Source organism: Streptomyces sp. HNM0575, from assembly GCF_012726265.1.
Taxonomy (GTDB): Bacteria; Actinomycetota; Actinomycetes; order Streptomycetales; family Streptomycetaceae; genus Streptomyces.
The window spans coordinates 169,858-227,528 of the sequence record NZ_JAASAG010000006.1 but is presented as its reverse complement, the minus strand read 5'-3'; the positions used below and the strand labels follow the sequence as shown (position 1 = coordinate 227,528).

At 72.9% G+C, this 57,671-nt stretch carries 45 protein-coding genes and 1 pseudogene (2 of these 46 only partly in view); 18 read left to right on the top strand and 28 right to left on the bottom strand.

The window, feature by feature from the left end; all coding sequences use genetic code 11:
* From HCC61_RS16550 to HCC61_RS16540, 3 genes are all read left to right on the top strand, one after another.
* A protein-coding gene (locus tag HCC61_RS16550) for a BTAD domain-containing putative transcriptional regulator (RefSeq protein ID WP_169136224.1) crosses the window boundary here: on the top strand, positions 1-1,239 show its final stretch. 1,722 nt of this gene lie to the left of the window's left edge; 1,239 of the gene's 2,961 nt are visible here — the last part of the coding sequence; its start codon lies beyond the left edge, outside the window; it ends in the stop codon at positions 1,237-1,239.
* Positions 1,240-1,458: 219 nt separating this feature from the next.
* On the top strand, positions 1,459-1,656 hold the full coding sequence (locus tag HCC61_RS16545) for a hypothetical protein (protein ID WP_169136223.1): 198 nt from the start codon (positions 1,459-1,461) through the stop codon (positions 1,654-1,656).
* A 180-nt stretch (positions 1,657-1,836) separates the two neighbouring features.
* Positions 1,837-2,034 carry a hypothetical protein gene (locus tag HCC61_RS16540; RefSeq protein WP_169136222.1) on the top strand — a complete coding sequence of 66 codons (198 nt, stop codon included), beginning with the start codon at positions 1,837-1,839 and terminating at the stop codon, positions 2,032-2,034.
* Between the two features lie 179 nt (positions 2,035-2,213).
* Here the strand turns inward: HCC61_RS16540 and HCC61_RS16535 are convergent, their stop codons facing one another.
* A complete protein-coding gene (locus HCC61_RS16535; protein WP_169136221.1) occupies positions 2,214-2,744 on the bottom strand; it encodes a hypothetical protein in 531 nt (176 codons plus the stop codon).
* 194 nt (positions 2,745-2,938) lie between these two features.
* On the opposite strand from HCC61_RS16535, the gene HCC61_RS16530 reads away from it, so the two are divergent.
* A complete protein-coding gene (locus HCC61_RS16530; protein WP_206322584.1) occupies positions 2,939-3,931 on the top strand; it encodes a hypothetical protein in 993 nt (330 codons plus the stop codon).
* A 105-nt stretch (positions 3,932-4,036) separates the two neighbouring features.
* On the opposite strand, the gene HCC61_RS31230 is transcribed toward HCC61_RS16530, so the two are convergent.
* Together HCC61_RS31230 and HCC61_RS16520 are read right to left on the bottom strand one after the other, a co-directional pair.
* The gene (locus HCC61_RS31230; RefSeq protein ID WP_169136220.1) at positions 4,037-4,420 is read right to left on the bottom strand and encodes a VOC family protein; all 384 of its coding nucleotides are present in this window, start codon (positions 4,418-4,420) and stop codon (positions 4,037-4,039) included.
* 110 nt (positions 4,421-4,530) lie between these two features.
* Positions 4,531-7,158: a PQQ-binding-like beta-propeller repeat protein gene (locus tag HCC61_RS16520; protein WP_169136219.1), complete on the bottom strand. Its 2,628-nt coding sequence runs from the start codon at positions 7,156-7,158 to the stop codon at positions 4,531-4,533.
* Between the two features lie 929 nt (positions 7,159-8,087).
* On the opposite strand from HCC61_RS16520, the gene HCC61_RS16515 reads away from it, so the two are divergent.
* Positions 8,088-8,735, top strand: coding sequence for a TetR family transcriptional regulator (locus HCC61_RS16515; protein WP_169136218.1), 648 nt, complete (start codon positions 8,088-8,090; stop codon positions 8,733-8,735).
* Between the two features lie 224 nt (positions 8,736-8,959).
* Complete coding sequence (locus HCC61_RS16510; protein WP_169136410.1) at positions 8,960-10,096, top strand: NAD(P)/FAD-dependent oxidoreductase; 1,137 nt, start codon at positions 8,960-8,962, stop codon at positions 10,094-10,096.
* Between the two features lie 11 nt (positions 10,097-10,107).
* On the opposite strand, the gene HCC61_RS16505 is transcribed toward HCC61_RS16510, so the two are convergent.
* On the bottom strand, positions 10,108-10,974 hold the full coding sequence (locus HCC61_RS16505) for an NAD(P)H-dependent oxidoreductase (protein ID WP_169136217.1): 867 nt from the start codon (positions 10,972-10,974) through the stop codon (positions 10,108-10,110).
* A 71-nt stretch (positions 10,975-11,045) separates the two neighbouring features.
* Here HCC61_RS16505 and HCC61_RS16500 point away from each other — a divergent pair, with 71 nt between their 5' ends.
* Together HCC61_RS16500 and HCC61_RS16495 are read left to right on the top strand one after the other, a co-directional pair.
* On the top strand, positions 11,046-11,267 hold the full coding sequence (locus HCC61_RS16500; protein ID WP_169136071.1) for a hypothetical protein: 222 nt from the start codon (positions 11,046-11,048) through the stop codon (positions 11,265-11,267).
* Positions 11,219-11,509: pseudogene (locus HCC61_RS16495) on the top strand (helix-turn-helix domain-containing protein); the annotation flags it as partial. The gene HCC61_RS16500 and the pseudogene HCC61_RS16495, both read left to right, overlap by 49 nt.
* A 72-nt stretch (positions 11,510-11,581) precedes the next feature.
* On the opposite strand, the gene HCC61_RS16490 reads toward HCC61_RS16495, so the two are convergent.
* The gene (locus tag HCC61_RS16490; RefSeq protein ID WP_240969066.1) at positions 11,582-12,826 is read right to left on the bottom strand and encodes an MFS transporter; all 1,245 of its coding nucleotides are present in this window, start codon (positions 12,824-12,826) and stop codon (positions 11,582-11,584) included.
* Between the two features lie 244 nt (positions 12,827-13,070).
* On the opposite strand from HCC61_RS16490, the gene HCC61_RS16485 reads away from it, so the two are divergent.
* On the top strand, positions 13,071-14,300 hold the full coding sequence (locus HCC61_RS16485; RefSeq protein ID WP_169136215.1) for a helix-turn-helix domain-containing protein: 1,230 nt from the start codon (positions 13,071-13,073) through the stop codon (positions 14,298-14,300).
* Between the two features lie 15 nt (positions 14,301-14,315).
* Here the strand turns inward: HCC61_RS16485 and HCC61_RS16480 are convergent, their stop codons facing one another.
* Both HCC61_RS16480 and HCC61_RS16475 read right to left on the bottom strand, forming a co-directional pair.
* Positions 14,316-14,807, bottom strand: a complete 492-nt coding sequence (locus HCC61_RS16480; RefSeq protein ID WP_169136214.1) for an ATP-binding protein — start codon at positions 14,805-14,807, stop codon at positions 14,316-14,318.
* A gap of 275 nt (positions 14,808-15,082) precedes the next feature.
* A complete protein-coding gene (locus HCC61_RS16475; protein ID WP_169136213.1) occupies positions 15,083-15,460 on the bottom strand; it encodes an STAS domain-containing protein in 378 nt (125 codons plus the stop codon).
* Between the two features lie 418 nt (positions 15,461-15,878).
* Between HCC61_RS16475 and HCC61_RS16470 the strand changes: the two genes are divergently transcribed.
* Both HCC61_RS16470 and HCC61_RS16465 read left to right on the top strand, forming a co-directional pair.
* Positions 15,879-16,571, top strand: coding sequence for a sigma-70 family RNA polymerase sigma factor (locus HCC61_RS16470; protein ID WP_169136212.1), 693 nt, complete (start codon positions 15,879-15,881; stop codon positions 16,569-16,571).
* Positions 16,568-17,950, top strand: coding sequence for a zf-HC2 domain-containing protein (locus tag HCC61_RS16465; protein WP_169136211.1), 1,383 nt, complete (start codon positions 16,568-16,570; stop codon positions 17,948-17,950). Before HCC61_RS16470 ends, HCC61_RS16465 begins: the two co-directional genes overlap by 4 nt.
* A 132-nt stretch (positions 17,951-18,082) precedes the next feature.
* Here HCC61_RS16465 and purU read toward each other — a convergent pair whose 3' ends face one another.
* The 6 genes from purU to HCC61_RS16435 all read right to left on the bottom strand — a co-directional run bounded on the left by purU (position 18,083) and on the right by HCC61_RS16435 (position 26,203).
* The gene (gene purU, locus HCC61_RS16460) at positions 18,083-19,045 is read right to left on the bottom strand and encodes a formyltetrahydrofolate deformylase (RefSeq protein ID WP_169136210.1); all 963 of its coding nucleotides are present in this window, start codon (positions 19,043-19,045) and stop codon (positions 18,083-18,085) included.
* A 139-nt stretch (positions 19,046-19,184) separates the two neighbouring features.
* Positions 19,185-19,631: a hypothetical protein gene (locus HCC61_RS16455; protein WP_169136409.1), complete on the bottom strand. Its 447-nt coding sequence runs from the start codon at positions 19,629-19,631 to the stop codon at positions 19,185-19,187.
* 198 nt (positions 19,632-19,829) lie between these two features.
* A complete protein-coding gene (locus tag HCC61_RS16450) occupies positions 19,830-21,680 on the bottom strand; it encodes a hypothetical protein (RefSeq protein WP_206322583.1) in 1,851 nt (616 codons plus the stop codon).
* A 139-nt stretch (positions 21,681-21,819) separates the two neighbouring features.
* Positions 21,820-23,208 (bottom strand): transcriptional regulator, encoded by a 1,389-nt coding sequence (locus HCC61_RS16445; RefSeq protein ID WP_169136209.1) that lies wholly within the window; start codon positions 23,206-23,208, stop codon positions 21,820-21,822.
* 253 nt (positions 23,209-23,461) lie between these two features.
* Positions 23,462-24,397 (bottom strand): alpha/beta hydrolase, encoded by a 936-nt coding sequence (locus HCC61_RS16440; RefSeq protein WP_169136407.1) that lies wholly within the window; start codon positions 24,395-24,397, stop codon positions 23,462-23,464.
* Positions 24,398-25,507: 1,110 nt separating this feature from the next.
* Complete coding sequence (locus HCC61_RS16435; RefSeq protein ID WP_169136208.1) at positions 25,508-26,203, bottom strand: metal-dependent transcriptional regulator; 696 nt, start codon at positions 26,201-26,203, stop codon at positions 25,508-25,510.
* Positions 26,204-26,401: 198 nt separating this feature from the next.
* Between HCC61_RS16435 and HCC61_RS16430 the strand changes: the two genes are divergently transcribed.
* Positions 26,402-27,154 carry an SIS domain-containing protein gene (locus tag HCC61_RS16430; protein ID WP_169136207.1) on the top strand — a complete coding sequence of 251 codons (753 nt, stop codon included), beginning with the start codon at positions 26,402-26,404 and terminating at the stop codon, positions 27,152-27,154.
* Positions 27,155-27,208: 54 nt separating this feature from the next.
* Here the strand turns inward: HCC61_RS16430 and HCC61_RS16425 are convergent, their stop codons facing one another.
* Positions 27,209-28,870 (bottom strand): PAS domain-containing protein, encoded by a 1,662-nt coding sequence (locus HCC61_RS16425; RefSeq protein ID WP_169136206.1) that lies wholly within the window; start codon positions 28,868-28,870, stop codon positions 27,209-27,211.
* A 489-nt stretch (positions 28,871-29,359) separates the two neighbouring features.
* The gene (gene pdxH, locus HCC61_RS16420; protein ID WP_169136406.1) at positions 29,360-29,992 is read right to left on the bottom strand and encodes a pyridoxamine 5'-phosphate oxidase; all 633 of its coding nucleotides are present in this window, start codon (positions 29,990-29,992) and stop codon (positions 29,360-29,362) included.
* Positions 29,993-30,537: 545 nt separating this feature from the next.
* Here pdxH and HCC61_RS16415 point away from each other — a divergent pair.
* Entirely contained in the window at positions 30,538-31,638 is a 1,101-nt protein-coding gene (locus tag HCC61_RS16415) for a citrate synthase 2 (protein WP_169136205.1), read from the top strand.
* A gap of 102 nt (positions 31,639-31,740) precedes the next feature.
* On the opposite strand, the gene HCC61_RS16410 is transcribed toward HCC61_RS16415, so the two are convergent.
* Positions 31,741-32,475: a MerR family transcriptional regulator gene (locus HCC61_RS16410; RefSeq protein ID WP_169136405.1), complete on the bottom strand. Its 735-nt coding sequence runs from the start codon at positions 32,473-32,475 to the stop codon at positions 31,741-31,743.
* A gap of 217 nt (positions 32,476-32,692) precedes the next feature.
* On the opposite strand from HCC61_RS16410, the gene HCC61_RS16405 reads away from it, so the two are divergent.
* Complete coding sequence (locus HCC61_RS16405; RefSeq protein ID WP_240969064.1) at positions 32,693-35,449, top strand: excinuclease ABC subunit UvrA; 2,757 nt, start codon at positions 32,693-32,695, stop codon at positions 35,447-35,449.
* A 485-nt stretch (positions 35,450-35,934) separates the two neighbouring features.
* Here the strand turns inward: HCC61_RS16405 and HCC61_RS16400 are convergent, their stop codons facing one another.
* From HCC61_RS16400 to HCC61_RS16350, 11 genes are all read right to left on the bottom strand, one after another.
* Positions 35,935-37,515 (bottom strand): sodium:solute symporter family protein, encoded by a 1,581-nt coding sequence (locus HCC61_RS16400; protein ID WP_169136204.1) that lies wholly within the window; start codon positions 37,513-37,515, stop codon positions 35,935-35,937.
* Positions 37,516-37,821: 306 nt separating this feature from the next.
* Positions 37,822-38,454: a TetR/AcrR family transcriptional regulator gene (locus HCC61_RS16395; RefSeq protein ID WP_169136203.1), complete on the bottom strand. Its 633-nt coding sequence runs from the start codon at positions 38,452-38,454 to the stop codon at positions 37,822-37,824.
* Complete coding sequence (locus tag HCC61_RS16390) at positions 38,442-39,179, bottom strand: enoyl-CoA hydratase family protein (protein ID WP_169136403.1); 738 nt, start codon at positions 39,177-39,179, stop codon at positions 38,442-38,444. The genes HCC61_RS16395 and HCC61_RS16390 overlap by 13 nt, the downstream gene beginning before the upstream one ends.
* A 95-nt stretch (positions 39,180-39,274) precedes the next feature.
* Positions 39,275-40,891: an AMP-binding protein gene (locus tag HCC61_RS16385; protein WP_169136202.1), complete on the bottom strand. Its 1,617-nt coding sequence runs from the start codon at positions 40,889-40,891 to the stop codon at positions 39,275-39,277.
* Positions 40,892-41,014: 123 nt separating this feature from the next.
* Positions 41,015-42,223 carry an acyl-CoA dehydrogenase family protein gene (locus tag HCC61_RS16380; RefSeq protein WP_169136201.1) on the bottom strand — a complete coding sequence of 403 codons (1,209 nt, stop codon included), beginning with the start codon at positions 42,221-42,223 and terminating at the stop codon, positions 41,015-41,017.
* Positions 42,224-42,342: 119 nt separating this feature from the next.
* The gene (locus tag HCC61_RS16375) at positions 42,343-44,616 is read right to left on the bottom strand and encodes a biotin carboxylase N-terminal domain-containing protein (protein WP_169136200.1); all 2,274 of its coding nucleotides are present in this window, start codon (positions 44,614-44,616) and stop codon (positions 42,343-42,345) included.
* A gap of 65 nt (positions 44,617-44,681) precedes the next feature.
* Positions 44,682-46,283 carry a carboxyl transferase domain-containing protein gene (locus HCC61_RS16370; protein WP_169136199.1) on the bottom strand — a complete coding sequence of 534 codons (1,602 nt, stop codon included), beginning with the start codon at positions 46,281-46,283 and terminating at the stop codon, positions 44,682-44,684.
* Positions 46,280-48,034 carry an acyclic terpene utilization AtuA family protein gene (locus tag HCC61_RS16365; RefSeq protein ID WP_346777250.1) on the bottom strand — a complete coding sequence of 585 codons (1,755 nt, stop codon included), beginning with the start codon at positions 48,032-48,034 and terminating at the stop codon, positions 46,280-46,282. The genes HCC61_RS16370 and HCC61_RS16365 overlap by 4 nt, the downstream gene beginning before the upstream one ends.
* A 62-nt stretch (positions 48,035-48,096) precedes the next feature.
* Complete coding sequence (locus HCC61_RS16360; protein ID WP_169136197.1) at positions 48,097-48,906, bottom strand: TIGR03084 family metal-binding protein; 810 nt, start codon at positions 48,904-48,906, stop codon at positions 48,097-48,099.
* Positions 48,907-49,294: 388 nt separating this feature from the next.
* A complete protein-coding gene (locus HCC61_RS16355) occupies positions 49,295-52,375 on the bottom strand; it encodes an FAD-binding and (Fe-S)-binding domain-containing protein (protein ID WP_169136196.1) in 3,081 nt (1,026 codons plus the stop codon).
* Positions 52,376-52,503: 128 nt separating this feature from the next.
* On the bottom strand, positions 52,504-53,211 hold the full coding sequence (locus HCC61_RS16350) for a DUF1990 family protein (RefSeq protein WP_169136195.1): 708 nt from the start codon (positions 53,209-53,211) through the stop codon (positions 52,504-52,506).
* 191 nt (positions 53,212-53,402) lie between these two features.
* Here HCC61_RS16350 and HCC61_RS16345 point away from each other — a divergent pair, with 191 nt between their 5' ends.
* The 3 genes from HCC61_RS16345 (at position 53,403) to serC (ending at position 55,913) form a co-directional block, all read left to right on the top strand.
* Positions 53,403-53,618, top strand: coding sequence for a hypothetical protein (locus HCC61_RS16345; protein ID WP_346777233.1), 216 nt, complete (start codon positions 53,403-53,405; stop codon positions 53,616-53,618).
* Between the two features lie 108 nt (positions 53,619-53,726).
* A complete protein-coding gene (locus HCC61_RS16340) occupies positions 53,727-54,476 on the top strand; it encodes a DUF1990 family protein (RefSeq protein WP_346777232.1) in 750 nt (249 codons plus the stop codon).
* Positions 54,477-54,794: 318 nt separating this feature from the next.
* Positions 54,795-55,913 carry a phosphoserine transaminase gene (serC, locus tag HCC61_RS16335; RefSeq protein ID WP_169136194.1) on the top strand — a complete coding sequence of 373 codons (1,119 nt, stop codon included), beginning with the start codon at positions 54,795-54,797 and terminating at the stop codon, positions 55,911-55,913.
* 279 nt (positions 55,914-56,192) lie between these two features.
* On the opposite strand, the gene HCC61_RS16330 is transcribed toward serC, so the two are convergent.
* Positions 56,193-57,272, bottom strand: a complete 1,080-nt coding sequence (locus HCC61_RS16330; RefSeq protein ID WP_240969042.1) for a hypothetical protein — start codon at positions 57,270-57,272, stop codon at positions 56,193-56,195.
* A gap of 186 nt (positions 57,273-57,458) precedes the next feature.
* Between HCC61_RS16330 and HCC61_RS16325 the strand changes: the two genes are divergently transcribed.
* Positions 57,459-57,671, top strand: partial view of an aldo/keto reductase gene (locus HCC61_RS16325; RefSeq protein WP_169136193.1) — the start only. It continues 783 nt past the right edge of the window; only the first 213 of its 996 coding nucleotides appear in the window; its start codon is at positions 57,459-57,461; the stop codon falls past the right edge of the window.

Sequence of the window (57,671 nt, the reverse complement as noted above, 5' to 3'; positions counted from 1 at the left end):
ACCGAGTCCCTGCTGGAGTCCCTGGTCGACGCGTCGCTGCTGGAGTCGGCGGCGCCGGGCCGCTACCGCTTCCACGACCTGGTGCGCCTCTTCGCCCGCGCGTGCGCCGAGCGCGACGAACAGCCGCCGTCGGAGAGGGAAGCGGCCTGCTCCCGGCTCCTGGACTTCTATCTCGCCACCGCGAAGAGCGTCTTCGCCCTGGAGCGCCCCGGCGAACGCCTCGTCGACTTCCTGGAGCACACCGAGACACCCGGTCTGCAATTCACCGACCAGACCTCCGCCATCGACTGGCTCTTCGCCGAGTCCGCCTGCTTCCTGGCGGCTGCGCGCCAGCTCGGCAAGGGCAACACGCTCCGCAGGGCCGTCGATCTGCTGCTCGCGACGAGCGATCTGGCGGAGGCCGGCATCAACGTGCGGCAGTACGAGCAGGCGGCACAGGAACTCAAGGAGGCAGCGGGTGCGGCCGGGGACACCCGTGCGGAGGCCCGCGGCCGCACCATCCTGACCGGGCTGCACCTGACGACGGGCTCCTTCGCCGAGGCCGACGAGGAAGCCCGCATGGCGGGCGTGCTGGGCGCCGAGGCGGACGACCCGATCTCCTCCTCCTACGCCCTCAACGACCGGGGAATCGTTGCCAATTACCAGGGGCGCCACGAGGACGCCGAGGAGTATCTGACCCAGGCGCTGCGCACCTTCCAGGGCTATGGCAACCAGCCGTCCGAGGCCAGCGCGCTGTGCAACATCGCCCGGGCCCACATCGGCACGGGACGGGCCGACAGCGCCGTCGCCCTCGCCGAGCAGGCAGTCGCCGTCTACCGGCGGCTCGACATGTCGATGCGGCTGGCCAACGGCCTCTACGCGCTGGGCATCGCCCTCACCGCGGCCGTGCGGCTCAGCGAGGCCGAGCGGGAGTTCCTGGAGGCGCTGAAGATCTTCCGGCACAGCCGCCAGCAACTGTGGGAGGGCATGACCCACTTCCGGCTCGCCGAGGTCTATCTCGCCTCCCACCAGGCCGCGTCGGCCGCGGGCCAGGCGGAACAGGCGCTCGCGCTGCGCGGCATCGGGGGCGAATGGCGGCGCGGCACCGTCCTGGTGGCGCTCGGCAAGTCCCTGGAGCTGCTGCACCAGTCGGACAGGGCCCGCGCGTGCTGGCGGGAGGCGCTCGGCATCTTCGACAAGCTCGGGACGGACGAGGCCGACGAGGTAAGAGCCCTGCTCACGGCGCCCGTTCTGGCATAAACGCGGCAGCATATGGAACGTTCATCAATCGTTTATCCTGTCCAGCCATTCTTCTGATGTCGGTTCCCGCCGCGTCGGGGGGCAGGCGGGCCGCACAGGGGGAAAGCCGCACTCGCTGTTTCTGGGAAGTGCGGCTATGCAACGGCCGTCCGGCAGTGCTCGGGGGAGCTGCCGGACGCGTCGTACCGCATTTTTTCGATCAGCCCAGGGAGCAACGCCATGAGTGCAAACGATCTGAAGGTTCAGGAGAAGGAGCCCGTCGAGACCGAAGAGGTCCCGGAGGAAGACCTCGTCACGAAGGACCGTCACCAGTCCATCAACCCGGCCGGCGAGTCCGCCGAGTCGGAGGACGAGGAAGCGGCCGACGACGACCTCAGGGTGATGGACCGCCACCAGTCCAGCAGCCCGGCCGACTGAGGCGCGAGGCAACTCCGGAGGCGAGAAGTGGGCGCCTGCCGGCGGCTCGGAGGGGGAGCCGCCGACGGGCGCCCACGTGTCCGTGCGCTCCGTGTACGCGCACATCACAGCGGGTATTCGGTGATTGCCGCATTCAGGCAATACCGCGAACCGACTTCTGATCCCGGGCTGGAGGAATCTGTGGGGAAACCGCGAAGGATCACGGCCATATGCGCGCTCACCGCCGCGCTGTTGGCACTCTCGGCCGCTCCCGCACTCGCCGACCGGCATCAGACCTCCGAACAGGCCTTCTCCGAGCCGGGCTTGTCCGGACTGACCGTCCCCGACAGGCACCAGACCTTCGCGCCGCACATGCCCGGGAAGACGACGCCCGCCTGACGTGACGGCGCGCAAGCGCCCGTGGCGCCGGCGCCCCGGATGCCGGGCCCCTTTCACGGACTTCACGGATCCCCGGGACTCCACTGACTTCACGTTTCGCGGACTCCACGGACACCACGGACTTCACTGACGCCGCCGCGTATCCCGCGTTCCGTTCCGTGCGTCCCGTCTTCCGTCCGTCAACTCACCGACTCCACCCGGCAGTCGGACACGTCGCCGATCCGCCGCGGGTGCGCCATCCGTACGTCCACGGGCGCGCTGTCCCTGCCGCGCACCCTCACCTCGGCCGAGCCCGAGTCGACGTAAGTCCCCGCCGAGTCAAGGAACTCGACCTTCACTGTGTACGTCCTGGTGCGGCTCTTCGGATTGCGGACCTCCACCTCGGCCTTCGCCTCGCTGCCGCTCTGCGGCGCGCACCGCGTGACGGTCCCGTAAGCGGCGCCGTTCCCGGTGCTCCCGTGCCGCGAGCCGGTGGTCCCGGGGGTCCCGGTGCCGCTGCCGTTGTCCGTATCCGTGTCGCTGCCGTAATGGTCGTCGCTCCTCACGCCGCTGTTGTGGCTGCTGGAGCTCGAACTGCTGCAACCGCCCGACTTGCCGATGCTGCGATGGCCCCCGCCCTTGCGGGCCGGACCGCTGAATCCGCTGATCGCCACCAGCACCACGGCGACCGCGGCGACGAGCTTCAGATGGCGCGACTTGCGACGTGACATGAATGGAACCCCCGGTCTGGTCATGAGCATTGAGGCCGCTGCCCCGTGCGGGGACGCCGTCAGGTGGCCGGGGGGTTCCGCCCGGCGTAACGTTTCGTACGGGACGGCGCACTCTGCGGCGCCCCCCTGCTTCCGGATCCGCGACGCGCGGAGGAAGAGGAAGCGGCCCCGGCGCCGGAAACGAGGCGAAGCCGATGGTCCGGAACCTGCTCGGCGTCCTGCTGGCTCTCGCCGGAGCGGCCCTGGCCGTCTGGAGCCCCTTCAACCCCTGGTACGCGGGCAGGCTCGGCCGTGATTACCGGACCGGCGAGCTGTTCGGCTCCACCGGGATCACCGGCACTCAGGCCGCCTTGTGGACGGGCCTGTTCGTGCCCATGCTGGCCGCCGCGGTGCTCACCCTCCTCGCCGTGCTGCTGCGCTCACGGCTTCTCGTGGCGCTGGCCGGCCTCGTCGTGCTCGGCTTCGCCATCTTGTGGATGGTCCGTCAGGGACAGCAGGCCGGGACCCTCACCGCCGGCGCCGGCGGCCTCGGCGAGGGCTCCGGCTATGCGATCGGCGGCGGCGCGCTTCTTCTCATGGGCGCGCTCGTGATGCGGGGCCGCCGAAGACGCGGACGGCGCCGCAAGGGGCGGCGCGGCGGGCACCACGACGACGGCCGCGCGGTCGCCGTGCCGCCGGGGGACGAGACGTACGGGGACGACTACGGCGGCGAGTACGGCGGCGAGCACGGCGGCGAGTACGGCAGCGAGCACTCCGAAATGCCCCGGCCCTACGGCCCGTTCGGCACGGCGGACGACACTGGGGACGAGCGGGGCGCACACGGCGCCTACCTGGCGGACACCGGGCCCGGCGGCCCTCCGTACGGACAGCCACCGGGACGGCCGCACGGAGGCGGCCGCGATCCCTACGGCGGCGGCACCTATGGCGGCCGTGACCCCTACGAAGACGACTCGACGCCACCGCAGGAGTGGGACCCGTGGGCCGCCGGGGCTCCCGCGCCGCCGCCCGACATCCCGCCCGCGCTGAACGAGCCGCACGGTTCACCGCCCGGCGACTCCGCCGACCAGGCGCCGCAGGGCCCGCAGCGGCAGCCTCCCGCCGGGCCCGACGACGAGGGCCCCGGGCCGCACGACAGCCACCGGCTGCGGGACCGCCCCGACCACCGCGGCGGCGGCACAGGCCGCTGACCGCGGGCCGAGCTGAGCTGAGCTGAGCTGAAGCGCCCGGGCAACCGCCTCGGACGGCTGAAACGGCTCGACGCCCCGGCAGTTCGCCTTCCCCGGCCGTCCCCCTCAATACCCCGGCAGGAACAGGCAGAACGGATGCCCCGCCGGGTCGAAGAGGATCCGTACGCCCTCCTGCGGCTGGTGCTCCGCGACGGTCGCACCCCCGGCCACGGCATGGTCGGAGGCGACATCCAGGTCGTCCACCTCGATGTCGAGGTGGATCATCATCTGCTGGTCGCCGGGCCCGGCCGGCCACACCGGCCTGACGTGCTCGGACTCCTTCTGGAACGAGAGCCCCGGGCCCCCGCCGGGCGCTTCGAGCATCACCCAGTCCGGCTCGTCCCACTTCACCCGCCACCCCATGAGGTGGCCGTAGAAGTCCGCCAGCGCACGCGGATCGGGTGCGCCGAGCACGATCCCGGAGAGTCTTGTACGCGGTCTGCCGCTCACGATGCCTCCTCGCCCTGCGCCCGTACGGCCGCCCGTACGTCGCGCACCGGATCGTCGGCCGGCCGCCGGACCGCACGGACGGAGCGGCCGTCGCCGGGCACCCCTTCCGATCAGCCCTGACGGGCCTGCCCCGTACCCTTCGCCGCATCCAGTGCGTAGACGCAGCGGTCCTTGCTGCACGCGTAGACGACGCCGCGGTCGGCCACCGGCGAGCCGGTGATCTCGCCGCCCGTGGCCAGCTTCCAGCGGAGCTGCCCGCCCACGGCGTCCACCGTGTACAGGCAGTGGTCCGCCGAGCCGAAGTGCACCCGGCCCTCGGCGACGACCGGTGCGCCCACCAGGTCCCCGCCGGCGGCGAAGCGCCACCTCGGCGTGCCGCTGACCGCGTCCAGGGTGTAGAGCGCGCCACCGCTGCCGAGGTGCACGAGCCCGTCGGAGACGACGACCGGCTCCGTGGAGTGCCGCGCCTCCGTCGCGATGCGCCATCTGTCCTGACCGGTCACGGGATCGAGGGCGTAGACCGTGCCGAGGTAGTCGGCGAGATACACCCCGCCGCCCGCGACCGCCGCGCCGTGCACGAAGGCCGGAGGGCTGAGGAAGGCCGCCGGTGCGTCGAACCGCCACCGCTCCGCGCCCCCGGCGCCGTCCAGCGCGTGGACGCGCGCACCCGCGCACACGTACACAACGCCGTCCTCGGCCGGGGTGAGCCGCAGCGGGACGCCCGCGGTGGCCTGCGCGTCGCCGACCGGATACGACCACAGCTCGGCGCCCGTACGGGCCTCAAGGGCGAACAGCCGTCCCTCGCCCCAGGTGTAGACGGTGCCCTCGTGCACGAGCGGCCCGCCCTCGCGGGTCTCGAACTCGGTCTGCGCACCGCCCAGTTCCCAGAGCTTCTCGCCGCTCGACGCCTCCCACGCCTGTACGCCGCCGCCGCGCGTGCCGGTGACGACGGTGCCGCGGTCGACCTGGAGCGAGAACACCCAGCCGTCGGTGGGCAGCCGCCACAGCTCGGAGCCGTCGCGCGCGTCCAGTGCGTAGAGGCTCGGCCCGTCCGAGGCGTGCACCCGGCCGCCCGAAACGGCCATGGACCAGGCCACCTCGCGGGTCCTGAACTGGCGCCGCCCGCTTGCGACATCGAGCGCGTGCACCTCGAAGGAGGTGACGTACAGCAGGTCGTCGGCGACGACGGGGGTGCCCCACACGTCGTTGGACATACGGAAACGCCAGGGACGCCAGCGCTGCGGCTGGGCGTGAGCGGGAGCGGGCGCCGCGGACTCCCCCGCGGAGCCGGGCGCCGCGACCACTCCGGTGGGCCCGGCGAACGGAGGCGGGGCCGCGGCGGTGGCGGCGGGTGGTCCGGTCATGGGCGAGGGCTGCGCGCCGTTCGGCGGGCGCACCCAGCCGGTGGCCGGGCCGGCCGCCTCCGCGCGCACGTCGTCGGAACGGCGCGGGCCGGGCCCGATGGGCACCTGCGAACCCGGCAGCCGTACGGGCGCCGCACCGTCGGGAGCCTCCGGCTGCGCGTGCGGCGCGGCGGCGGCGTTCGCCGGCTGAACGGGAGCGGGCGGCGGCACGGACCCGCCCGCCCGGTCCGGGCGGGCGGACTGCGAGGTGAGCGAGCCGACGGCCGAAGGTCCGCCGGGACCGGCCGGGATGGCGTGCCGTGGCCCGCGCCGCGCACTGCCCGCGGCGTGCGCGGGCGCCGACTGCGCGGCCGGGGCGGCGGCCGCGGGAGGTGCCGAAGCGGGGGACGGCGCCGGCTGCGGGCCGCGTCCGCCGTCCCCCTCGGGCGCCGCGTCCGCGGGGCCGTCCTGGCCGTGAGCGGGACGCCTCGGCGTGGGGCGTGCGCCGCGTTTGCGCTCGATCAGGGCGACCGCTCCCGCGGGCAGCCATGCCGAGGCCGTACCGCTGTCGTCGCCTCCCGAGGAGAAGAGATGCGGGGCCAGCTGTGCCTGGATGTCGGCGGGAGTGGGCCGTTCCTCGGCCGCCATGCGCATACAGGGGTCGATGAGCGGGCGCAGCTCGTCGTTCATGCCCTCCAGGTCGGGCCCGTCGCGCAGCAGCATGAAGACCGTCTCCACGGGGTTCGCGCCGTGAAAGGGCGCGTGCCCGGTGGCGGCGAAGACGAGGGTGGAGGCCAGGGAGAAGATGTCGCTCGCGCCCGTGACGCTGCGGGAGTCCCGTGCCTGCTCGGGCGACATGTACGCGGGTGTGCCGACGGCCACGTTCGTCATCGTCAGGCGCGTGTTCGACACTCCGGACGCGATGCCGAAGTCGATCACCCGGGGCCCGTCCTCGACCACGAGGACGTTGGACGGCTTGAGGTCGCGGTGCACCAGACCCGCGCCGTGGATCGACTGGAGCGCCTCGGCGACTCCCGCCGCGAGCCAGCGGACGGCCTGCACGGGCAGCGGCCCGCATTCGTTGACGATCTCCTCAAGGGAAGGCGCGGGCACGAACGCCGTCGCGAGCCACGGCACCGCCGCCCTCGGATCGGCGTCGACGACGGCGGCGGTGTAGAAGCCGCTGACGGCGCGCGCGGCCTCGACCTCGCGCGTGAAGCGGACACGGAACAGCTGATCCTCGGCGAGCTCGGTCCGTACGGTCTTGATCGCCACACGGCGGCCGGAGGCCGAACGCGCGAGATACACCAGGCCCATGCCACCGGCGCCGAGTCGGCCGAGCACCTCGAACTGCCCGATCCGCCGCGGATCGTGCTGCGTCAGCTGCTCCACCACTTACCTGCCACCTCCCCGTAGGGGCCACTCGACTCCTGCCCCGTGCAGCTTCTCACTGCGGTACCGGACACGCGGTCCACAGGCTGATTCTTCCTGCCCGGGGCGGTGGTTGCGAACCCGGGGGCGGCCCCTTCGGGTCTCCGCAGGCCAAACACCGAAGCGCAAGGCGGCATTCCAGTCCCTGCGCACGTCGTTCCGGTCCCTGCACACATTGTCCCTGCGCACGCGGTCCCGGTCTCCGCGCACGTCGTCGCGGTACGGATCCGGGCCCACCCCGCGCGGCCGCCCGCCCCTCACGCGGCGCCCACGGCCGCGCGCCGGCGGCGTACCGGCCCGGGCCCGCGGGTCACGGGGCCGCGCTTCACGGGGCCGCGCTTCACGGGCTGGGGCCCGCAGGTCACCGGCGCCGGCCCGCGGGGCCGCCGTCCGCCGCCCCCGGCCGATCTCTCCGCCCGTACGGCCATGGCCTGTCGTCCTCCCCTGCTCCGCGCTTGCCCGTCGTCCGTGCCCTGCTCGGTCTGCTGCCCGGCACCGGCCGCGCCAGTCACCCCGGTCGCACCGACCGCGCCGACCGCGCCCGCCGTGCCGGCTGCCCGCCGCCTTCTTCGCCCCCCGGCGTGCGCGGACAGTTCCGCTCGTACGGGCACGCTAGCCGCGTTCGGGATGCCGCGCAGGCCGATGATTCGAACCCGCAGAGTTCTGCCCTCCGGCGCGCCCGCCTGTACGTCTCACCGTGCGTCCGTCTCCATGTGCTCCTGCCCTGTACGTCTGCCCGCTCCGCACGCCGGGACTCGCGCCCCGGGGCCCCGTCCTGACGGGGTCCCGGGCTCCCCCTGACTCCCCGTCCGGCCCGCGGCCCGTGCGGACGGCGCCACCCCATTTGCATGCGGCCGAATCGCGCGCCCGTTCCCCGTCGATAAGCTGACGGCATGACAGGACAAGTTCGAACCGTCGACGGGCGAGTAGCAGGGCGCCGCGGGCAGGCGACGCGGCAGAAGCTGCTCGACTGCCTCGGCGAGATGCTCAGCTCGTCGCCGTATCGCGATGTCAAGGTCATTGACGTCGCACGGCGGGCGGGCACGTCCCCGGCGACCTTCTACCAGTACTTCCCGGACGTCGAGGGCGCGGTCCTCGAGCTTGCCGAGTCCATGGCGAAGGACGGCACCGAGCTCAGCGAGCTGGTGACCGACCGCTCGTGGGCCGGGAAGTCCGGCTGGCGCACGGCCGAGGATCTCGTGGACGGGTTCCTCGCCTTCTGGCGCAAGAACGACGCGATCCTGCGCGTAGTCGACCTGGGCGCGGCCGAGGGCGACAAGCGCTTCTACAAGATCCGCATGAAGGTTCTGAACTCCGTCAACGGCCCGCTGACCGAGTCCATCAAGGACCTCCAGGCCAGGGGCAGGGTGGACAAGGACGTCAACCCGGCGGCCACGGCCGGGGCGCTCGTGATGATGCTGGCCTCCGTGGCGAGCCATCAGAAGGGCTTCCAGACCTGGGGCGTGAAGCAGGCCGAGCTGAAGCCGAATCTGGCGCTGCTGGTGCACCTCGGTGTGACGGGCCGCAAGCCCACGAGATGAACGCTTTCCCGAGATCGTCGAAAAACGTTTCTCCCTGACCTGCCGCCTCGGCCCGAGCAGCCGCTCCGCCGCACACGAGCGGCCCGTCCCGTCCGGCCCGCTCCGTCCGGCCCATCCCGTCCGGTCCGTCCAGGGGCCGCGGCCCCGGCCGCAACCGCTCCCTTCCCGTGACGCTTCCGTGACGGGAACAGCGCGCCACCACCACTAAACTCTCCGTCATGCCCATGACCGACGACGGAGTCCCCGTCCACATCATCGGCGCCGGTCCCGGCGGCCTGGCCACGGCCGCGGCGCTGCACGAGCGCGGCATCAGCACCGTCGTACTGGAGAAGTCCCCGTCGGTCGGTGCCTCCTGGCGCGCCCACTACGACCGGCTGCGCCTGCACACCACGCGCCGCTGGTCGGCGCTGCCCGGCCTTCCGATACCCCGCTCGTACGGACGCTGGGTCTCGCGCGACGACTTCGTCCGCTACCTGGAGAGCTACACCGAGCACCATGCCATCGAGGTGGCCACCGGGGTCGAGGTCGACTCCGTCGAGCGGGACGGCACGGACTGGGTGCTGCACGCCAACGGCGGGCGGCGGCTGACCACCCCGGTCGCGGTCGTCGCCACGGGCTACAACCACACCGCGCACCTGCCGCCCTGGCCGGGACGCGACGGCTTCGAGGGTGAGTTGCTGCACGCCTCCCGATACCGCAACGCCCGGCCGTACGCGGGCAAGGACGTGCTCGTCGCCGGCGTCGGCAACACCGGCGCGGAGATAGCCGCGGACCTCGCCGAGGGCGGCGCCGCGCGGGTACGGCTCGCGGTGCGCACCGTGCCGCACATCGTCCGTCGCTCCACTCTGGGCTGGCCCGCGCAGGCCAACGGCATCCTGTGCCGGCGCCTCCCGACGCGGATCGTCGACCGCCTGGCCGCGCGCATGGCGAAGCTGGCCGTGCCGGACCTGTCCGACCGCGGGCTTCCGCGCCCCGAGACCGGGCTGTACACGCGGGCCCGGCAGGGCGCGATCCCCGTGCAGGACGTGGGGCTGATCGCGGCCGTACGGAAGGGCGCCGTGGAACCCGTCGCAGCCGTGGAGTCATTCGACGGGGCGAAGATCCAGCTCGCCGACGGGAGTTCCGCCGCGCCCGACGTGGTCATCGCGGCGACCGGCTACGAGCAGGGACTGGAGGACCTCGTGGGAGGGCTCGGCGTGCTCGACGACGCCGGACGGCCCCTCGTCCACGGCGCACGTACGCATCCGGACGCGCCTGGGCTCCACTTCATCGGCTATACGAATCCGCTCAGCGGGATGCTGCGCGAGCTGTCGCTGGACGCGCACCGGATAGCGAAGTCGGTCGCGAAGGTCACCGCCTAGCAGGTCAGCGCCTAGCAGGTCAGCGCCTGGCAGGGCGCGGGCGAGGCGGAGCGTCCGGGCACCTCCCGGGGCGCCTCCGCCTCGGCAGCGGCGGGCGCCTCGTGCCGCCGGTGCACCGCAAGGCCGCCGCCTCCCGGCTCGATCCAGGGGCGGAGGGTCAGGGCGTCGTCGTAGTCGCCGCCGTTCTCGCTGCGGAAGTCCAGGGGTTCGGCGTCGGGCAGTTCGCGCAGCCGCGCGCGCAGGGCCCGTGCGTACTCACGGTGGCCCGTCTCGGTGAGGCGGTCCGCGCCGTAGACGACGAAGGGTTCGTGCGGGGCCATGCCCGTGTACCAGAAGGTGCCGTGCAGCAGCGGCCACAGCACGTCGTCGACGTACCCGTGTATGCCGCGCGGGCCGAAGCCGGACTCGCGGGCTCCCACCGAGGTGACGATCAGCGCGCGCCTGCCCGCCAGTCCGCCCTCGCCGTAGCGCAGTACGCGTCCGTCGTCGCCGCGCAGCCCGAAGGCGAATCCCTGGACGAGCACGCGGTCGAACCAGCCCTTCATGATGGCGGGCGGCCCGAACCACCACATCGGGAAGTGGAAGACGAGGGTGTCGGCCCAGCGGATCTTGCGCTGCTCCTCGCGGACGTCTTCGCTCTGCGTGCCCGTGGCGTACGCGTGCTCCTGTTCCGCGCCGACCGTCAGCCTGCCCGAGTCGGGGCCCTGCCCGGTCGTGCGTACGTCGCCGACGTCCAGTACGGCCTTCCAGTCCATGGCGTACAAGTCCGAGACCTGTGTCTCGTGGCCGTGGTCCGCCAGTTCGCGCAGTCCCTCACGCATGAGGGAGGCGTTGAGGGAGCGCTGCTCGGGGTGGGCGAATATCCAGAGAACCTTCATGGCTCCGATGCTGCTGCGTCCGCGGCTCACGGACGAGTGGCCGGATGGACAACGTCTGGAAGAATCTGGCCATGACCGCCGCAGCGAGCCCCTCACCGTCCGCTTCCGCCGCGGCGACGGACGCCGCCGGGCCGTTCCGCGGCGACGGACGCCATCGCGTCGCCGTGCTGGTGCGGCCCGGCGTGATGCCGCTCGAACCGGGCCTCGTACACCAGATGTTCGGCGCCGCGCGGAGGCCGGGCGGCTGGACCGTCCGCTGGCGCTGCGGGAGCTGGCGCAGCGGGAGTCGATGAGCGTACGGACGTTCACGCGGCGCTTCCGCGAGGAGACAGGGCTCACGCCGGGTCAGTGGCTGACGCGTCAACGCATCGAGCGGGCACGGCAGTTGCTGGAGGATACGGACATGCCGGTGGACTCCGTCGCGGCGCGCTGCGGCTTCGGTACGGGCGCGTCACTGCGGCAGCACATGCAGGCGGCGCTCGGGGTCACGCCGCGGAGCTACCGTGCGGCGTTCCGCGGCCCGGTGCGGAACTGAACGCCGCGAAGCGGTGCGCAACTGAACGCCGGTCGCGGGCAGCGAACTGACCGGACAGGGCCCCGGCTTCGCCTACGTCCGGCCGGGCGCCCGTATCACCAGGGCCATCAGCGCGGCCGTGCCGCACAGCGCGCCGGACGCGATCCAGGCGACGTCGTAGCTGCCGAAGGCGTCCCTTGCGAGGCCCGTCAGATACGCGACGACCGAGGCGCCGACCTGGTGCGAGGCGAGTACCCAGCCGAAGACGATCGGGCCTTCGTCGCCGAAGTGCCGCCTGCACAGGGCGATCGTGGGCGGGACGGTGGCGACCCAGTCGAGGCCGTAGAAGACGATGAAGAACAGCATCGAGGGGCGCACGCTCTGCGCGAAGAGCATCGGCAGGAAGAGCAGCGACAGCCCGCGCAGCGCGTAGTAGACGGCCAGCAGCCTGCGCGCGTCGAAGCGGTCGGTGAACCAGCCGGAGGCGACCGTGCCCACCAGGTCGAAGACGCCGATCACGGCGAGCAGCGACGCGGCGGCGGGCACGGGCATGCCGTGGTCGTGCGCCGCGGGTACGAAGTGCACGCCGACCAGACCGTTCGTGGACGCCCCGCACACCGCGAAGGTGCCGGCGAGCAGCCAGAACACCCTGGTGCGTGCCGCGGCGTACAGCGAGCGCAGCGCGCGCCTCGCGGCTCCCGGCGGGGCGGGCGGCGGCGTGACGTAGTCCGGTCCGGCGCCGTACGGGAGCAGCCCGGCGTCCTCCGGGCGGTCGCGCAGCACGAACAGGACCAGCGGCACCACCGCGAGGGCGGCGAAGGCCACGGTGAGCGAGGCCGTACGCCAGCCCGGACCCTCCACCAGCAGCGCCACGAGCGGCAGGAAGACCAGCTGGCCTGCGGCGCCGCCCGCCGTGAGGATGCCGCTGACCAGGCCGCGGCGAGCGATGAACCATCGACCGGAGACGGTCGCTGCGAAGGCCAGCGCCATCGATCCGGTGCCGAGGCCGACGAGGAAGCCCCAGCAGAGGACGAGCTGCCAGGTGGCGTCCATGAAGACGGTCAGGCCGCTGCCGGCGGCGATCAGGAAGAGCGCCCCGGAGACGATGCGGCGGATGCCGTAGCGCTCCATGAGGGCGGCGGAGAAGGGCGAAGTGAGGCCGTAGAGAAGGACGTTGACGGAGACGGCGGCGGAGACGGTGCCGTGCGACCAGCCGAACTCGGCGTGCAGCGGATCGATGAACACGCTGGGCGTCGCACGGAAGCCCGCCGCGCCGACGAGCGCGACGAACGACACGGCGGCCACCCACCAGGCGCGATGCACGCGCGGGAGGCGCATGCGCGGAGGCCGGGGCGCGGGCGGTGCGGGCGCGGGCGGTGCCGCCGCGGCCGGGGCGCGGACGCCGGAGGGGGCGGAGGTGCCGGAGGGGGCGGAGGTGCCGGTACCGGTGGAGCCGTGCCCGATCGGGCCGTCGGCTTCTTCGCGTGCGTCTTCGGTCGCTGGTTCGCTCACGGCATCAGCCTCCGCCGGGGGCCGTGGTCGTACGAGTGGCCCGGAAGCCATGTTGTGCGAGGATCGGGCCATGACCGCGACGACGGCCACGACCACCACGACCGACGGGCCCGAAGCGACCGGCGCAACCGGCGCGACCGCCCCGGCACCCGAGGCCCGCGCCACCGAAGGCGCGCCGAGCGCGGAAGCCACCTCGGGCGCCGTCTTCCGCCGCCCCGGGCGGCACCGTGTCGCCGTGCTCGTACGGCACGGCCTGCTGCCCATCGAACTCGGCATCCCCCACCGCGTGTTCGGCCGTTCCTGGGACGAGCACGGTGCGGCGCTGTACGAGGTCGTCACCTGTGCCGTGACGCCGGGACCGGTCCGTACCGACGCGGACTTCACCGTCGACGTCGCACACGGCCCCGAGGCCCTGGCGGAGGCGGACACGGTGATCGTGCCCGCGTCGCACGAGTTGGACGAGCCGTACTCCGGCGGCGGCCTGGAGCCGTCCCTGGCCGGCGCCCTGTCGCTGATCCGGCCGGGCACGCGCATCGCGTCGATCTGCACGGGAGCCTTCGTACTGGCCGCCGCGGGGCTGCTCGACGGGCGCCGCGCCACGACGCACTGGACCTCCTGCGAGCGCCTTCAGCGGCTGCATCCGCAAGTACGGGTCGATCCGGACGTGCTCTATGTCGCGGACGGCGACGTGCTGACGTCGGCGGGCGTCGCCTCCGGCATCGACCTGTGCCTGCACATGGTCCGCGAGGACTTCGGCGCGGCCGTCGCCAACTCCGTCGCGCGGCGCACCCTCGTACCGCCCCACCGGGACGGCGGCCAGGCCCAGTTCATCGAGCGGCCCGTGCCGCAGCCGGGCGTCCACACCACCGGCACCGCGCGCGCCTGGGCGCTGCGCAATCTGGAACTGCCCATCGGCCTGCGGGAGTTGGCGGAGCAGGAGGCCATGAGCGTACGGACGTTCACGCGGCGCTTCCGCGACGAGACCGGGATGAGCCCGCAGGTGTGGCTCACCCGGCAACGCGTCGAGCGGGCACGGCAGTTGCTGGAGGACAGCGCCCTGCCCGTGGAAAGGGTCGCGCGGGACGCGGGCTTCGGCTCGGCTTCGTCGCTGCGGCTGCATTTCCAGGCGGCGTTGGGGGTCTCGCCCAGCTCGTACCGGCGCACGTTCCGGGTCCGTACGGTACGGGCGGAGGCCGGTGACGGCGCGCGAGAGGACGCGGGCGGGGCCATCGATGCGGGCGACGGCAAGGGCGGTGCCGGAGACGCGACGAACATACCGGCCGGTGAGAACGCCGCCTGAGAACGCGCCCGACCCTTACGCGGGTACGGGCCCGTTCGGGCCGCCCACCGCGGAGAACGATTCGCGTCCCGCGGCTTCGCATCCCGCCGCCTGGCCCGCCGGACCGGCGGCCGCGCCGTCCAGTTCGCACCAGATCCGCTTGCCTAAGCCCTCACGCTGCCAGCCCCAGCGGTCCGCGAGACCCGAGACCAGCTCCAGGCCGCGGCCGCCGGTGTCCTCGCCGTACGCATGGCGCTTACGGGGCGGGCAGGTGCTCATGTCCGCGACCTCGACGCGCACCGCTCCCGGAATCTGACGGCCCGGCAGCAGCACCCGGAGCACGGACGGAGTGCCTGCGTGCACGACGGCGTTGGTCACCAGCTCCGAGACCAGGAGCAGCAGCGTCTCCGCGAGCGCCTCGTCACCGCCGATACCGCAGTCGGCGAGCCGCGCCCTGACCCACCTGCGTGCGCGTCCCACCTCGGCCGGATCCGCCCCGATCTCCAACTGCATTTGAAGCACCCGCACCGCTGACACCGTCCGTACTGGCAAGCACATCGCCTCGCGTCGTCATGAGGACACGGATCGTGACCCCGTGGAGAACAGCATGATTGACGCATAGTTGGGGCAACAAGCGCTTCAGGCATATTCCGGCGCAAAGGAGTAGCGATACTGCATACTGCGCGGCATCGCGCGGAAGGTGCGCGGGAATTCACGCGGCAGGGCGCGGCGCGGCGGCAGGAACCGGAGCAGGGGCCGTACGGCGGAGAGCCGCGCGGAAGACCGCGCGGAAAGCGGATGCGTCAGGCCGACAGCGGCCCGGCGGCGGCCTGCTGAGTGGCGCTGGGCAGGTCCGGATAGCAGTCGAAGAGGCGGCGCACGCCGAGTGCCGCCAGCACACGGTTCACATGAGAGCCGTCCTCGGCGCCCTGTGCGGGCAGGATCAGCCGCAACTGCCCTGCGCAGGAACGCATCAGCCGTCTTGACGCGATCAGGACGCCGACGCCGCTGGAATCACAGAAGAGCACTTCCGAAAGATCGAGGACAAGACTGCGCCGCCCTTCGGCGACCGCGTCGTGCACGTGCTGCCGTACGGCGGGTGAGGTGACCAGATCCATCTCCCCGGAGACCCGGAGAACGGCCCACTCCCCTCGCTCCTCCTCGGAGACCTTCAACGACACGTCCTCGCATCCCCTTCGCTCGACTACACCTGCCTGGGCCCTGCGCTTACCGGAATGGTTCCTTCCCTGTGCGGCTGCCCGGCCCCCCACGGTCAAAACGAGCCAGTCACCAGAGCCTATGCGCACGCAGGCCGCTCCTCCCCCGGAATGTTCGCAGTCATACCCGCATAACTCCCTGGCAATTTCAGGTGTGATCGCGGCCCGGCACTGTCTGAGCAATATCGCAACGTGACGGGATCGACACCATCAGCGATCAGCACTGGAGGCACATTGCCGTAAAGAGGCGTGCGTTGTCAGCCCCTCGCACTACATTCGACGTGCCGGGTTGCGAACGGAATCCCGCCGGGAACACGACGGAAGGCCGGCGGGACGGCGGCCGGCAGGGTCACGAGCGGCACGGATTCGGCTGGGAGTCACGATGGCGAACGAGACACCGCAGCGCTGGGACCGGAGGATGCAGCAGCGACTCGCACGTGGTGAGGCCGCCGCCCTGGGCGAGTTGTACGACCGTTTCGCTTCGCTCGTGCACAGCCTCGCCCACCGCGTGCTCGACGACGAGACGGCAACCGACCATGCCACACGCGAAGTTTTCGGCCATATCTGGGAACACCCGCACGACTACGACCCCAAGAAAGGCCTCATGCGTTCCTGGATAGCGGACATCACTCAGGAGATCGCGACCGAGCGGCTGCGCAGACGGCACCGTGCCGAAGGGACGGGGCAGGCGGATTCACGGGCGGAGTCGCAGCCGGATTCACAGGCGGAGTCCCAGAGTTCGCCCCCGGGACCCGGGCCGGCGGACGGGACCGCACCGCCGGACGGGGCCGAACCGGCGGAGCGGCGCGAGCAGTTGGAGGCGATCGAGGAGAAGGTCCGTGCCGCCTCCACCGCCGCCCGCGCGGACTACATCGTCACCTCCATGCCGTCGTCGCTGCGCGCCGCGCTGGAGCTGACGTACTTCCAGCGGCGCGACTACCGCCAGACCGCACGGCAGTTGGGCGTCACGGAGGACGAGGCCCGGCGGCGGCTGCGGCTGGGGCTCCAGCTGCTGTCCTCCGCGACGAGACGCACCGAGCCGGTGCGGCCGAGCGGTCACGGGCACACGCGGTGACGGGCCCGGAGGCACCGTTCACGGGCGGCGACGGCTTTGCGGGGGAAGGCGGTTCGGGAGGCCGCGGCGGAACGCAGGAGGCGCCGGGAGCGCCCGGCGCCGAACAGGACGCGCCCGCCCGGGAGTCGGGCGAGCAGTACGACCACCGACTGCTGAAGTCCCTGCTCGGCGCCTGGGCGCTGGCGGCCTGCTCCCTTGAGGAGACCGCCGCCGTCGAGGCGCACCTGAGCGACTGCGGCACGTGCGCCGACGAGGCGCTGCGGCTGCGGGACGCCGTCGGGCTGCTGCACCCCGAGGACAGCCTGGACCTCGACCCCACGCTTCGCTCACAGGTGCTGAACGGCTGCATGGTGCGGCGCGCGCCGCGCATACCGGTCCCCGAATGGGCCGCGCCGTACGACGCGGAGTCGTCCCGGCTGGACGCGCTGCTGCGCGACATGCAGGGCGCCGAGTGGCTGGCGCCGGTGCTGCTGCGCTGGTTCGACGGGCGGCGGCAGGCGGAGCGCGAGACCACGGTCGGCGGCGTCATCGCCCATCTCCTCGCCGTGGACGGGCTCGTGGCGTCGTCGCTGGGGCTGCCCGATCCGCTGGACTCCCGTGCGGCGAGAGCCGTCGCCGAGCTGCCGGAGGCCGAACACCCGCCCGCAGAGGGGACGTTGGCGCCCGCAGAGGGGACGTTGCCGGGGCCGGAGCCCGCGGGCGCGACAGCGGAGGATCCGGCGTCCACGGCCGGCACCGACGCGGCGGCACGCGGGCTCGCCTCCCGCACCGAGGAGTGCTGGCGCTCCGACGGTGACGTGCTGCGTACGTCCTCGGCCCGCGAGCCGTGGCGGGAGCAGGGCCGCGCCATGGTCCGTACGGTCTCCTTCGCGGGCAGCGGCGTCGCCGGACTCGGCGTCGACTACGGCGACTTCACGCTCCCCGTGCGCGACGCACTGCTCGACCGCGCCTTCGAGTGCTGGATGCACGCCGAGGACATCGCGGAGGCCATCGACTACCCGTACACCGCGCCGCAGGGCGAGCACATGCACCACATGGTCGACCTGGCGGCGCGGCTGCTGCCCGGCACGATCGCCTGGCGCCGCCGTACGGGACTCGCGGGTGCGCCGCGGCGCCTGACCACGGCCGGGGCACCGGGACGCGCGCTGCACCTGGAGGTGGAGGGCGACGGCGGAGGCGACTGGTACATCCCGCTGGACTCGCCCGCGGCGGCGGTGCGCCCGGAGGACGCGGTCGCTCATGTGGCCCTGGACCGCTATGAGTTCTGCCAGCTCGTGGCCGGTCACGTACCGCCGCTGGACACGGCGGCGGGGCAGGACGGCGACCGCGAGGCGGTGCGCGACGTGCTGTTCGCCGCGGCGTCCCTGTCCCGGATGTAGCCGCCGTCCCGGAGGCGGTCGCCGTCCCTGGCACGGGCGCCCGTCACAGACGCAGCCGCACGTATGCGGCCGGGGCGGAGACAGAAGCGGATACCGAGACAGGCGCCGCCGGTTGTGACGCCGGTGGGCGGGTCAGGCGAAGACGACCGTGCGGTGACCGTTCAGGAGCACGCGGTGCTCGCTGTGCCACTTGACCGCCCGCGCGAGCGCCTGGCACTCGACGTCGCGGCCCACGGCGACGAGTTGCTCCGGCGACGCCTCGTGCCCGACGCGCTCGACCTCCTGCTCGATGATCGGCCCCTCGTCGAGCTCCGCGGTCACATAGTGCGCCGTGGCACCGATCAGCTTGACGCCCCGGGCGTGCGCCTGGTGGTACGGCCGTGCGCCCTTGAAGCTCGGCAGGAACGAGTGGTGGATGTTGATGATCCGGCCGGGGAGCTGCTTGCACAGGTTGTCGGAGAGGACCTGCATGTAGCGGGCCAGCACGACCAGTTCGACGTTCTCGTCCTCGATCAGCTTCAGCAGCCTGGCCTCGGCCTCCTGCTTGCTCTCCTCGCTCCCCTTCGCGACCTGGATGTGGTGGAAGGGGACGCCGTACGAGCCGGCCAGGTCCTGGAAGTCGGTGTGGTTGGAGACGACCGCGGCGATATCGACGGGCAGGGCGCCGCTGCGCGAGCGGAAGAGCAGGTCGTTGAGGCAGTGGCCGAAGCGGCTGACCATGAGGACGACGCGCATGCGCTCCCCGCCGCTGTGCACCGCCCAGTCCATGTGGAAGGAGTCGCCGACCGCCGAGAAGCTCGCACGCAGCTTCTCGACCGTCACGCCGGGGTCCGCCGAGAAGTGGACCCGCATGAAGAACAGGCCGGTGTCGTGGTCGCCGAACTGCCGGCTGTCCTCGATGTTGCAGCCCGTCATGAAGAGATAGCTCGACACGGCGTGCACGATGCCCTGCCGGTCCGGGCAGGAGAGCGTCAGCACGTACTGCGCGCGCTCGCCGGGCGCACCGCCGCCGTCCCGCGCCCGGCCCGCCGGACCTTCGCCGGGGCGGGCGGTGGTGTGCTGCGGGCTGTCGGCGGCGTCGTGCGGCTGGCTCATGGGTCAAGCCTTGCACAGCCCTGAGGGGCCTCCCGACCGGCCCCGGCATCCGCGGAACGGCCGGCTCCGCAAGTGGCTCCGCAGGTATTCCGCGGCCGGCTCCGCGAGTGGCGCGGGTGTCCTCCGCGGATGCGGCCGCTCAGACGGAGTGCAACATGATCGCCAGTACGTCGAGCGAGCGGGGCGGCTCGTCCGGGTCCTCCGCGTCGTTGGTCGCGAGCCGCACGTGTGCGTCACGCGCCGCGCGCACCGCCTCGGACCAGCCGTGGTGCTCCATGTACGAGGCGACCGGGGCGTCGGCTCCGACCTGGTGCATTATGCGCAGCACCCGCAGCACGGCGGTGTCGACGAGGGCGGCCTCCTGCGAGTCGCGGAAGATCGTGCCGACGTACTTCTCGGCGGACCAGTTGTCCAGCCAGGTGTCCTCGACCAGGCGGTACACGGCGTCGGTGACGTCGCCGTAGCCGGGGCGGCCCGTCGCCCAGCACTCCTGCTGGAAGGCGGGATCGGAGAGCATGTGCAGCGCCGAGCGCACGTTGCTGCGCCAGCGCCACCAAGGCATGTCATGGACGGGCATGGAGCCCATGTTGGTGGAACGGGGGGTGCGACGGGAAGCCCTCGCCGGATCTCGCTCCGCGGAAGGCCGCTTCACGGGTGCTTGCTGCATGGTTCCCGACCATACGTTCCCCTTCGCGGGCCTCCGACCGCGGCCCGTGCCAGGGGCACGACCGCCGCCCGGCGAGGGATCCGAAGTACCGGCGCACGGACCGGACTTCGGTGCGGGTCAGAGCTGCCCGACCTGCCGCTGCTTCAGCCCGTACTTCTTCGCCGTGGGATTCCACAGCGCCTCCGCCTGCTTCTTGGCGGCCGTCGCCTCACCGCTGGCGCGCGCGCCGAGGCCGACGTGTGCGGTCGGACGGGCCTTGCCCTTGCGGCAGCCCTTCTTGCCCGCGGTCTGGTCGGCCCAGGCCGCGTAGTGGTCGTCGGCCGACGCGGAGGCCTTCCAGGCACGCGTCAGCGAGGACTTCAGCTTGTCCTGGGCCGGGATCTTGTCGGTCTCCAGCTTCCCGAGGCGCGCCACCAGGCTGTTGCGCTGCCCCGCCGCCGCACGCAGATCGTGCGCGGCCTGGCCGAGCTTCTTGCACCTCTTGATGCTCTCGACCGAACGGATCACCGCCGCACGGCTGTTGTTGCTGTCGTCGAGCAGCTTGTCGAGCTCCTTGGCCTGCGCCCGTACGGCGTCGGCGTTCCCGGCCCGCTGATCGGCGGCCGCCGCGGAGGACTTGCTCTTCGGCTTCGCGTCCTTCTCGTTGTCGCCGCTCATCGCGGCACCGGCCACCATGCCCACGCCGGCGACGAGGGCCACGCCGATGCCGATGAGGATGCCGGGCGACATACGGGACATCGCGCTCCGCTCGGCGTTGCGGCGGGCGGCACGGCCCTGCGGCAGCATCTCGCCGGGCTGCCCGCCCTGGCCGTACGGTCCGTACGGGCCGGACGCACCCGGCGCACCGGGAGGACCGCCCGCCGGGCCGCCGGGGCCGGGCTGCCCCGGTGCGGTGCCGAGGCCGCCGACACCGCCGCTGCGCTGACGGGCCGCCGCACGGTCGAAGATCGGCAGGCTCTGTGTCGAACCGGGCTCGCCGGAGGCGCCGTTGGGCGCGCCGGGACCCGAACCCGGCTCGGAGCGGAAGAGGCTCTCGAACCCGGCCGGTGGCTGGGGCTGCTGGTGGGGCTGGCCGCCCACGCCGTTCTGGCCGTTCTGACCACCGTGGCCGCCGGCGGACGACTCGGGCGGCAGCGGCGTACGGAGCTGCGCCGTCGACTCGGGGTCGTGCACCGGCGCCTGACCGGTCTGCGGCGGCAGCATCTGAGTGGCGTCGGCGTCCCCGACGGGCGCCACGGGCGGGGCCTGGCCGCCCGGCTGGTACTGCCCGTGGACGGGCGGCGCACCGGTGATCGGCGGCATGTACTGGGTGGCGTCGGAGGACATCGGCGGCGCGTCGGCGCCCTGGGCGAACTGCTGCGCGCCGGGCGGCTGTTGCGGCGGCAGCTGATGCGGCTGATGCGGCTGATGGGGCTCGTGCTGCGGCGGTTGCGGAGGCTGCTGCTGCGCGGACGGCTGAGTGCCGCCGTAGTACGCCTGGGCGCCCTGCGGCGCCTGCACCGGGGGCAGTCCACCGCCCTCGGACGAAGGCGGCTGCACGGGCGGCAGCGGCATCTCGGCGGAGGGCGGGACCGGAGGCGGCGCGGGGGCCGCCCCGTGTCTTCCGCCCGCGGGGGCCGCCGCCTCCTCGCCGTACCCGGCGGGCGGGAACTGCTGGGACGAATGCGGTTGGGACGGATACTGCTGAGCGGCTTGCTGCTGCGGCGGCAGGCCCGGAGCCTGAGGCTGCTCGGGCGGCAGGGGCTGGTCCGGCGGCGGGGGCAGCGGAGGCGCCGCGGCGCCGATCCCGTTGGTCATCGCGGCCTGCGAGTCCGGGCCCCAGGGCTGGCCCCACGGCTGCCCGGCGGCCGGCTGCCGATGCGTATGAGCGACCTCGCGCTGCTGCTCGGGAGTCCACGGATCGCCGTTCGCCGGCAGCACGACACCCTCGTAGAGGGGCGGGTCGCCCTGTCCACTGTGCGCTGTCACCGGGTCTCCTCGATCGATCAACCGACTGCCAGAACCGACGGGTCACGCTACCGGGTGCCCACAAGGAGCGACCACGCACCTGATGCGGCGACACCAACCCTTCACCTCAGATATGGAACAAACCGGTGCATCAAGGCACTTAGAGGGCGGGCGAGACGTCGAGACGCGCTGTGAAATCTCGTACGACCGGCTCCTTCACAAAAGGCACAAGTCGGCGACGGAAGTCCTCCAGGTACTCGATACCGCGCCCCGAGCGGAGAACCGACAGCAACTCCACGGCTTTCGCCCCGGTTTGGCATGCGTGTTCAAGCTCACGTTTCTGAAGCTGCGCGGACGCCAGCAGGAACGTGCCGATGGCCCTGCGCCGCACCCGGCTCTCCGGATGTCCGGCAAGCGATTCGCCCGCCTGCTCCGCCGCCTCCCGAGGGCGTCCCAGATCGCGGTGGCAGTGGGCCAACTCGTCGGCGAGATAGGCACGGTCGAAGTGCGCGATCCAGACCGGGTCCTCCTCCGGGGAGCGCGCGGCCGCACGCTCCATCGCCGACCGTGCACGGCCCGCCGCCTCGTGGCACGCCCGTACGTCGCCCAGCAGCGCATGGCCGCGTGCCTCGGCCGCGCAGAACATCGCCTCGGTGCGCGGAGTCGCGTGCCCCCGCGCGCCCTCCTGCGCCGCCCGCGCCAACTGGGCGGCCTCGCGCGGGTTTCCGAGGGAGGCCGTCAGGTGGCTCATGCTCGCGGCCAGCACGTAACCGCCGTACGCACGGTCCCCGGCAGCCTGCGCCAGCCGCAGCGCCTGGATGAAGTGCCGCTGCGCCAGGCCGGTCTGGCCGGTGTCGACCGCCATGTAGCCCGCGAGTTCGGTGAGCCGGGCGGCGGCACCGAACAGCGCGCGCCCCACCGGTTCCCTGTAGGAGCCCGTGAGCAGCCCGGAGACCACGCTGTTGAGGTAGTGCACGACGACGGGGCGCACATGTCCGCCGCCGAAACGGTGGTCGAGCTGCGAGAGCGATTCCGTGGTCGCGCGCACGGCCGCCACGTCCGGCATGCCCACCCGCGGGCCCGCGTTGCGCGCCACCTGGCCGTCCGGCGGCGTGATCAGCCAGTCGCGGCTGGGTTCGACGAGCGCGGAGGAGACGACCGTCGCACCGCCGAAGACGCCGCGCCGTCCGATGTCGCTGCGCCACAGCTCGCAGGCCTGCTCCACGGCTCCGGCGACGGTCGGGGCGAAGTGCAGACCGACGCCCATGGCCTGGTTCTTGGCGTCGGCCATCCCGATCTCGTCCAGCGTGACCGAGCGCCCCAGCTTGCGGCCGAGGGCCTCGGAGATGATGGCGGGAGCGCGGCCGCGCGGCTGCTGCCCGCGCAGCCAGCGCGCGACGGACGTCTTGTCGTAACGCAGGTCGAGCCCGTGTTCCAGCCCGCAGAGATTGACGCGGCGGGCGAGCCCGGCGTTCGAGCATTCGGCTTCCTGGAGGAGCGCCTGAAGCTTCTCGTTGGGCTGCCGGGCGACGAGAGGCCGGGCGGCCATGTATCCCCCTCGGGACGACATCGGATGACCACTGCCAGGGACATGTGCCCGTGTCTCAGCCGGACGCACCGCTCGGAAGACGGCGCACCGCAGTGTGCAAGTACCCGCCACGCGGTGCCTGTTGCGTGTGCGCCCCCTGCTGTGCCCCCGTGCGCCCTCCCTGGGCACCGGCACGGTCGGGGTCCTCTCGGTGCCCTTCCGGCCTCGGTGCGGGTCGGGGCGGCGGCGCGTCGGGCGGCGGCGCCCGCCGGGATCAGCCGTCCGCCGGGAGCACCGCCTGAAGGAACGGTTCGACCACGCGGCGCCAGTCCGCCGGCTGGTCGAGATGCATCAGATGACCCGCGTCCGGCACCTCCGCGTAGATGCCGCGCGGCAGCACGCGCACCATCTCCTGCGCCTCCGCGCGGCCCAGTTCGCCTTCGATGCCCCGTACGACCAGCGTCGGGCAGACCACCCGCGCCAGCTCGTCCCAGTGCGCGTCGTGCACCCACGCCTCACGCACGCCGAGCATCTGCCGCCGGGAGAAGACCGGCCACCAGCCGTCGTCCCGCTCGGTCATCACCTCGGCGAAGAAGTCGCCCCGCGAAGGCGTCGGCCGCTCCAGAGAGGGGTCGTCCTCGCCGAACCATCTGCGTACGTCGGCGAGCGTCGCGAACGGCACGGGCCACGACTTGAACCACTCCTCCCACTCGCGCTGCGACTGCTCCCCGAGCGCCGACGCCTTCATGTCGCAGATGATCAGCGCGTGTACGAGGTCGGGCCGCTTCGCGGCGAGCTGCCAGGCCGTGAGGGCGCCCATGGAGTGGCCGATGAGCGCCACGGGCGCGAGCCCCAGCTGCTCGATGGCCGACTCGGCGTCGGCGACGAACTTCTCGCGCGCGTACGGGTCCTGATGCTCCCCGTCGTCGCCGGGCCCGCCGCCGGCGGGTTTCGCGCTGCGGCCGTGGCCGCGCTGGTCGAGGCCCACCGCGCGATAGCGGCCCGACAGCCAGCGGGCAGTGTCGGCCCAGTGGGAGGCGCGCCCCATCAGGCCGTGCAGCAGCAGCACACCCTTCGAACGCGTTAAGGGCCCGGTCTCCTGGGCGCCGTCGGCGGGGCCCGCCTCCGGGCCGCACTTGGGCATGTCGGAGAACTCCCATGCCGCGAGCCGGACTCCGTCCGGTCCAGTCACGTCGAGCCGTCGCACCATACGCTCCGGCACCCCCATTCCTTCTGAACGCTCCTCCACGCTATCGAACTTCTATTCGAACGCGCCGCAGTCCAGTGGAAACCCCTACTTTCGAGTGACTGTTCCCAAGGGTTGATCGCCGGGGGCGTGGAAAGACAGCTACCGGGAGGAGGGCTGACCCCGGGAGCTCGGGGCTCTGGGTCGCCTCAGGGGAAAAAGGGGAGGCGGGGCCCCGGCCGCCGACGGCGCCGGGGCCCTTGTCATGCGGTAGGCCATGCCGTACGGGAGGGCCGCCACCGACGGGCCCGGACCTGAGCCGGGACCTCGGACACGCCAAGTACGCGACGGCTCGGGGCGGTTCGGGTCTGTGGGCCGTCACCGGTCTGTGTGACGTCCCGTCTCCCGCATCGCCGGCCCGCTCGGCCCGCACAGCGCGCTCACCGCGATCCATCGACGGCTCCCCTCCGCCCGTACACACGTGGCCTCAGCGTCGCACGCCGTGTGGCCGGGCACTCGGTCTACCGTAACTTTCGTACCCGCAAGACCCTTTGGGAAGATGTTCCGCTTTCAGCTCGGGCGAACCCGAGAGGCCCAGATGTGGCTGACCTGCTGACGGAGCATCAAGATTCCGGCGGAATCTTTTTCAACTCGCGCGCCGCTGAACGCGCGCTCGGCGCGCGCCGGAGCGGGACCGCCGCACGGCGGGTGAACCCACCGACGGCGCGCACGCTCCACACGCCGCACGGGCCCCGTGGAGCCCCGAGCGGTCCCGTCACGGAGCGGCCACCGGGGCGAGCGCCCCCGCATGCACGGCGGGGCGAAGCACGGCTGGCCCACGGGCCCGCACCGGCCTCAACACCGCCCGCTTACAAGGCAGTTGGACCGGTTCAACCCGGGGGGCCACGGCGCCAAGCGCCCGGCCACGCGACGTACGGACGCGCGTGCGCGCCCCAGGCAGCGGTGCGGCCAAGCGCCCGGGGCACGATCGGCCGCGCACGTCCCCAACAGCGGTGCGGCGCAGGGGCGTTGGAAACAGCCGCACCGCTGCGCCGCGGAACACCGGCGCCGCCAGGCGCCAAGCGCAGAACCGCGAACCGCCGGTTCACACCGGCCGGGCCGCCGGGTGAGCGGTCAGCGGCGGGCCACGAAGACGTGGGCCGCGATGTCCGAGTCCAGCTCGGCCGCCTCGCCGCTGCTGCCGATCTGGACGCCGCCCGTCGCCCCGGCGTTGACGCTGACCACCGCGCCCGGCTGCACTCCCGCGCGCCGCAGCGTGTACATCAACTGCGAGTCCATCTGGATCGGTTCGCCGATGCGGCGCACGACGACGGTCTTCGCGTCGCCGTCCGCCCCCAGGTCCGTCAGGCTGACCATCCCGTCGTCCAGGAACGACTCGGCCTCCGCCTGCTCGCCCAGCTCTTCGAGACCGGGGATGGGGTTTCCGTACGGCGACTCCGTGGGGTGGCGCAGGAGTTCGAGGACGCGGCGCTCGACCGCCTCGCTCATCACGTGCTCCCAGCGGCACGCCTCCGCGTGCACCTGCTCCCACTCCAGGCCGATCACGTCGACCAGCAGGCACTCGGCCAGCCTGTGCTTGCGCATCACGCGCGTGGCGAGCCGGCGGCCCTCGCCGGTCAGCTCCAGATGACGGTCGCCCGCGACCTTCACCAGGCCGTCCCGCTCCATGCGCGCAACGGTCTGGCTCACCGTGGGCCCGCTCTGATCGAGCCGCTCGGCGATACGGGCACGCATGGGGACGACGCCTTCCTCTTCGAGCTCGAGAATGGTGCGGAGATACATCTCCGTGGTGTCGATCAGTCCGGACATGATGCCCCTCGTCGTCGTGCCGGCCGTGGCCCTTCTCCAATTCTGACCCATGGGACCGACAAGCGTTCCCCCTCGTACCGATTGCGCCCTTGACAGAGGACTGGTCCAGACCTCTACCGTGATCACGGCCTGATGCCCGGCTGCGTCCGCGGGCGGCGGCCTCCGACGCGTACGACGAGACCCGGGGGGACCTGCGGCATGAGCGACCACACGCTGGCGAACGGCTTCTTCGACGCCGCGATCTCCCTGCTCCAGCAGGTCAGGGACGCCGCCGGGGAGGACATCGCCGCCGCGGGCGGGCTGGTGGCCGACACGATCGAGGAAGGCGGCCGGATCTTCGCCTTCGGCGCCGGGCACTCCTCGCTGCCCGCCCAGGACGTCGTCTACCGCGCGGGCGGCCTCGCCGTGATGAACCTGCTCACGGTGCCCGGCGCGGTCGGTGTCGACGTGCGCCCCGCCACGCTCGGCAGCGCCCTGGAGCGCGTGGACGGGCTCGCGTCCGCCGTGCTCGACACCGGTCCCCTGCGCGAGGGCGATCTGCTCTTCGTCATCTCCCTCTCCGGCCGCAACGCCCTGCCCGTCGAGATGGCGTCGCACGCGCGCAGCCTCGGGATCAAGGTCGTCGGCGTGACATCCGTCGCATACGCGCACGAGACGACGTCGCGGCACTCCAGCGGCACCTTCCTCAAGGACCACTGCGACGTGGTGCTCGACAGCGGAATCCCCGTGGGGGACGCGGAGTTGACGACTGACGGCGTGCCCGCGCCGTTCGCTCCCGCGTCGACGGTGATCACCAGTGCGCTGATGCAGGCCGTGGTCGCCACGGCCGCCGGGGAGCTGGTCTCCCGCGGCATCGAACCGCCGCTGCTGCGCTCCGGGAACGTCGACGGCGGACTCGCATGGAACGACACCGTCATGGAGCGCTACGCGGACCGCATCTTCTACCGCTGACCCGGTCCAGCGCTGACCCGGTCCACCGCTGCCCTGGTCCAGCCCTGATCCGCTCTACCGCTGGCCCGCGCCCGCGGGGCCCGCGGCGCCCGCCGCCTGCGCCGCGCCCGCCATCTGCGCCATGTCGACGGCGGCGGCGATGCGTACGGCGATGTCCTCCGCGTACGCCGCGTCCGTGCGGTCGAAGGAGCGGCGGCTGGAGCCCCGCAGGAAGGTGACCACGCCGAGCGTGCGGCCGCGGCTGCGCAGCACCGTGCACAGCCCGTGGACCGTGCCCTCCGGCCACTTGCGGGCGGCGGCCCACCCGTCGATCACGCTGCTGCCCGCCCCGCCGGTGGCCGCGACGCCGCCGACGCTGGCCCGCACCGAACCGCAGCGCGCGTACGCCTGGTGTGCCGGATGCCCCTCCGGATAGCCGACGGGGATGCCGCCCGGGACGCCGGGAACGCCGGGCACCCCCGGGATACCGGAGCCGGTGCTCCCCGCGATGCCCTGGGGGAGCGACGGCGACGGGCCCGGTCCCGCCGCCGGGGTGGACGCGACGCGCACCAGGCGGGGGCTCGCGCCCTGACCGTCCGCGTCGAGGCCGTGACCGTCGTCGCGGTGGCCGCCGTCGCCCTCTGCACCGCCGTCGCCGCCGAAGGCGTCGCGGCCGGAGTCCCCGCGGTCACCGGCGGGCAGCGCCAGATCGAGCAGGGCGTGATCGGCGAAGCCGGCGAGGGCGAAGTCGAGGTGGACCGTCGCCGCCTCCATCGGCTTCTCGCACTCGGCGGCGGCACGCGCCGCACGGTGCAGCTGGTTGTCCCGGAAGCGCAGCCGGTCGGTCTCCTGCTCCTGGCGCTTGGACTCGGTGACGTCCTGGAAGAGCCAGGCGACGCCGAGCGGCACCGGCGCCTCCGCCAGCGGCGACGACAGGCGGAGGAAGCCGCTGCGCCAGCACCGGCGGGCCGGGCCGCTGGCCTCTCCCACCGCGGCGACCGCGCCCGTGGCGCCTGCGCCGGGCGCGCTCCCGTCCGTACGGCGTCCCGAGCGCAGCGTCACCCAGATCTCGGCCGGAGCGACGGGCGGGCCGTCGGCCAGCACGTGCTGGAGCGCGCCCTCCAGCTCCTCGACGCCCTGGTCGATGAGTTCGCCCAGCGGACGTCCGAGCATGGCGGCGCGCGAGACGCGGAAGGCGCCGGCGGCCGACACGTTCACCACGGCCGGGCGCAGGTCCGCGTCGACGAGCACCACGCCCCACGTGGCGTCCTCGAAGAGGCACTCGCTGAGCGCGATGGAGCGCTCCAGGTCGATCTGCGCGTGCACCTCGCTGAAGGCGCAGTAGACGCCCATGGGACGGCCGTCGGCCGCGGCGACCCCGGACGCCTGGGTGCGTACGAGGAGCCGCCCGCCGTCCTTCGTCAGCAGCGCGAACTCGTGCACCTGACGACCGGGGGAGTGCATCGCCGCGAGGAGGCGCGCCTGCACCTGCTCGGCGTCGGCCTCGCGCAGCGCCCAGCCCGCCAGTCCCCGCCGTCCGACGGCCTCCTCCTGGCTCCAGCCGAGCAGGCGCTCCGCCTCGCGGTTCCAGTGGGTGACGACGCCGTCGGCGTCGAAGGCGCACAGCGCGGCGTCCATGCCGTCCAGCAGCGCGGCGAGCAGCAGTTCGTCGTCGGGCCCGTGCCTGTCGTCGCCTTCGGACGACGAAGCGGCGTGGGTCCTGGATCGAGCGGACACCTAAGCACCCCCAGCTGAACGCGCCGTACGACTGCCGCCTGCTGCTGCGCGTACGGATCATTCAACTGGAACGTGACGCAGGGCACACGGTGTTCGGCGAAATCGTTGCGCCCCCGAAATCGCTTGCGGGGTCCCTCCGGCGCTGCCTAGCGTGCTGCGTACACGAGAAAGGAGGTGATCCGGTAGATGAAGCTTTCCCGGACGCGTGAGGTGGCTGCGGCCTAGCGCCGACGCCACAGTGTGACGCCGGTATCGCCGGCCAATCTCAATGCAGTCACCCGGCCCGCGGGCTCGTCGGACTCGTCCGACCGGCGCCGTTCGCCACGGCGAGCGGAGCAGCCCGCGGGCCGTCTGCATGTCCGCACATCCGCACGTTCCGCATGTCCGCACGTTCCGCTTGTCCGCACGTTCTGCAAGTTCCGCATGTCCGCCGCCGGTGCCGTCCCGGCGGACCGCCACCGCGGTCGGGGCGGACCGCCGCGTTCCGGCTCAGGGGCAGAGCCGCTCGACCGTCCAGTCCGCGGAGCCCTCGCCCGTACGGACATAGCGCAGCCGGTCGTGCAGCCGGTTCTCCCGGCCCTGCCAGAACTCCACGGAGTCCGCGCGGACCCGGAAGCCGCCCCAGCCCGGCGGCGCCGGCACGTCCTCGCCCTCGGGGTAGCGCTCGGCGAGCCCTGCGTAGAGCCGGTCCAGTTCCGCCCGTGAGGCCACCGTCGAGGACTGCTCGCTCGCCCACGCGCCCAGCTGCGAGCCGTGCGGGCGGGTGCGGAAGTAGGCGGCGGTCTCGTCCCGGCCGATCCGCTCGGCCGTGCCGGAGACGATGATCTGCCGGGCGATGGGGTGCCAGGGGAAGAGCAGCGACGCGTACGGATTGGCGTCCAGCTCGCGGCCCTTGCGGGAGCCGTAGTTGGTGAAGAAGACGAAGCCGCGCTCGTCGTACTGCTTCATCAGCACCGTGCGGGAACTGGGCCGTCCGTCGGGCGCGGCGGTGGAGACGATCATCGCGTTCGGCTCGTGGAGTCCGCTCGCCGCGGCGTCGGCGAACCAGCGCGCGAACTGGCCGTAGGGGTCGGGCGTCAGTTCCTGCTCGGAGAGCCCCTGTGCGCGGTAGCGGGCGCGCATGGCCGCGGGGTCGAGGACGGTGACGGGCACGAGGTCCTCGACGTCCGCGGTGGCGTCCTCGCGGGGCGCGCGCGGGGCGTTGCGGGCGGCTTCTTCATCGGCGTCGGGCACGCGTTCATCTTGCAACATCATCCGCCGCCGCGTCCGTGTGCCTGATCTCACCCCGCACACGGATGCCGGTGCGTGCGGCGAAACCGCAGAATCGTCTGCCGGGTCACCGCGGCCTGTGCACAACGGAGTTGCAGGCCGGTACCGGTGCCGGACCCGGGCCGCCCGCGTACGGCCGACCACCGGCGGGCGGGGATGACCGGGCCGCGCACGGGGCAGGCCCTGGAACGAGTGCGTGGACCGGACGACGTGACCGCGGCGACGCGGGCAGGGCGACGAGCACAATGTGACGTGGAACGGGTCACGGCGTAACGGTCCGCCAGCCGCACGGCGGCGGTGGAACCTTCGCGTCCACGCCCGGCCCGAACACCGACCCGGCCACGCCGCGCCCCCACGACGAGCACGCGCCGGCCGACAACCTCATGAGGAGCCGCCTGATGTCCGACTTCGTACCCGGACTCGAAGGAGTCGTCGCGTTCGAGACGGAGATCGCCGAACCCGACAAGGAGGGCGGCGCCCTTCGCTACCGCGGTGTGGACATCGAAGACCTCGTGGGGCACGTCTCGTTCGGGAACGTATGGGGCCTGCTCGTCGACGGGGGCTTCAACCCGGGCCTGCCGCCCGCCGAGCCGTTCCCGATCCCCGTGCACTCCGGCGACATCCGCGTCGACGTCCAGTCGGCGCTGGCGATGCTCGCTCCCGTGTGGGGTCTGAAGCCGCTGCTCGACATAGACGAGCGGCAGGCGCGCGAGGACCTGGCCCGCGCGGCCGTCATGGCGCTGTCGTACGTGGCGCAGTCCGCGCGCGGACCGGGCGTGCCGATGGTGCCGCAGCAGGAGATCGACAAGGCGGAGACCGTCGTCGAGCGCTTCATGCGGCGCTGGCGCGGCGACCCGGATCCGAAGCACGTCGCCGCCGTCGACGCCTACTGGACCTCGGCCGCCGAACACGGCATGAACGCCTCCACCTTCACCGCCCGCGTCATCGCCTCCACCGGTGCCGACGTCTCGGCCGCGCTCTCCGGAGCGGTCGGCGCCATGTCGGGCCCGCTGCACGGCGGTGCCCCCTCGCGGGTGCTCGGCATGATCGAGGAGATCGAGCGCACCGGGGACGCCGAGGGCTTCGTCAAGCGCCAACTCGACCGCGGTGAGCGCCTGATGGGCTTCGGGCACCGGGTCTACCGGGCGGAGGACCCGCGGGCTCGCGTGCTGCGCCGTACGGCCAGGGAACTGGGCGCGCCGCGCTACGAGGTCGCGGAAGCGCTGGAGCGTGCGGCGCTGGCGGAGCTGCACCAGCGCCGTCCGGACCGGGTGCTGGCGACGAACGTGGAGTTCTGGGCCGCCATCGTCCTGGACTTCGCGGAGGTGCCGGCGAGCATGTTCACGTCGATGTTCACCTGTGCCCGTACGGCGGGCTGGGCCGCGCACGTACTGGAGCAGAAGCGGACGGGGCGGCTGGTGCGGCCGTCGGCGCGTTATGTCGGGCCGGGGCCGCGTGATCCGCGAGAGGTCGACGGGTACGGCGAGGCGCACCACTGAGCGAGTCGGGCGCGTGCATGTAGACGGGGCCGGGCGAGCGGGCGGTGCCGTGCGGGCGTGCGGGGCCAAGTGGGCCGGGGTGCGGGCCGGGCCCGGCGCCGCTCAGCCCGGCCGCCCCTGCCCCTGCCCCGCGCCGTCGGTGTAGGCGTGCAGCCGGGCGGCCCCTTCGAGCATCGCGCGCGCCCTCCGGTCCAGTTCCTCCCGGCGCTGGGCGACCGCGGCGCGCAGCGCGTCCGTACTGCCCGTGCGGCGCAGCCCGTCCAGTACGTCGACGATCCGCGGCAGCGGATAGCGGCTCCGCCGCAGCATGGCGACGAGGCGGGCGTCCCTGATCTCCCGCGCCCCGTAACGGCGGTAGCCGGTCGCCGGGTCGCGGCCGGGCGTGAGCAGACCCGCCTCCTCCCACACGCGCAGGGCCGACGTCCGTACGCCGACGTGTGCGGCCACTTCTCCGATGCGCATCCCGGAGCGCGTCATCCGGTACGCCCCCGGGTCCTGTCCGGCGACCGCTTCGAGCGCGGCAGCGGTCTCTCGCAGTGAGCGGCGCTGCTCGTGCAGTGCCGCGTGGCCCTCGTCGACGAGGGCGAGCGCCAGGGGCAGATCGCCGTCGTGGACGGCGTGCATGATCGCCTGGGCGGCGTGTGGGCCGTGGCCGTCGGAGAGGGCGCGGTAGGCGAGCAACGCGCCGCGATGCGGCTCGGTGAAGACGCGGTAGCCGGAGTCCGTACGGGATGCGGGCGGCAGGACCCCGGACGCCTCGTAGTTGCGGATCTGCTGTGCCGATACGCCGGCCGCCCGCGCGAGGTCGACGGGGCGGAGCCGCGCGGTCCCCGCCATCCCCGCCGTGCTCTCAAGGCTCACCTTCTGCCGCCCCCTCTTTCGCCCGTGCGCCACTCGTCCCCGTAACCTGCCACCCTCCCCGTGCAGTTGAGGGTTCTCGGGCGAACTCCTGCGGAGCCTCCGCAAAAGCCTCAACGTGCACTTCAATGAGAAACTTTAAGGTATGAATGCCGCGGAGAACATCGAGGAGAAGCAGCAGCCGGCGCCGCAGCCCATGCCGTCCGCCCCACGCCGTACGGACGACGCCATCCGCGTCGAGGGCGCGCGCCTGCACAACCTCAAGAACGTCTCGCTCACCGTTCCCAAGAACTCGCTCGTCGTGCTGACGGGCCTCTCCGGTTCCGGCAAGTCCACGCTCGCCTTCGACACCCTGCACAGGGAGGGGCAGCGGCAGTACCTCGAATCGCTCGGCATGGTCACGATGTTCGTGAGCAAACCGGCCGTGGACTCGATCACCGGGCTGTCGCCGTCGATCAGCGTGGACCAGTACCTGACGAACCGCAGCCCGCGCTCCACGGTCGGCACGGTCACCGAGGTCTTCACCTACATGCGGCTGCTGTGGGCCCGGATCGGGCGCCGCCGCTGCCTGGCGTGCGGCGGGGACGTGCCGCCCTCCTACGACGTGGAAGGAGCGGACGACCGGGACGGGGCGTACGGCGGGGACGGGGCGTACGACGGGGACGGCGGAGAGGGTGAACACGGTGAAGTCGCCCGGCCCGGCGGGGACTTCGAAGCCGGTGTGCGGACCGGAGACACCGGAGAGGGCCACGGGGAGGCCGGTGGCCGCGGTGCCGGGCCCGCCGTGCCGTGCCCGCACTGCGGCAAGCCCGTGCCCGAACTGGTCATGGGCAGCTTCTCGTTCAACAAGCCCGACGGCGCCTGCCCCGCCTGCACCGGCCTGGGCACCGTCTTCCACGCCGACTTGGACAGCCTCCTCGACGAGAGCCGCAGCGTCGCGGGAGGCGCGGTGCGCGGCTGGCATCCTCTGGTGACCGAGCGCAACATCCCCGTACTGCACGCCGCGGCACGGCACTTCGGCTTCACCTTCGACCCGGACCTGCCGGTGAAGGAGTACGGGCAGGCGCAGCGCGATCTGCTGCTGCACGGTGCCGAGAGCGACGCCTTCCGCAGGCACTTCCCCGGTACGAAGCCGCCCGCGATCGTCACTCGCGGACGCTTCGAGGGCGTCGTGACCAACATGCTGCGCCGCTACGCCGAACGCATCGACGACGCCGACTACCGCGAGAAGGCCGAGCGTTCACTCGTCAAAGAGGTGTGCACCGACTGCGCGGGCACCCGGCTGCGGCCGGAGAGCCGGGCGGTGACCGTCGCGGGCATCACCATCGTGGACGCGGCGCGCATGTCCCTCGTCGAACTCGCCTCCTGGGTCGACGAGTTGGCGGACACCGCCGCCGGAAAGGAGCGGCTCGTCACCGAGCCCGTCGTGGCCGATCTGCGGGATCGTGTGCGCAGGCTCGTCGACGTGGGCGTCGGCTATCTGACGCCGGAGCAGGCCACGCCCAGCCTGTCGGCCGGTGAGGCGCAGCGGCTGCGTCTCGCGTCGCTGCTCGGTTCGGGGCTCACCGGAGTGCTGTACGTGCTGGACGAGCCCACCATCGGCCTGCACCCCTCGGACACCGGGCGGCTCATCCAAGTGCTGTGCAGCAGGCTGCGGGACTTGGGGAACACGGTGCTCGTCATCGAGCACGACCTGGAGATGCTGAGGGCCGCCGACCACGTCGTCGACGTCGGGCCGGGCGCGGGACGCGACGGCGGCCGGATCGTCGCCACGGGCACGGCGCAGGAGGTGGCCGCGACGCCGGGCTCGGTGACCGGCGACTGCCTCTCCGGGCGGGTGACCATGCCGGGGCCGGATTCGCCGCGTACGGGCAGCGGCGCGTCGCTCGTCGTACGCGGCGCGCGTGCCCACAACCTCAAGGGCGTCACCGCGCGCCTCCCGCTGGGCAAGTTCGTTGCGGTGAGCGGGCCTTCGGGTTCGGGGAAGTCGTCGCTGCTCTTCGACGTCCTCGACCGTGCCGCGCGCAGGCACTTCCACGGAACGGGCGAACTCCCGGGCCCGCACGAGGAGATCACGGGCTGGGAGCATCTGGACAAGGTCGTCACGATCGACCAGCAGCCCATCAGCCGCATGCCGCGTTCGAACGCCGCGACGTACTCCGACGCCTTCACCCCCATCCGGGAGGCCTTCGCCGCGACCCCCGGCGCCCGCGAACTCGGCCTCACCGCAAAGCACTTCTCCCCCAACGTGGCGGGCGGCCGGTGCGAGCGCTGCACCGGCTCCGGCGTGCTCAGCGTCTCCATGCACTTCCTGCCGGACGTGGAGGTGCGGTGCCCGGCGTGCCGCGGGCGCCGCTTCCGCGGCGAGGTGCTCGCGGCGCGGTACGGGGAGGCTGCGCGGTACGGGAAGGCTGCGCCTTACGGGAAGCGTGCGCGGTACGCGAAGGGGGAGGCCGCCGACGTGTCGCGCGGGAGCGGCCATGACATCGCCGAGGTGCTGGAGATGACCGTCGAGGAGGCGCTGGGCGTCTTCGCCGACGTGCCGAGGGCCGAGTCGCGGTTGCGGCGGCTGAGCGAAGTCGGCCTCGGCTACCTGCGGTTGGGGCAGCCCGCGACGACGCTGTCGGGCGGCGAGGCACAGCGCATCAAGCTCGCGCGGGAGTTGGGGCAGCGCTCGACGGGACGCACGCTCTACCTGCTCGACGAGCCGACGACGGGACTCCATGTGGCGGACACGGCACGGCTGCTGGCCGTGCTCCAGCAACTCGTCGACGCGGGCAACACGGTCGTCACCGTCGAGCACGACCTCCACGTCATCGGGGCCGCGGACTGGGTGATCGACCTGGGCCCCGCCGGCGGCGCCGCCGGCGGCGAGATCGTCGCGGAGGGCACCCCGCGCGAGGTCTCGCGCGTGGCCGCGTCCAGAACGGGGGCGTTTCTGCGGGGGCGGTAGGGGTCAGGTCAGGCCCCTGTGGCGAGCCGACGGGCCGACGGGGGCCCGACCGCCGGGGCGGCGGCCCCGTGCCGGAGGCGCGGGCGCTGGCGCGGTGGCTGACGGCCGACGGCTGACGGCTGACGGCTGACGGCTGACGGCTGACGGCTGACGGCTGACGGCTGACAAATATTGTCAGCCCGTCTCTGTCACCACCCGGAGGGCACCTTCGGCCCCTTCGCTTGCGCCCCGTCCTCACACAACGCGCTCCGCCCGGAAGCGGCTGCGCCGCACAGGCGGGGGGCGGGACCGGGCGAGACCTCGGAACGCCGGGCTCCGCCCGGGCAGTTGCACCGCACAGGCGGGGACGGGCGCGGGACCGGGCACACCTCGGAGCGCCGCGCTCCGGTCCGCCCTCCGGCGCCGGGCGCCGGACCCCGTTCGCCGCCGCGCAGCGGCAACCGCCGACGACGCGCACCGGGGCGATCCGCGGGCCCGTGAGGGCCCTACCGGACGGCCGTCGGCTTCTCCGGCTCCCCGTCCCCGTCCGCGTCCGGCTCCCCGCCCTTGTCCGGGTCGGCGAGGAACTGCCGTTCCAGGGCGAGTCGTTCCTCCTCGGTCGGGTCGCTGCTCAGGGAGTCGACGAGTGCGGCGCGCTCCGCGTCGGTCTCGGGCCTCAGCAGCCCGATGCCCACGTACAGCACCAGCGACGTCAGCACGGGGAAGCCCACCGTGACGGCCTCCGACGCGTCGCCCACGCCCCAGTACAGATACGCCCACACCGCGAGCCCGCCGGCCCACGACACGATCGCGGCCATCGGCCCGATCCGCTTGAACCACGGCAGCAGCCCCAGCATCAGCGGGATCGAGATGGGCCCCATGGTCGCGGCCACGATGCTCACGACCACGGTCATGATGAAGCCGTCCGGGTCGCTGAGCAGGGCCAGCGCCATGCTCGCCGTCACGAAGGCGACCGTGGTGACGCGGGCGAAGAGCAACTGCCCGCGCTGGGTCAACCGCCGTACGCGCGGCACGAGTACGGGCGCGAGGTCGCGGGTGATGACGGCCGTGATGACGTTGGCGTCGGAGGCGACCATGGCCATGGTGTGCGAGAAGAAGCCGGCCAGCAGCAGCCCGATGAAGCCCGTGGGCATCAGTTCCTGCGCGAGACGTACATAGGAGTCCTCGGAGTTGCTCAGGCCGGGCACGATGAGCGGCGCCGCGATCATCGGCACGAAGAGGATGAACGGCCAGACCAGCCACAGCCCGGCGGAGAGCAGCGCAGACCTGCGGGCGCGGGAGCCGTCGGGCGCGGACATGTAGCGCTGCGCCAGGTTCCACATGCCGCCGTTGTACTCGAAGGTCTTCACCAGCAGGAACGCCAGGATCAGCCCGGCCGTCACATTGCCCGCGACGGGGTGGCCGTGTCCCTCGGGCAGGTCGCCCCACATCGTCCACAGCGACGAGACGCCGCCGAGGTGCGCCATGACGGCGAAGAGCATCGCGAATCCGGCGACGGCCTGGATGACGAACTGCCCGAAGTCGGTGAGGACATCGGCCCACAGGCCGCCGAACGTCACGTAGAACATGGTGCACACGCCGGTGACGCCGATGCCCCACACCAGCGGTACGTCCGCGAAGCCCTGCAACAGCACTGCTATCGCTACCCACTTGGCCGCGATGTCGACGACCTTGAGCACTGCGCCGCTGTAGGCGAGCACCTGCTGGGTGGGCAGGTTGTAGCGGACGGCGAGATATGCGAGCGGCGAGTTGACGCCGTGCTTGGCGCGCAGCCGGTTCCAGCGCGCGGCGAAGACGAACGCGCCGACGCCGATGCCGAGTCCGATGGTCAGCGGCCACCAGAAGTAGACGGTGACGCCGTAGTCGTACGCGACGGCAGCGAAGGTCACGAACATGATCGCGCTGTAGCCGGACATGTGGTGGGAGATGCCGGAGAGCCACCAGGGGACGCGGCCGCGGGCGGTGAAGAAGTCCGCCACGTTCTCGACGCGGGTCTTCGACCAGGCCCCGATGGCCAGCATCACGAAGAAGTAGGCGCCGACCACGGTCCAGTCGAGTACGGACATCACGACTCCTCGCATTCAGCGTGCGCCGGCACGTTCGGCACGTTCAGCGCGTCGTACGGCAGGTTCGGCACGGACCACCGGCACCGCCGCAGGCGCCGCACCGTCCCCGCGACATCCGCGCAACGTCCCCTGCACCGCGACCCGTTCATCATCATGAACGCCTGCCAGGTTTATGAATCGACGTCACCATAGAAGTGCCCACGTAGAGCGTCAATAGCGCGCACAAGCGCATATCACCGCGGAGACGAACGACCTGACGGCGGACCGCAGTTGCGGCCCGCCGTCCACGTCGGTGAATGAGGACCGCTACCTCGCGAGCGCGTCCCGGACGATCGACTCCCACTGCGCGACGACCCGTTCACGCCGCGCGCTGTCGTCCGTCAGCAGATTGGCCAGCCCCAGGCCGCGGGCCATGTCGAGCAGCCCCTGCACCGTCTCGCGGACGCCCGGCACAGACTCGTCCGCGCCCAGCAGCTCCACCGCCATCCGGTGCGTCTCCCGGCCGATCCGCGCCTCCAACGCCGTTACGCGCGGGCCCAGTTGGGGTTCGTTCGAGGCCGCGACCCACAGTTGCAGCGCGGCCCGGAAGAGCGGCCCGGTGTAGAGGTCGACCAGCATCCCGACGGCCGCCTTCGTGCCGTCCGTACCCCCCTGCTCGTTCGCGGCTCCCTGCCCGCCCGCACGCGCCGGGGACCGCAGCGCCTTGGAGCGCTCCTCGGCCACGTACTCGACCGCCGCGGTGAACAGGTCCTCGCGGGTGGGGAAATGGTGCTGCGCCGCGCCGCGCGAGACCCCCGCGTGCTCGGCCACGACCGTCACCGTGCTGCCCGTCCAGCCGTGTTCGGCGAGACATGTGACCGCCGACTCCAGCAGCCGCTGCCGCGTCGCGCGGCTGCGGTCCTGCTTGGGTGCGGCCCCGCGGACGTTCACGGCACCCATGCGGGCTCCCGTCGCTCGAGGAAGGCGGTCATGCCCTCGCGGGCCTCGTCGGACGCGAACAGCCGCGCGGACAGCTCCGCGAGGCTGTCGGTGTCCCGGTCGAAGACGCGCAGCACCTCGGCCGTGACCAGCCGCTTCGACTCCGCGAGGCCCTGCGGGGAGCCGCGCCGCAGCCCGTCGAGCACGGGCGCCAGCATCTCCCCGGCGTCCTCGCCGTCCTCCGCCGCCATGGTCACCAGCCCGATGCGGGCGGCCTCAGCGGCGCCGAAGCGCTCGCCGGTGAGGTAGTAGCGGGCGGCGGCCCGCGCGTCGAGACGCGGGAGCAGCGGCATGGAGATCACCGCCGGAGCCACCCCGATACGGGCCTCGGTGAAGGCGAAGCTCGAACCCGGCCCGGCCACCGAGATGTCGCACGCCCCCAGCAGGCCGGTGCCGCCCGCCCGCACATGCCCGTCGACGCGTGCGACGACCGGCTTCGGCAGTTCCACGATCGTGCGCAGAAGTGCCGCCAGGTCGCCGGGACTTCCGCTGCCCTCCCGCAGATCGGCGCCCGCGCAGAAGGTGTTGCCGGTGTGCGTGAGCAGCACCGCGCGCACCCGGGGATCGTCAGCGGCGCGTTCCAGTCCGGCGTAGAGCCCGGAGACGAGGCCGCTGGAGAGCGCGTTGCGGTTGTGCGGGGAGTCGAGGGTGAGCACGGCGACGCCCTGCTCGTACGCGCTGCGCACCGGCGGGCCTTCGGGCGGTGCCGCCCCGTCGCTTCCCGTTCCGTCGCTCCCCGTTCCGGTGCTTCCCGCCCCGCCGCTTCCCGTTCCGGTTCCCGTCACTTCTCTCCGGTCCTCTCCGCGGCCCGCAGCTCGCGCCGGAGGATCTTGCCGCTGACCGCGCGCGGCACCTCCGCCGTGAACTCCACCCGCCGCACCTTCTTGTACGGGGACACCCGCTCCGCCACGTGGGCCAGCACGTCCGCCTCGCTCAGCCGCGCGCCGTCCTCGCCCTCCTGCCGTACGACGAAGGCCTTCGGCACCTCGTTGCCCTCCTCGTCCGTCACGCCGATGACCGCGGCGTCCGCGATCGCGGGGTGTCCGAGGAGCACGGCCTCCAGCTCGGCCGGTGCCACCTGCCAGCCCTTGTACTTGATCAGCTCCTTGACGCGGTCGACGACGTAGAGCCAACCGTCGGCGTCCACGCGCCCGATGTCGCCGGTGCGCAGCCAGCCGTCGGCGTCGATCATCGCGTCGGTCTCGCCCGTACGCCCCAGGTAGCCCTTCATCACCTGCGGCCCGCGGAAGAGCAGTTCGCCCGCCTCGCCCTCGCCCGCCTCGCCCTCGCCGGCGTCGCGCCCGGGGTCGTCGAGGGAGACGATCCGCATCTGCGTGGACGGCAGCAGCTTCCCGACCGCTCCGGGCGGTGCGTTCACGTGCCGTGGCACGACGTGCGTACCGGGCGACAGCTCGGTCATGCCGTACGCCTGCTTGACGACCGGCACGTTCAGCCGCCGTCCGCACGCCGTGGCCAGCTCGGCGTCGAGCGGCGCGGCGGCGCTGAGGACGAACTCCAGCGAGGACAGGTCGTATTCGTCCACGGCGGGGTGCTTGGCGAGGGCGAGCACGATCGGGGGCGCGACATAGAGGATGTTGACTCGGTGCTGCTCGACGGCCGCGAGGAACTGCCTCAGTTCGAAGCGGGGCAGCACCACGACACTGGAGCCGTTGCGCAGCGGCGCGTTCAGCAGCGCCGTCAGTCCGTAGATGTGGAAGAACGGCAGCACCGCCAGCAGCCGGTCCTCGGGGCCCGTCGGGATCAGCGGGGCGAGCTGGGCGAGGTTGGTGGCGATGTTGCGGTGGGTGAGCATCACGCCCTTCGGCATGGACGTGGTGCCCGAGGAGTACGGCAGCGCGGCGAGGTCCTGCCCGGGGTCCACGGCCACCCGCGGTTCCGGCGCGGTGCTCTCGCGCATGTCGAGGACGCTGCGGTACCCCTCCGCGCGGTCGCACACGAAGATCTCCCTCACGCCCCGGTCCGGGTACCCCGAGCGCTCGGCGGCCTGCCGCGCCGTCTCCAGCAGCGGCGAGACCGTCACGAGCCAGCGCGCTCCGCAGTCGCCGAGCTGGCGTGCCAGCTCCTCGGCCGTGGCCAGCGGATGGACGGTGCTGACGGCCGCTCCCGCGCGGGTCGCCCCGTAGAAGACGGCAGGAAAGGCAAGGGTGTTGGGGCTGTGCAGCGCCAGCACGTCGCCCTTGCGCAGCCCGGCGTCGGCCAGGGCGGCGGCGATGCGGCGGGAGAAGGCGTCGAGCTGCGCATAGGTCAGGGCGGTGCCGTCGAGGCCGTCGACGAGCGCCGTACGGCCCGCGTGCTCCACGGCGGAACGGCCCAGCACGGCGTCGTGGATGGCCTCGTCGAGGACGGGGACGTCGGCGTACTCGCTGTGGAAAATCATGCGGCCCTCCCGGAGCGGCGTGGTCGTCGGCGGCGCGGCGCGGCCTGCGGGGCGCGGCCTGCGGTCCGTCCACGACCGCCGATCGCGCCGCCCCGCCGAACCCGGAACCCGGAACCCGGAACCTCAGTACGACTTGGGCAGGCCCAGTGTCTGATGCGAGACGAAGTTGAGCACCATCTCACGGCTTACGGGGGCGATACGGGCCACACGCGAGGCCGTGATCAGGGAGGCGATGCCGTACTCCCGGGTCAGCCCGTTGCCGCCGAGGGTGTGCACCGCCTGGTCGACGGCCTTCGCACACGCCTCGCCGGCCGCGTACTTGGCCATGTTGGCCGCCTCGCCCGCGCCCATGTCGTCGCCCGCGTCGTAGAGCGCGGCGGCCTTGGCCATCATCAGCCGGGCGAGCTCCAGCTCGATGTGGGCCTGGGCGAGCGGGTGCGCGATGGCCTGGTGGCTGCCGATGGGCTCCTTCCACACCGTGCGCGTACGGGCGTAGTCCAGCGCCCGGTCGACGGCGTGACGGCCCATGCCGATCGCGAAGGCGGCCGTCATGATGCGCTCGGGGTTGAGGCCGGCGAAGAGCTGGAGCAGCCCGGCGTCCTCGCCGTCCCCGCCGCCGACGAGGGCGTCAGCGGGCAGCCGTACGTCGTCGAGTACGAGCTCGAACTGCTTCTCGGGAGCGGCGAGTTCCATGTCGATGGGGCTGCGCGTGAACCCGGCCGCGTCGCGCGGGACGATGAACAGGCAGGGCTTGAGCCTGCCCGTGCGCTCGTCCTCGGTGCGGCCGACGATGAGCGTGGCGTCGGCGATGTCGACGCCGGAGATGAAGACCTTGCGGCCGGACAGCAGCCAGTCCCCTTCCCCGGACTCCGCCACGGAGGACGCCGGGTCGCGGCGTGCGGTCGTGGTGATGCGGTGGGAGTTGGAGCCCGCGTCGGGCTCGGTGATGCCGAAGGCCATCTTGCGGCTGCCGTCCGCCAGTCCGGGCAGCCATTCGCCCTTCTGCTCCTCGGTGCCGAAGCGTGCGATGACCGTGCCGCAGATGGCGGGCGAGACGACCATCATCAGCAGAGGGCAGCCGGCGGCGCCCAACTCCTCCAGGACGATGGCGAGTTCGGACATGCCCCCGCCTCCGCCTCCGTACTCCTCGGGGAGGTTGACGCCGAGGTAGCCGAGGGACGCGGCCTCGGCCCACAGTTCGTCGGTGTGCTTGCCCTCGGCCACGACGCCGGTGAAGTACTCGCGCCCGTAGCGTTTTCCGAGCGCGGCGACGGCCGCTCGCAGGTCGCGCTGTTCCTCGGTCTCCAGCAGGGCGGCGTTCGCTTGGGGCATGACGGCTCCTTCTCGGCGGAGGACGGCTGGTTCGGGGCGGTGGGGCTGGTGGCGGCTGTCGGGGGTGGTGGGGTGCCGGTGCTCGTCAGGGGACGGTGCTCGTCAGGGGACGGTGCTCGTCAGGGGGCGGACGCCGGTGCGGGCTCCGCGGCGGCGGCTCCGGACGTCTGCGCGGGCTGCGCCGTCCGTGCCGTCTCCGTCGACTGCGCCGGCTGCGTGGTGCCGTTCTCGGAGACGACGGCGAGCAGTTCGCCGACCTCCACCTGACGGCCGGGTTCGGCGTGCAGCGCGGTGAGGGTGCCGGAGGCGGGCGCCACGACCTTGTGCTCCATCTTCATCGCCTCCAGCCACAGCAGCGGCTCCCCGGCCTTGACGGCCGAACCGACGGCCAGACCGGGCACGACGCGTGCGACGGCACCCGGCATGGGGGCCAGCAGCGAACCGGGGTCGTTGACCGTCTCCGGCTCCCGCAGCCGGGGAAGGGCGGTGAAGGCGTACGAGCCCAGGGGCGGCGGCGCGTCGACATGGACGTGCGAACCGCCGTCCCCGTCCGCGTAGTTCCCGCCGTCCCCGTAACGCGCCACCGCGAAGTCCCGGCGCACACCGTCCACTTCGAGGGCGACGCGCCCGGGCGCGGCCTCCAGCAGGCGGACGCTCGGCCCTCCAGCCTCGCCGAGGCCGCCCAAGTCGCCGCCCTCCAGGCGCAGTCCGTCGCGGGTGAGGCGGTAGCGGACCTCGATCTCGTCGCCCGAGGGCTCGGCGCGGTACGTCTTCGACTGCGGATGCGCGGGCACGTTGCGCCAGCCGCCGAGCCTCGCGGAGACGCTGCCGCCGGTGGCGCGCGTGCGTGCCGCGTCCGCCAACGCCGCGGCCAGAGCGGCCAGTCGGCGGTTCTGCTCGCCTCCGGGCTCGGGCCCGGACTCGCCACCGGACTCGGGCCCGGTCGCGGTGAGCGCCTCCAGATTGCGGTCGTAGAAGCCGGTGTCGAGGCGGCCCGCGGCGAAGTCCGGGTGGCGCAGCGACCGCACGAGCAGATCGCGGTTGGTCACCGGCCCGTGCACGCTCGCACGCTCCAGCGCGGACGCCAGCCTGCGCACGGCCTCACGGCGGGTCGGCGCCCACGCGACGACCTTGGCAAGCATCGGGTCGTAGTGCACGCCGATGACGTCGCCGTCGCTCACGCCGCTGTCCAGGCGCACCCCGGCGGGCGCGCCCGCGGCCGTGGCCGCGGACCAGGCCTGCCAGGCGCCCGGGACTTCGAGCCGGTGCAGGATGCCGGTCTGCGGCTGCCAGCCACGCGCCGGGTCCTCCGCGTAGAGGCGGGCCTCGACGGCGTGTCCACGGGCTGCCGGCGGCCCGTCCGGGTCCAGCGGCTCGCCCTCGGCGACGCCGAGTTGCAACGCGACGAGATCCACGCCGTGCACGCACTCGGTGACGGGGTGCTCGACCTGGAGCCGGGTGTTCATCTCCAGGAAGTACGCGCGGGGTTCGCCCTCGCCCTCGCCCTCACCCTCACCGGTGCCGTGACCGTCGCCCGTGCCGGAGCCGTCGCCCGTACCGTGACTGTCACCCGTACCGCCGCCCGCGACGAGGAACTCCACGGTGCCCGCACCCCGGTAGTCCACGGCGCGTGCCGCGTCGGCCGCCGACTCGTGCAGCACGTCGAGCAGTCCGGGGCTCAGCCCGGGAGCGGGGGCCTCCTCCACGACCTTCTGGTGGCGCCGTTGCAGCGAGCAGTCGCGGGTGCCGAGCGTCCACACCGTCCCGTGCGCGTCGGCGAGGATCTGCACCTCCACGTGGCGTCCGCGCTCGACATACGGTTCGACGAAGACCTCGCCGTCCCCGAAGGCCGCCGCGGCCTCCGCGCGTGCCGCCTCGATCTCCCCTTCCAGCGCGGCGAGTTCGCGCACGATCCGCATGCCGCGTCCGCCGCCGCCCGCCGCGGCCTTCACCAGCAGCGGCAGGTCACCTCCGGTCGCGTCCTCCGGGCGTACGGGATCGAGCAGCGGCACGCCGGCCTCGCGCATCAGCTCCTTCGCACGCGTCTTGGACGCCATCGCCTCGATCGCCGCGGGCGGCGGCCCGATCCATACGAGGCCGGCGTCGAGCACGGCACGCGCGAAACCGGCGTTCTCGGAGAGGAATCCGTATCCGGGGTGCACCGCGTCGGCGCCCGCGGCGAGCGCGGCCTCGACGATCAGATCGCCGCGCAGATACGTGTCCGCGGGCGAGTCGCCGGGGAGCCGCACCGCGGCGTCGGCCTCCAGCACATGCGGGGCGCGCGCGTCGGCGTCCGAGTGGACGGCGACCGTGGCGACGCCCAGTTCCGCGCACGTACGGAAGACGCGCCGGGCGATCTCCCCGCGGTTCGCGACCAGCACCGATGTGATCATTCTCTGCTCCACTCCGCCCATCGCAGCACTCGCACTCCCCGTACGTCCCGCAGCCGTCACGGCGCTCACATCCTGAAGACGCCGAAGCCGCCGCGCGCGCCCTCGACCGGAGCCGTGTGGATGGAGGACAGGCACAGACCGAGCACCGTGCGGGTGTCGCGGGGGTCGATCACGCCGTCGTCGTAGAGCCGTCCGGACAGGAACATCGGCAGCGACTCCGCCTCGATCTGCTGCTCGACCATCGCCCGCAGCCCGGCGTCGGCCTCCTCGTCGAACGGCTTGCCCTTCGCCGCGGCCGACTCCCGCATCACGATCGACATCACGCCCGCGAGCTGCTGCGGGCCCATGACCGCCGACTTGGCGCTCGGCCACGCGAACAGGAACCTCGGGTCGTAGGCCCGGCCGCACATCCCGTAGTGGCCCGCCCCGTAGCTGGCGCCCATCAGCACCGACAGGTGCGGCACCTTCGAGTTGGACACGGCGTTGATCATCATCGCGCCGTGCTTGATGATGCCGCCCTGCTCGTACTCCTTGCCGACCATGTAGCCGGTGGTGTTGTGCAGGAACAGCAGCGGGATGTCGCGCTGGTTGGCCAGCTGGATGAACTGGGTGGCCTTCTGCGACTCCTCGCTGAACAGCACGCCGCGCGCGTTGGCGAGCACGCCCAGCGGATAGCCGTGCAGCCGCGCCCAGCCGGTGACGAGGCTCGTGCCGTAACGCGGCTTGAACTCGTCGAAGTCGGAGCCGTCCACGACCCGGGCGATCACCTCGCGCGGGTCGAACGGCGTCTTCAGATCGCCGGGCACCACGCCGAGCAGCTCGTCCTCGTCGTACTTCGGCGGCGCCGGGACGCCGGCCGAACCGCCGTGCGCCTTGCGCCAGTTGAGACGGGAGACGACGCGGCGGGCCTGGCGGAGCGCGTCCGGCTCGTCGAGCGCGAAGTAGTCGCCGAGCCCAGAGACGCGGGTGTGCATGTCGGCGCCGCCCAGCTCCTCGTCGCCGGCCTCCTCGCCGGTCGCCATCTTCACCAGCGGCGGGCCGCCGAGGAAGACCTTCGACTGCTCCTTGACCATGATCACGTGGTCGGACATGCCGGGAACGTAGGCGCCCCCGGCCGTCGAATTGCCGAACACGACGGCCAGCGTGGGGATTCCGGCCTCCGACAGCCGGGTGAGGTCGCGGAAGAGCGCGCCGCCCGGGATGAAGATCTCCTTCTGGCTGGGCAGATCCGCGCCGCCGGACTCGACGAGGCTGATGCAGGGCAGGCGGTTGGCGTAGGCGATCTCGTTGGCGCGCAGCGCCTTCTTCAGCGTCCACGGGTTGCTGGCGCCGCCCCGTACGGTCGGATCGTTCGCCGTGATCAGGCACTCGACGCCCTCGACGACGCCGATGCCCGTGACCAGCGAAGCGCCGACGGTGTAGTCGCTGCCCCAGCCGGCCAGCGGCGACAGTTCGAGGAACGGGGTGTCGGGGTCGAGCAGCAGCTCGATGCGCTCGCGGGCGAGCAACTTGCCGCGTTTGCGGTGGCGTTCGGTGTACTTCTCGCCGCCGCCCGCGACCGCCTTCGCCAGTTCGGCGTCCAGTTCGGCGATCCGGTCGAGCATCTGCTGCCGGTGTCCGGCGTAGTCGGCGCCGGAGACGTCCAGCGCCGAGGTCAGCACACTCACGGGAGAAGTCCTTCCGGGATGTCCGTCATTCGTGAACGCAGCCACTCCCCGAGGGCCTTGGCCTGCGGGTCGAAGCGGGCCTGGGAGGCGACGCCCTCGCCGAGGAGGCCGTCGACGGTGAAGTTGAGCGCGCGGAGATCGGGGAGGACGTGCCTGGTGACTGTCAGATGACGGATTTCAGGTAGCAGATGACAAATTTCATCAACTGTCAGCGCATGCACCAACCACCGCCACGCCTCGTCCGTACGCACCCACACGCCCACGTTCGCGCTGCCGCCCTTGTCGCCGCTGCGCGCACCGGCCAGCGCGCCCAGCGGAGTCCGGCGCGGCCGCCCGTACGCTTCCGGGAGCGGATCGGGCAACGGTTCGGGCAGCGGCGGCTCTTCGACGGGCTCCAGGCGCTGCGTCTTCGGCGGCGGCGGTACGTCCACCCTCTCCGCGCCGGGCAGCACCGCCACGTGCGGCACGCTCGCCGCGTCCTCCCACGCGGCCTCGAACACCCCGTACGGAGAGCCCTTTCCGGGCGGCGCCGTCACATGGAACCCGGGGAAGCTGGCCAGCGCCAGCTCGATCGCCGCCCCGCTCACCGCCCGCCCGACGGCCGCCTCGTCCGGGTCGCGCACCGTCAGCCGCAGCAGCGCACTGGCCTCCTCCTGCACGGGCGCGTCCGCGTGGTCGGTGCGCGCGAGGGTCCAGCTCACCTCCGCCGGGCGCCGGACCCCCGGCCCGGACAGCTGCGCCTCCAACTGCCGCCGTACGAGCGCCGCCTTGACCTCGATGTCGAGCCCCGTCAGCACGAACGTGACCTCGTTTCGCCAGCCGCCCATCCGGGTCAGGCCGACCTTCAGCTCCGGGGGCGGCGCCTCACCGCGTACGCCGTCGATCCGCACCCGGTCCGTGCCGTCCTCCGACAGGCGCACCGTGTCCAGCCGGGCGGTCACGTCCGGACCGGCGTAGCGGGCGCCCGCCGTCTCGTAGAGCAGCTGGGCGGTGACCGTGCCGGGCGTCACCGCGCCGCCGGTGCCGGGATGCTTGGTGATGACGGAGCTTCCGTCCCGCGCGATCTCCGCGAGGGGGAAGCCCGGCCGGGTCACGTCGATGCCCTCCTGCGCGAAGAACGCGTAGTTGCCGCCGGTGGCCTGCGCGCCGCACTCCAGCACGTGACCGGCGATCACGGCGCCCGCGAGCGCGTCCCAGTCGTCGTCCGCCCAGCCGAAGTGGGCCGCCGCCGCACCGCTGACCAGCGCGGCGTCCGTCACCCTGCCGGTCACGACGACGTCGGCGCCGGCGCGCAGGCACTCGGCGATGCCGCCGCCGCCCAGATACGCGTTGGCCGTCAGCACGCCCTCGCCCCAGCCCCCGGCCGCGTCGCCGGACGGCCCCCGTGCCAGTACGTCGTCGCCCTCCACATGCGCGACGGCCGCCGGCACACCGGCCCGCTCGCTCAACTCCCGTACGGCGTCGGCCAGTCCGGCCGGATTGAGCCCGCCCGCGTTGACCACGATCCGCACCCCGCGCTCCTTCGCGAGGCCCAGCCCGGTCTCCAGCTGCCGCAGGAAGGTCTTCGCATAGCCGCGCGAGGGGTCCTTCAGCCGGTCGCGGCCGAGGATCAGCATGGTCAGTTCGGCGAGGTAGTCCCCGGTCAGCACGTCGAGCCCGCCGCCGGTGAGCATCTCCTCCATCGCTCCGAAGCGGTCGCCGTAGAAGCCGGAGCAGTTGCCGACGCGCAGCACGTCCGCGTCGGCGCCGATGCCCGGGGCGCCCCCGCCTGCCTGGGCGCCGCCGGTCCCCGGGGCGCTGCCCGCCCCGGCGCTCACAGCTGCTCCTCCTTGCGTGCGCGCCCCTCTCCGGGCGGTCCCGCGAAGGCCTGCGCGATCTCCAGCCACCGCTGCGCGTCGGCCCCTTCGGCCCGTACGCGCGCGTCGTCGCGGTGTATCCGCTGCGTCACCAGGCGGCAGAAGCCGACGGCGTCACCGGTCACGCGCTGCGCCGCGTCCTGCGGGCCGTGGGTCCACAACTCGCCGCCGGGGCCTTTCAGTTCGACGCGGAACGGCTCCCCCGGCGGCTGGAGCCCGCGCACGGCGTAGGCGAAGTCCCGTGCCCGCACGCCGATCCGTACGACATGACGCAGCCGCTCCGTCGGAAGGCGCGGCACACCGAGCGCGTCGGCCACGTCCTCGCCGTGCGCCCAGGTCTCCATGATCCGCGCGGTGGCCATGCCCGCGGCGCTCATCGACGGGCCGTACCACGGGATCCGCCGCCCCTTCGGCAACTCGCCGAGCACCCGCAGCAGTTCGTCCCGCCCGGCACGCCAGCGCTCCAGCAGGACGGCGGGCGGCTGCGCGGCGCCCGTCTCCGCGCCCTCGTCGACGAAGGTGCCGGGCGAGGCGAGCGCCGCCTGCGAGGCGTCGCGGAAGGCTGGTTCGTCGGTCGCGGCCAGCAGCGTCTGCTCGTCGGTCCAAGCGAGATGGGCGATCTGGTGGGCCACGGTCCAGCGGGGCGCGGGCGTCGGCAGGGCCCACTCCTTGGCGTCGAGCCCGGCGACCAGCCCTTCCAGGGCCTCGCCCTCGTCCCGGAGGTCCGCGAGGACCGCTCCCGTCACGTCTCCGGCGTCGTCCGCCATCCCGCGCCCGTCCCTTTCCGCCACCGCCCCGGGCTCCCGCCCGGCGTGACCAGCGCATATGTGTCGTATACCGGTCGTGCACCAGCCGTCCGCGAGCCGCGCGCCGCCCGCATACCGGCCCGCACACGGGCCCGCACACGGGCCGCGTGCCGACTGCATGCCGACCGTGCGGCGGCCGTACGCGGGCCGTATACCAGCCGTGCGCCGACCGCATACCGGCACCGCGCCCGCGGACGCCGGTGCCCGTACGCGTACTCGCAGCCGGACTCGGACTCGCGCCCGTCCGGCACCCATTGAGCGTGACAGCGCGAGGAAAAACAAGCAAGCGTGCTTGCATTACTCTTCGGGGCGCCCGGCCGCCCCCTCCCCGCGCCCAGGGTCCGTCTCCTTACTGCTCCTCCCCGCGGCGCGCCTCCGCCCGCTCCAGTCCTTCCGCGAGCACCTCCGCCAGATGACGGCTGCGGTGCCCGCCCAGCTGCTCCAGCTGCGTACGGCACGAGTAGCCGTCGGCCAGCAGCTCCGCGTCCGGCCCGGCCTCCCTTACGGCGGGCAGCAGTTGATCCTCGGCGCACGCCGCGGACACCTCGAAGTGCCCCTTCTCGAAACCGAAGTTGCCCGCGAGTCCGCAGCAGCCCTTGCTCAACTCCCCGGTCAGGCCTGCCCGTTCACGCAGCCGCCGGTCCTCGGCGTCCCCGATGACGGCGTGCTGATGGCAGTGGGTCTGACCGGCGACGGGACGGTCCACGCGCGGCGGCCGCCACCCGGGCGCGTACTCCTCGAGGGTCTGCGCGAAGGTCCGTACGGAGTCCGCGAGTTGCCGCGCACGCGGGTCGTCGCCCAGCAGCTCCGGAACGTCGGTGCGCAGCGCCGCGGCGCACGGCGGCTCCAGCACGGTCACCGGCAGCCCCGCGTCCAGGGCGGGCTGTACGCGGTCCAGCGTGCGGCGCATGACGGCACGGGCCTGGTCGAGCTGGCCGGTGGAGACGTAGGTGAGGCCGCAGCAGACCTGCCCGTCCGGGACGCTCACCCGCAGCCCGGCGTCCTCCAGCACCCGCACGGCAGCCGAACCGGCCTCCGGAGACAGGTAGTTGGTGAAGGTGTCGGGCCACAGCACGATCTCGCGGGCGGCGCCGTCGGCGGCTGCCTCAGGGCCGGCGGCGGCTTCGGCGGCACCGCCCGCAGCCGCGCCGAAACCCGCACCGGCACCGGAGGCCGCACCCGCATCGGCACCCGCACCGGAACCGGAGGCCGTACCCGCACCGGGACCCGAACCGCGCCGCTTCCACCACCGCGTGAAGGGCACCCGCGCCAGCGGCGGGATCGCCCGCTCCGGCGCGAGCCCGCCGAGCCGCTTCGCCAGTGCCGCCAACGGCCCTACCCGCGCCGCCGCGTTGAGCAGCGGCACCGTGCGGCTCGCCGCCGCGAGCCGCAGCCACTGCGGCAGCCGCCCCATCGAGTAGTGCGCCATCGGGCGGCGCCTGCCCTCGTAGTGGTGGTGCATGAACTCGGCCTTGTATGTGGCCATGTCGACGGAGACCGGGCAGTCGCTGCGGCAGCCCTTGCACGACAGGCACAGGTCGAGGGCCTCGCGGACCTCCTCCGACCGCCAGCCGTCCGTGACCACTTCGCCCGCGAGCATCTCGTGCAGCAGCCGGGCGCGGCCCCGCGTGGAGTGCCGCTCCTCGCCGGTGGCCCGGAAGGACGGGCACATCACGCTCGAACCGGCCTCCGTGTTACGGCACTTGGCGACGCCCACACAGCGCCGTACCGCCGCCGAGAAGTCGCCGCCGTCGTGCGGATAGCCGAACTCGACGTCCACCGGCTCGCGCGGCAGCGGCGCGAAGCGCAGGTTCTCGTCGATGCGCGCGGGACGCACCAGCATCCCCGGGTTGAGCCCGCCCGACGGGTCCCACAGGTCCTTGAAGCGTCCGAAGAGGCCGACCATCTCCTCCCCGTACATCCGCGGCAGCAGCTCCGCCCGCGCCTGCCCGTCGCCGTGCTCGCCGGAGAGCGAGCCGCCGTGTGCGACGACCAGGTCCGCCAGGTCCGCCGAGAAGGCACGGAAGCGCCGGATCCCGGCGTCGTCCATCAGATCGAAGTCGATGCGCACATGGATGCAGCCGTCCCCGAAGTGCCCGTACGGCAGCCCCCGCAGCCCGTGTTGGTCCAGCAGTGCCCTGAAGTCCCGCAGATACGCGCCCAGTCGGGGCGGCGGCACGGCGCAGTCCTCCCAGCCGGGCCACGCCTCCGTGTCCCCGAGCCGGGTCGCCGTGCCCGAGGCGTCCTCGCGGATGCGCCACAGCGCGCGCTGCGCCGCGGGCGCCACGACGAGCCGGTGGTCGGTGGTGCCGTCCGCCGCCGCGCGGCACAGCTCCTCCGCGCGGGAGCGCGCGTGCGCCTCGTCGTCGCCCCCGACCTCGACGAACAGCCAGGCGCCGCCGCGCGGCAGATCGGCCCGCGCCGCGTCGGAGACCAGGTCGTTCGCCATGCCCTCGACGGTCAGCGGCCCGTGCGCGAGCAGACCCGCGGCGGCCTCCGCGGCCGCGCTCTCGTCCGCGTAACCGAGCACCGCCAGCACCCGCGCCCCCGGAACCGGAACCAGCCCGACCCTGGCCCGCGTCAGCACGCCCAGCGTGCCCTCGCTGCCGGTGAAGACCCTCGCCCAGTCCTCGCCCTTCTCGGGCAGCAGCTCGTCCAGGGCGTAACCCGAGATGCGGCGCGGCAGTTCGGGGAAGCCGGTGCGCAGCCGCGACAGCTCGCCGCTCACCAGGGCGCGCACCTCCTCGCGCAGCGGCTCGGGCACTCCCTCGCCACCGGGGGCGAGCGTCATCCGCTGCCCGCCGTAGCCGGTGACCTCCAGCTCCCGTACGTTGTCGGCCGTCGTGCCCCAGGCGACGGAGTGCGAGCCGCACGAGTTGTTGCCGATCATCCCGCCGAGGGTGCAGCGGCTGTGCGTGGACGGATCGGGGCCGAAGGTCAGTCCGTGCGGTGCCGCGGCGTCCCGCAGCCGGTCGAGGATCACTCCGGGCTGCACGAGCGCGGTGCGCGTCTCCGGGTCGACGGACTCGATGCGGTCCATGTGCCGTGTGAAGTCGAGCACCACGCCGGTGCCGGTGGCCTGTCCCGCGATGGACGTGCCGGCGCCGCGCGCCACGACGGGCACGCCCTGTTCGCGGCAGACGGCGAGCACCGCCTCCACGTCGTCGCGGTCGCGGGGTGCGACCACGCCCACCGGTACGCGCCGGTAGTTCGAGGCGTCCATCGTGAAGAGCGAGCGCGTGCCCGTGCCGAAGCCGATGTCACCGCCGGGCACCGCCTCGCGCAGCGCCCGTTCGAGCTCGCGCGCCTGAGTACGCGCGGCGGTCGCCTCCGCCGCCGTTCCCGCCCCTGTCCCCGCCTGTGCCCGTGCCTGTGCCCGTGCCTGTTCCTGTGCTGACTGTGCCGCTGTGCGCGCGTGTGCCTCTGCCATGGGTCAAGCGTGCACGCTGAGGGCCCCGGAAGGGCACCCTCACCTGGCGATACGGGGCTCTTCGGCCCGCCGGTCCCGTACGGGGAGGAGCCTCACGGGATCCGGTCCGGGCCGCCGGGGCCCGGTGCTCACACGGCCGCAGCCCGGCGGCACAGCTCCTCGGGGATGCTGCGGGTGTCGATGTGCACGCCGCCCGCGGAGCGCCCGCCGGAGACCGCGGCCGCCCGCAGGCAGAAGTGCACCCACATGTTGAACTGCATCTCCTTTGCCACCCGCAGCCGCCCGTAGAGCAGATCCGCCAGCCGGTCGCCCGCACGCGACCAGGCCTCGATCGTGAACTCCAGCCCGCCGTCCGCGGCTTCGCCGGCCCGGAACTCGATCTGCCCCGCCTCCAGATGCCCCTGGAGCGTGCCGAAGCGGAAGGAGACCGGGTCGCTGTGCACGACGCGCACCGGCCCGTCCCACGGCCCCGGCATCTGCACCCGGTACTCGTCGCCCACGCACGGCGGTCCGTCGCCGCCGCGGGTCTTGTGGAAGACGGCGACGGTCGACGGGGCGATCCGGTTGAGATTCGACGTCACCGCCCCGATCAGCTCCGCGGGAGTCATCGACGAGCCTTCGATGCGCACGGTGAAGCGGCGGTGGAACATCGGGCCCGTGCCGTCCGCGAGGGGCTTGGAGCGCTCGTCGCGGAGTTCCGCGGGCAGTCCGGGCGGCAGATCGCCGGCGTCGCCGGGCGCCTCGCCGCGGTGCAGGGCCGTCACGCGCCACAGGTACTGCCACGACACCACCAGCACGCCCAGCGGAAAGCGCGCCAGTGCTCCGAGCCGCCTCATCGGCGAGGGCCCTTGCGGAGGTGCGGCATGGGGTGTCGACATGAGCGAATGACACCATACGCACCATTCGTGCGCGCGGGCGCCGTGCGCCTGTCGCCGCCGCAGGACCGGCGTTCCCCGGTGCACCCGGGGAGCTTGAAGGACCCGGGACATCCGAGGTGCCCGGGCGACCCGGAGGACGGAGGCCGCAGGTGCTGACCGAGACGGTGATGCGTCACACGGGGCTGCGCAGCAGCCATCTTCAGGCGTCGGCCATGGGCTCGGTCGGCCTGTGCCTCGTGCTGTGGATGCGCGCGGCGGGCCTGGACCAGGACGAGCGCGGCAACGCCGAGCGCCGCGCCATCTTCGTGGGCCTGTGGGCTCCCACGTTGCTGCTGCTGGGCCAGTCGCTGCGTGAGTTCGAGTAACGGCGTCACGGGCGGGCACGGCGCCCTCGTCACGCGTGGCTCCCGGCGCCAAGCGGGCCAAGCGGGCCAAGCGGGCCAAGCGGGCCAAGCGGGCCAAGCGGAGAACGCGTGATCCGCGAGGGGCGTCTCCGCCGCGCCGGCGCGCTCTCCGCCCTGCGAGCCCTCCGCGGCCTGGACGTCAACTACCCCGAGCCGCCTCCCGGCGCCGCCCCCGCGACGGGCTGGCACTTCGACTCATACGTGCAGCCGCTGCCGCCGGAGTCCCCCGGCGCCCCGGCGGCCGGCGGCCCGTGGGAGACCGCGTGCCGTCTCGTACGGGACTACCAGTTCGCCGACCCGTACATCCTGCGCGGCCTGTACGACGCGACCGGTCCGCTGCTCGGCCGCGACATCCTCCTCGACGCCCGCTTCTACGGGCTCCGCTTCGACTTCGGCGTGCGCATCACCTCGCTCACCGACACCACACGCGGTACGGGCGAGAGCGCACGCCGCGCATGGGGCTGGGGCTACCAGACCCTGCAAGGCCACCTGGAGGAGGGCGAGCTCGCCTACGAGGTCGTGAAGCATCTGGCCACGGGCGACGTGGACTTCGTCATCACCGCCCACTCCCGGCGGGCCCCGATCCGCAACCCGCTGGTCCGCCTCGGGTTCGTGCTCTTCGGCCGGGTCACGCAGCGCCGCTTCTACCGGCGCAGCGCCCGGCGGCTGCGCAGGCTGCTGCTGGACGAGCTGCACGGGGGCTCCCCGTCCGCTCCGGAACCGCACCCGGGCGACGGCCGCGTCGTGATCGCGCCCGGCGGCAGGCGGCGCGGGCCGGCTCCTCCGCCCCCGAGCCACACGAGTCACACACGTGGTTGAACTCGGCGTTAACGGAGACCCGTGGCAACGCATCTCGCAGCGCTGCATGGGATGAAGGCGTCGGCAGTTCGAGAGAGCAGCTCCGCCGCCGTCCCCCTCCGCGGTGGTACATGCCCTCCGCGGAGGGGGTTTGACCCTGCACCCCGTCCGGCGCACCCCGTCCGGCGCCGGCGCCTCGTGACACCTGGGCGGCCATCCGCGTACGCACCCGCCGCGCACCCCGTCCGAACCCCGCCTGAACCCCGCCTGAACAGGGCCTTCGTCTCAGCGGCTGGACCACCTGCGGTGCCGTGTGAAGGAACGCACTAGGCTGCCCGTGTGGCTGATCTCCAGATTCCCGCTGACATCAAGCCCGCCGACGGTCGTTTCGGCTCGGGCCCGTCCAAGGTGCGTACGGAGGCGCTGAACGCGCTCGCTGCCACCGGCACTTCGCTACTCGGCACCTCACACCGCCAGGCCCCGGTGAAGAACCTGGTCGGCCGGGTGCGTGATGGCGTCAAGGAGCTGTTCCAGCTGCCGGAGGGCTACGAGGTGGTCCTGGGCAACGGCGGCACGACCGCCTTCTGGGACATCGCGACGCACGGCCTGATCGACACCAGGTCGCAGCACCTCTCCTTCGGCGAGTTCTCCAGCAAGTTCGCCAAGGCCTCCAAGCAGGCGCCGTGGCTGAGCGACCCCACGGTGATCGAGTCCGAGCCCGGCACCCATCCCGCGGCGCGGGCCGAGGCCGGCACCGACGTCTACGCACTCACCCACAACGAGACCTCGACGGGCGTCGCCATGCCCATCGAGCGGGTCGCCGGCGCCGACGACGGCTCGCTGGTGCTCGTCGACGCCACGTCCGGCGCCGGGGGCCTCCCCGTCGACGTGCGCGAGACCGACGTCTACTACTTCGCCCCGCAGAAGTCCTTCGCCTCCGACGGCGGCCTCTGGATCGCCGTCTTCTCACCGGCCGCCATCGAGCGGGCGGAGCGCATCGCCGCCTCCGACCGGCACATCCCGGCGTTCCTCGACCTGAAGACCGCGATCGACAACTCCCGCAAGAACCAGACGTACAACACCCCGTCCGTGGCCACGCTCTTCCTGCTGGGCGACCAGCTGGAGTGGATCAACGGCCAGGGCGGTCTCGACTGGGCGGTGCGCCGCACCGCGACGTCCTCGCGGACGCTCTACGGATGGGCGGAGGACGCGAAGTTCGCAGCGCCCTTCGTCTCCGACCCGGCGCAGCGCTCCCAGGTCGTCGGCACGATCGACTTCAACGAGGACGTCGACGCCGCCGCGATCGCCAAGGTGCTGCGGGCCAACGGCGTGGTCGACACCGAGCCGTACCGGAAGCTGGGCCGCAACCAGCTGCGCGTGGCGATGTTCCCCGCGGTCGAGCCCTCCGACGTGGAGGCGCTCACGCGCTGCGTGGACTACGTCGCCGAGAACCTCTAGGCGAGGATCCAGCCCGGTCCTCCGGCTGCCGGGAGCTTCCAGGCCGCCGGGGACCTCCGGGTCACCGCGTACCGAAGGCGGGTCCGGACACCGCGAACGAGCGGCGTCCGGGCCCGCCTTCGGCTTTGTGCCCAACATCGTGGGTACGGCGGAACGGGCCACGGCGGAACGGGCATGGGCGCACGCACCGGCCGCACCCCCATCGCGCCGCACATACCGCAAGCGCCGCACGGACCGCACGCGCCGCCGGTACCGGCCACGCCGCACGCACCGGCCGCGTCACCTCCTGCGGAACCCCCGCCGCAGCAGCATCCACAGCACCACCAGGCCGGCGATCGCACCGCCCCCGACCACGACCTTCTTCTCGTCGAGCTGCCCCTCGTCCCCGCCGCCCGCGGCACCGCCGCCCTGCGCGCCGCCGTCCGCCTTGCGATCGTCCGCGGGAACGCTGTCCGGCAGCAGCTCGCCGTCCAGCTCCAGCGGGTCGACCGTGCTGCCCTTCCCCTCCGAGCCGCACATCAGGGTGCGTCCGTCGTCGGTGAAGGTCACCGACTCGCCCTGCCCGGCCATGGGCACGCTGACGGGGGTGTCGAGGGCCTCGGGCTTCCCGTCGCGCCAGCGGAACATCTCCCCGCCGAAGTAGCTGCGCAGCACCAGCCGCGTACCGTCCGGCGAGAACGCGCCGTCCGTGGCCCACACTTCGGTACGGGCGATGCGCCGGAAGACGTTGACGCCCGACGCGGAGAGCTGTTCCGGGCCGGCGTAGATGCCGCCCTTCTTGTTCTGGTTCTTGCTGGCGATGTAGACGCGGCCGGTCTTCGGATGGACCATCAGCGACTCAGCGTCACGCGGGCCGTCGGCGTATCGCACGGTGTAGCGAGTCGGCGCGACCGTCGTGTCCCGCAGCTTCGCCGGCTCGCGGAAGCGGTAGATCCACACCTCGTTCCAGCCGCCGTTCAAGTTGTCGCCGATGTCGCCGACGTACACCTGGCCGTCCGGGCCGGTCGAGATCGCCTCCACGTCGCGGGGGTCGATGCCCTGGAGGGTCACCGTGGCGACCGTCCTGCCCGTCGAGGAGTCCACGGCGTATACGTAAGGGCCGTCGTCGGAGTCGTTGTGCGTCCAGTAGACGCCCTTGTGCGTGCGGCTCGCCGCGAGCCCGCTCGACTCCGTGATGCGCGGGTCCTTGATACGGAACGAGCCCGGCCCCTCCTCTCCCCCCGACGGTGCGGCGGCGGCCACCGCCGCCGGCCCCAGCACCAGCAGCCCCGCCGCTCCCACGGCCCCGACGGCCCCCACGGCCGCGACGGCGCGGCGCAGTAGCGCGGCGCGGCGGCAAATCACAGACAGCACACCCATGGCGACAGTCTCCCGCACTCTGGGGGCACCACCCAGGCCGGAGGCTCTGGGGGAGGCACCACCCGGCCGGAGGCTCTGGGGGAGGCACCACCCGGCCGGAGGCTCTGGGCGAGGGTCCCACCCAGGCCCGAGGCTCTCGGGGAGGCGCTTGCTTCGAGCCCACTCCAAGGGCTTGGCTCTACGGACATGGAGTACACGCAGCTTGGCCGCACCGGCCTCAAGGTCAGCCGGATCGTCCTCGGGACGATGAACTTCGGACCTCAGACGGACGAGCCCGGCAGCCACGCGATCATGGACGCCGCGCAGGACGCGGGCATCAACTTCTTCGACACCGCCAACGTTTACGGCTGGGGCGCCGACAAGGGCCGCACCGAGGAGATCATCGGCGCCTGGTTCGCC

Bases quoted from the DNA above. Each gene is read 5' to 3' on its own strand.
- HCC61_RS16490 (WP_240969066.1), bottom strand. From the start codon at position 12,826: ATGCGCCTCCCGCGCGTGCATCGCGCCTGGTGGGTGGCCGCCGTGTCG.
- HCC61_RS16500 (WP_169136071.1), top strand. From the start codon at position 11,046: ATGACCGCCGCAGCGAGCCCCTCACCGTCCGCTTCCGCCGCGGCGACG.
- HCC61_RS16455 (WP_169136409.1), bottom strand. From the start codon at position 19,631: ATGGGCTCCATGCCCGTCCATGACATGCCTTGGTGGCGCTGGCGCAGC.
- HCC61_RS16545 (WP_169136223.1), top strand. From the start codon at position 1,459: ATGAGTGCAAACGATCTGAAGGTTCAGGAGAAGGAGCCCGTCGAGACC.
- HCC61_RS16360 (WP_169136197.1), bottom strand. From the start codon at position 48,906: ATGGCGGACGACGCCGGAGACGTGACGGGAGCGGTCCTCGCGGACCTC.
- HCC61_RS16395 (WP_169136203.1), bottom strand. From the start codon at position 38,454: ATGGGTGCCGTGAACGTCCGCGGGGCCGCACCCAAGCAGGACCGCAGC.
- HCC61_RS16330 (WP_240969042.1), bottom strand. From the start codon at position 57,272: ATGGGTGTGCTGTCTGTGATTTGCCGCCGCGCCGCGCTACTGCGCCGC.
- HCC61_RS16470 (WP_169136212.1), top strand. From the start codon at position 15,879: ATGGCGAACGAGACACCGCAGCGCTGGGACCGGAGGATGCAGCAGCGA.
- purU (WP_169136210.1), bottom strand. From the start codon at position 19,045: ATGAGCCAGCCGCACGACGCCGCCGACAGCCCGCAGCACACCACCGCC.
- HCC61_RS16350 (WP_169136195.1), bottom strand. From the start codon at position 53,211: ATGAGGCGGCTCGGAGCACTGGCGCGCTTTCCGCTGGGCGTGCTGGTG.
- HCC61_RS16415 (WP_169136205.1), top strand. From the start codon at position 30,538: ATGTCCGACTTCGTACCCGGACTCGAAGGAGTCGTCGCGTTCGAGACG.
- HCC61_RS16400 (WP_169136204.1), bottom strand. From the start codon at position 37,515: ATGTCCGTACTCGACTGGACCGTGGTCGGCGCCTACTTCTTCGTGATG.
- HCC61_RS16380 (WP_169136201.1), bottom strand. From the start codon at position 42,223: ATGCCCCAAGCGAACGCCGCCCTGCTGGAGACCGAGGAACAGCGCGAC.
- HCC61_RS16355 (WP_169136196.1), bottom strand. From the start codon at position 52,375: ATGGCAGAGGCACACGCGCGCACAGCGGCACAGTCAGCACAGGAACAG.
- HCC61_RS16405 (WP_240969064.1), top strand. From the start codon at position 32,693: ATGCCGTCCGCCCCACGCCGTACGGACGACGCCATCCGCGTCGAGGGC.
- pdxH (WP_169136406.1), bottom strand. From the start codon at position 29,992: ATGCGCGCCCGCTACCGCGCACAGGGGCTCTCCGAGCAGGAACTGACG.
- HCC61_RS16510 (WP_169136410.1), top strand. From the start codon at position 8,960: ATGACCGACGACGGAGTCCCCGTCCACATCATCGGCGCCGGTCCCGGC.
- HCC61_RS16530 (WP_206322584.1), top strand. From the start codon at position 2,939: ATGGTCCGGAACCTGCTCGGCGTCCTGCTGGCTCTCGCCGGAGCGGCC.
- HCC61_RS16505 (WP_169136217.1), bottom strand. From the start codon at position 10,974: ATGAAGGTTCTCTGGATATTCGCCCACCCCGAGCAGCGCTCCCTCAAC.
- HCC61_RS16435 (WP_169136208.1), bottom strand. From the start codon at position 26,203: ATGTCCGGACTGATCGACACCACGGAGATGTATCTCCGCACCATTCTC.
- HCC61_RS16485 (WP_169136215.1), top strand. From the start codon at position 13,071: ATGACCGCGACGACGGCCACGACCACCACGACCGACGGGCCCGAAGCG.
- HCC61_RS16515 (WP_169136218.1), top strand. From the start codon at position 8,088: ATGACAGGACAAGTTCGAACCGTCGACGGGCGAGTAGCAGGGCGCCGC.
- HCC61_RS16375 (WP_169136200.1), bottom strand. From the start codon at position 44,616: ATGATCACATCGGTGCTGGTCGCGAACCGCGGGGAGATCGCCCGGCGC.
- HCC61_RS16430 (WP_169136207.1), top strand. From the start codon at position 26,402: ATGAGCGACCACACGCTGGCGAACGGCTTCTTCGACGCCGCGATCTCC.
- HCC61_RS16535 (WP_169136221.1), bottom strand. From the start codon at position 2,744: ATGTCACGTCGCAAGTCGCGCCATCTGAAGCTCGTCGCCGCGGTCGCC.
- HCC61_RS16385 (WP_169136202.1), bottom strand. From the start codon at position 40,891: ATGATTTTCCACAGCGAGTACGCCGACGTCCCCGTCCTCGACGAGGCC.
- HCC61_RS16445 (WP_169136209.1), bottom strand. From the start codon at position 23,208: ATGGCCGCCCGGCCTCTCGTCGCCCGGCAGCCCAACGAGAAGCTTCAG.
- HCC61_RS16410 (WP_169136405.1), bottom strand. From the start codon at position 32,475: ATGGCGGGGACCGCGCGGCTCCGCCCCGTCGACCTCGCGCGGGCGGCC.
- HCC61_RS16440 (WP_169136407.1), bottom strand. From the start codon at position 24,397: ATGGTGCGACGGCTCGACGTGACTGGACCGGACGGAGTCCGGCTCGCG.